This window comes from Frigoribacterium sp. PhB116, from assembly GCF_004364285.1.
Taxonomy (GTDB): domain Bacteria; phylum Actinomycetota; class Actinomycetes; order Actinomycetales; family Microbacteriaceae; genus Frigoribacterium.
Genome location: NZ_SOBE01000003.1, coordinates 57672 through 114923 on the forward strand (window position 1 = coordinate 57672; position 57252 = coordinate 114923).

General features: G+C 72.6%; 50 protein-coding genes. 18 read left to right on the plus strand and 32 right to left on the minus strand.

The genetic code is table 11. The features are described from left to right. Positions 1 to 51 precede the first annotated feature (51 nt). The gene (locus EDF20_RS11590; RefSeq protein WP_233569193.1) at positions 52 to 657 is read right to left on the minus strand and encodes an RNA methyltransferase; all 606 of its coding nucleotides are present in this window, start codon (positions 655 to 657) and stop codon (positions 52 to 54) included. A gap of 182 nt (positions 658 to 839) precedes the next feature. On the opposite strand from EDF20_RS11590, the gene EDF20_RS11595 reads away from it, so the two are divergent. After that, positions 840 to 1652 carry an HAD-IIA family hydrolase gene (locus tag EDF20_RS11595; protein ID WP_133738779.1) on the plus strand — a complete coding sequence of 271 codons (813 nt, stop codon included), beginning with the start codon at positions 840 to 842 and terminating at the stop codon, positions 1650 to 1652. 267 nt (positions 1653 to 1919) lie between these two features. Here EDF20_RS11595 and EDF20_RS11600 read toward each other — a convergent pair whose 3' ends face one another. Next, complete coding sequence (locus EDF20_RS11600) at positions 1920 to 4916, minus strand: septum formation family protein (protein WP_133738780.1); 2997 nt, start codon at positions 4914 to 4916, stop codon at positions 1920 to 1922. Next, positions 4913 to 5464 carry an orotate phosphoribosyltransferase gene (pyrE, locus tag EDF20_RS11605; protein ID WP_123548607.1) on the minus strand — a complete coding sequence of 184 codons (552 nt, stop codon included), beginning with the start codon at positions 5462 to 5464 and terminating at the stop codon, positions 4913 to 4915. Before pyrE ends, EDF20_RS11600 begins: the two co-directional genes overlap by 4 nt. Positions 5465 to 5532: 68 nt before the next feature. Here pyrE and EDF20_RS11610 point away from each other — a divergent pair, with 68 nt between their 5' ends. Then, positions 5533 to 6369 (plus strand): exodeoxyribonuclease III, encoded by an 837-nt coding sequence (locus EDF20_RS11610; RefSeq protein ID WP_133738781.1) that lies wholly within the window; start codon positions 5533 to 5535, stop codon positions 6367 to 6369. 28 nt (positions 6370 to 6397) lie between these two features. Here the strand turns inward: EDF20_RS11610 and EDF20_RS11615 are convergent, their stop codons facing one another. Together EDF20_RS11615 and EDF20_RS11620 are read right to left on the minus strand one after the other, a co-directional pair. Then, positions 6398 to 7318, minus strand: a complete 921-nt coding sequence (locus tag EDF20_RS11615) for an AEC family transporter (protein ID WP_123548536.1) — start codon at positions 7316 to 7318, stop codon at positions 6398 to 6400. 40 nt (positions 7319 to 7358) lie between these two features. After that, the gene (locus EDF20_RS11620; protein ID WP_133738782.1) at positions 7359 to 7814 is read right to left on the minus strand and encodes a hypothetical protein; all 456 of its coding nucleotides are present in this window, start codon (positions 7812 to 7814) and stop codon (positions 7359 to 7361) included. A gap of 199 nt (positions 7815 to 8013) precedes the next feature. On the opposite strand from EDF20_RS11620, the gene EDF20_RS11625 reads away from it, so the two are divergent. Next, positions 8014 to 9060, plus strand: a complete 1047-nt coding sequence (locus tag EDF20_RS11625; RefSeq protein WP_133738783.1) for a low specificity L-threonine aldolase — start codon at positions 8014 to 8016, stop codon at positions 9058 to 9060. A gap of 9 nt (positions 9061 to 9069) precedes the next feature. Here EDF20_RS11625 and EDF20_RS11630 read toward each other — a convergent pair whose 3' ends face one another. Both EDF20_RS11630 and EDF20_RS11635 read right to left on the minus strand, forming a co-directional pair. Then, on the minus strand, positions 9070 to 9696 hold the full coding sequence (locus EDF20_RS11630) for a phosphoribosylanthranilate isomerase (RefSeq protein WP_133738784.1): 627 nt from the start codon (positions 9694 to 9696) through the stop codon (positions 9070 to 9072). 61 nt (positions 9697 to 9757) lie between these two features. Further along, a complete protein-coding gene (locus EDF20_RS11635; protein ID WP_279586176.1) occupies positions 9758 to 11947 on the minus strand; it encodes an AAA family ATPase in 2190 nt (729 codons plus the stop codon). Positions 11948 to 12108: 161 nt separating this feature from the next. Here EDF20_RS11635 and EDF20_RS11640 point away from each other — a divergent pair, with 161 nt between their 5' ends. The 5 genes from EDF20_RS11640 to EDF20_RS11660 all read left to right on the plus strand — a co-directional run bounded on the left by EDF20_RS11640 (position 12109) and on the right by EDF20_RS11660 (position 16799). After that, positions 12109 to 14781 carry a hypothetical protein gene (locus EDF20_RS11640; RefSeq protein ID WP_133738785.1) on the plus strand — a complete coding sequence of 891 codons (2673 nt, stop codon included), beginning with the start codon at positions 12109 to 12111 and terminating at the stop codon, positions 14779 to 14781. Positions 14782 to 14890: 109 nt separating this feature from the next. Beyond that, on the plus strand, positions 14891 to 15337 hold the full coding sequence (locus EDF20_RS11645) for a DUF3060 domain-containing protein (RefSeq protein ID WP_133738786.1): 447 nt from the start codon (positions 14891 to 14893) through the stop codon (positions 15335 to 15337). Continuing rightward, a complete protein-coding gene (locus EDF20_RS11650; RefSeq protein ID WP_123548530.1) occupies positions 15334 to 15831 on the plus strand; it encodes a DUF3060 domain-containing protein in 498 nt (165 codons plus the stop codon). The genes EDF20_RS11645 and EDF20_RS11650 overlap by 4 nt, the downstream gene beginning before the upstream one ends. Positions 15832 to 15846: 15 nt before the next feature. Further along, entirely contained in the window at positions 15847 to 16329 is a 483-nt protein-coding gene (locus EDF20_RS11655) for a DUF3060 domain-containing protein (protein WP_133738787.1), read from the plus strand. A gap of 14 nt (positions 16330 to 16343) precedes the next feature. Then, on the plus strand, positions 16344 to 16799 hold the full coding sequence (locus EDF20_RS11660; protein ID WP_133738788.1) for a pilus assembly protein CpaE: 456 nt from the start codon (positions 16344 to 16346) through the stop codon (positions 16797 to 16799). 55 nt (positions 16800 to 16854) lie between these two features. Here the strand turns inward: EDF20_RS11660 and EDF20_RS11665 are convergent, their stop codons facing one another. From EDF20_RS11665 to dnaK, 5 genes are all read right to left on the minus strand, one after another. Then, entirely contained in the window at positions 16855 to 17964 is a 1110-nt protein-coding gene (locus EDF20_RS11665) for a methyltransferase (protein ID WP_133738789.1), read from the minus strand. 142 nt (positions 17965 to 18106) lie between these two features. After that, positions 18107 to 18514, minus strand: a complete 408-nt coding sequence (locus tag EDF20_RS11670; RefSeq protein WP_123548604.1) for a MerR family transcriptional regulator — start codon at positions 18512 to 18514, stop codon at positions 18107 to 18109. 5 nt (positions 18515 to 18519) lie between these two features. Next, entirely contained in the window at positions 18520 to 19530 is a 1011-nt protein-coding gene (locus EDF20_RS11675; RefSeq protein ID WP_123548526.1) for a DnaJ C-terminal domain-containing protein, read from the minus strand. A gap of 120 nt (positions 19531 to 19650) precedes the next feature. After that, complete coding sequence (locus EDF20_RS11680; RefSeq protein WP_123548525.1) at positions 19651 to 20367, minus strand: nucleotide exchange factor GrpE; 717 nt, start codon at positions 20365 to 20367, stop codon at positions 19651 to 19653. Between the two features lie 12 nt (positions 20368 to 20379). Further along, a complete protein-coding gene (gene dnaK / locus EDF20_RS11685) occupies positions 20380 to 22260 on the minus strand; it encodes a molecular chaperone DnaK (protein ID WP_133738790.1) in 1881 nt (626 codons plus the stop codon). A 299-nt stretch (positions 22261 to 22559) separates the two neighbouring features. Here dnaK and EDF20_RS11690 point away from each other — a divergent pair, with 299 nt between their 5' ends. Together EDF20_RS11690 and EDF20_RS11695 are read left to right on the plus strand one after the other, a co-directional pair. Next, positions 22560 to 23921 (plus strand): MFS transporter, encoded by a 1362-nt coding sequence (locus tag EDF20_RS11690; protein WP_123548523.1) that lies wholly within the window; start codon positions 22560 to 22562, stop codon positions 23919 to 23921. Between the two features lie 276 nt (positions 23922 to 24197). Beyond that, complete coding sequence (locus tag EDF20_RS11695; RefSeq protein ID WP_133738791.1) at positions 24198 to 25481, plus strand: GNAT family N-acetyltransferase; 1284 nt, start codon at positions 24198 to 24200, stop codon at positions 25479 to 25481. A 107-nt stretch (positions 25482 to 25588) separates the two neighbouring features. Here EDF20_RS11695 and EDF20_RS11700 read toward each other — a convergent pair whose 3' ends face one another. The 7 genes from EDF20_RS11700 to EDF20_RS11730 all read right to left on the minus strand — a co-directional run bounded on the left by EDF20_RS11700 (position 25589) and on the right by EDF20_RS11730 (position 36332). After that, entirely contained in the window at positions 25589 to 26773 is a 1185-nt protein-coding gene (locus EDF20_RS11700) for a family 1 glycosylhydrolase (protein ID WP_133738792.1), read from the minus strand. A gap of 35 nt (positions 26774 to 26808) precedes the next feature. Further along, positions 26809 to 28566, minus strand: a complete 1758-nt coding sequence (locus tag EDF20_RS11705) for an ABC transporter ATP-binding protein (protein ID WP_123548520.1) — start codon at positions 28564 to 28566, stop codon at positions 26809 to 26811. Beyond that, the gene (locus EDF20_RS11710) at positions 28563 to 29519 is read right to left on the minus strand and encodes an ABC transporter permease (protein ID WP_123548519.1); all 957 of its coding nucleotides are present in this window, start codon (positions 29517 to 29519) and stop codon (positions 28563 to 28565) included. The genes EDF20_RS11705 and EDF20_RS11710 overlap by 4 nt, the downstream gene beginning before the upstream one ends. Then, positions 29516 to 30496 carry an ABC transporter permease gene (locus EDF20_RS11715; RefSeq protein WP_123548518.1) on the minus strand — a complete coding sequence of 327 codons (981 nt, stop codon included), beginning with the start codon at positions 30494 to 30496 and terminating at the stop codon, positions 29516 to 29518. The genes EDF20_RS11710 and EDF20_RS11715 overlap by 4 nt, the downstream gene beginning before the upstream one ends. Then, positions 30493 to 32172 carry an ABC transporter substrate-binding protein gene (locus EDF20_RS11720; protein ID WP_133738793.1) on the minus strand — a complete coding sequence of 560 codons (1680 nt, stop codon included), beginning with the start codon at positions 32170 to 32172 and terminating at the stop codon, positions 30493 to 30495. Before EDF20_RS11720 ends, EDF20_RS11715 begins: the two co-directional genes overlap by 4 nt. Positions 32173 to 32385: 213 nt before the next feature. Further along, on the minus strand, positions 32386 to 33612 hold the full coding sequence (locus tag EDF20_RS11725; RefSeq protein ID WP_133738794.1) for a LacI family DNA-binding transcriptional regulator: 1227 nt from the start codon (positions 33610 to 33612) through the stop codon (positions 32386 to 32388). A gap of 161 nt (positions 33613 to 33773) precedes the next feature. Further along, positions 33774 to 36332 (minus strand): S8 family serine peptidase, encoded by a 2559-nt coding sequence (locus EDF20_RS11730; RefSeq protein ID WP_133738795.1) that lies wholly within the window; start codon positions 36330 to 36332, stop codon positions 33774 to 33776. 374 nt (positions 36333 to 36706) lie between these two features. Here EDF20_RS11730 and acs point away from each other — a divergent pair, with 374 nt between their 5' ends. Then, entirely contained in the window at positions 36707 to 38797 is a 2091-nt protein-coding gene (gene acs / locus EDF20_RS11735; protein WP_133738796.1) for an acetate--CoA ligase, read from the plus strand. Positions 38798 to 39018: 221 nt separating this feature from the next. On the opposite strand, the gene EDF20_RS11740 is transcribed toward acs, so the two are convergent. Beyond that, entirely contained in the window at positions 39019 to 40431 is a 1413-nt protein-coding gene (locus EDF20_RS11740; protein ID WP_133738797.1) for a hypothetical protein, read from the minus strand. A 118-nt stretch (positions 40432 to 40549) separates the two neighbouring features. On the opposite strand from EDF20_RS11740, the gene EDF20_RS11745 reads away from it, so the two are divergent. The 3 genes from EDF20_RS11745 to EDF20_RS11755 all read left to right on the plus strand — a co-directional run bounded on the left by EDF20_RS11745 (position 40550) and on the right by EDF20_RS11755 (position 43482). Next, entirely contained in the window at positions 40550 to 41152 is a 603-nt protein-coding gene (locus tag EDF20_RS11745) for a nitroreductase family protein (protein ID WP_133738907.1), read from the plus strand. 280 nt (positions 41153 to 41432) lie between these two features. Next, positions 41433 to 42566: a DUF4190 domain-containing protein gene (locus EDF20_RS11750; protein WP_133738798.1), complete on the plus strand. Its 1134-nt coding sequence runs from the start codon at positions 41433 to 41435 to the stop codon at positions 42564 to 42566. Positions 42567 to 42684: 118 nt separating this feature from the next. Beyond that, complete coding sequence (locus EDF20_RS11755) at positions 42685 to 43482, plus strand: isocitrate lyase/phosphoenolpyruvate mutase family protein (protein ID WP_133738799.1); 798 nt, start codon at positions 42685 to 42687, stop codon at positions 43480 to 43482. A gap of 196 nt (positions 43483 to 43678) precedes the next feature. Here the strand turns inward: EDF20_RS11755 and EDF20_RS11760 are convergent, their stop codons facing one another. The 5 genes from EDF20_RS11760 to EDF20_RS11780 form a co-directional block, all read right to left on the minus strand. Next, positions 43679 to 44923, minus strand: a complete 1245-nt coding sequence (locus tag EDF20_RS11760) for a YihY/virulence factor BrkB family protein (protein ID WP_208292636.1) — start codon at positions 44921 to 44923, stop codon at positions 43679 to 43681. A gap of 143 nt (positions 44924 to 45066) precedes the next feature. Next, on the minus strand, positions 45067 to 45342 hold the full coding sequence (locus EDF20_RS11765) for a DUF3618 domain-containing protein (RefSeq protein ID WP_123548510.1): 276 nt from the start codon (positions 45340 to 45342) through the stop codon (positions 45067 to 45069). Beyond that, positions 45342 to 45782, minus strand: coding sequence for a phage holin family protein (locus EDF20_RS11770; RefSeq protein WP_123548509.1), 441 nt, complete (start codon positions 45780 to 45782; stop codon positions 45342 to 45344). Before EDF20_RS11770 ends, EDF20_RS11765 begins: the two co-directional genes overlap by 1 nt. Beyond that, complete coding sequence (locus EDF20_RS11775) at positions 45775 to 46128, minus strand: YtxH domain-containing protein (protein ID WP_123548508.1); 354 nt, start codon at positions 46126 to 46128, stop codon at positions 45775 to 45777. The genes EDF20_RS11770 and EDF20_RS11775 overlap by 8 nt, the downstream gene beginning before the upstream one ends. A 125-nt stretch (positions 46129 to 46253) precedes the next feature. Continuing rightward, positions 46254 to 47849: a glycosyltransferase 87 family protein gene (locus tag EDF20_RS11780; protein ID WP_166644814.1), complete on the minus strand. Its 1596-nt coding sequence runs from the start codon at positions 47847 to 47849 to the stop codon at positions 46254 to 46256. A gap of 61 nt (positions 47850 to 47910) precedes the next feature. Here EDF20_RS11780 and EDF20_RS11785 point away from each other — a divergent pair, with 61 nt between their 5' ends. Further along, complete coding sequence (locus EDF20_RS11785) at positions 47911 to 48438, plus strand: hypothetical protein (protein ID WP_123548506.1); 528 nt, start codon at positions 47911 to 47913, stop codon at positions 48436 to 48438. A 41-nt stretch (positions 48439 to 48479) separates the two neighbouring features. On the opposite strand, the gene EDF20_RS11790 is transcribed toward EDF20_RS11785, so the two are convergent. Genes EDF20_RS11790 through EDF20_RS11810 form a run of 6 tightly spaced genes read right to left on the minus strand, consistent with a single transcriptional unit; the run spans position 48480 to position 53979 of the window. Further along, positions 48480 to 49475 carry a prenyltransferase gene (locus tag EDF20_RS11790; protein WP_243833470.1) on the minus strand — a complete coding sequence of 332 codons (996 nt, stop codon included), beginning with the start codon at positions 49473 to 49475 and terminating at the stop codon, positions 48480 to 48482. Next, positions 49472 to 49900: a lycopene cyclase domain-containing protein gene (locus EDF20_RS11795; protein ID WP_133738801.1), complete on the minus strand. Its 429-nt coding sequence runs from the start codon at positions 49898 to 49900 to the stop codon at positions 49472 to 49474. Before EDF20_RS11795 ends, EDF20_RS11790 begins: the two co-directional genes overlap by 4 nt. Beyond that, the gene (locus EDF20_RS11800; protein WP_133738802.1) at positions 49897 to 50262 is read right to left on the minus strand and encodes a lycopene cyclase domain-containing protein; all 366 of its coding nucleotides are present in this window, start codon (positions 50260 to 50262) and stop codon (positions 49897 to 49899) included. The genes EDF20_RS11795 and EDF20_RS11800 overlap by 4 nt, the downstream gene beginning before the upstream one ends. Next, the gene (crtI, locus tag EDF20_RS15915) at positions 50262 to 51968 is read right to left on the minus strand and encodes a phytoene desaturase family protein (RefSeq protein ID WP_243833471.1); all 1707 of its coding nucleotides are present in this window, start codon (positions 51966 to 51968) and stop codon (positions 50262 to 50264) included. The genes EDF20_RS11800 and crtI overlap by 1 nt, the downstream gene beginning before the upstream one ends. Next, positions 51965 to 52867 (minus strand): phytoene/squalene synthase family protein, encoded by a 903-nt coding sequence (locus EDF20_RS15920; protein WP_208292637.1) that lies wholly within the window; start codon positions 52865 to 52867, stop codon positions 51965 to 51967. The genes crtI and EDF20_RS15920 overlap by 4 nt, the downstream gene beginning before the upstream one ends. After that, positions 52864 to 53979 (minus strand): polyprenyl synthetase family protein, encoded by a 1116-nt coding sequence (locus EDF20_RS11810; RefSeq protein WP_133738804.1) that lies wholly within the window; start codon positions 53977 to 53979, stop codon positions 52864 to 52866. The genes EDF20_RS15920 and EDF20_RS11810 overlap by 4 nt, the downstream gene beginning before the upstream one ends. A gap of 18 nt (positions 53980 to 53997) precedes the next feature. Here EDF20_RS11810 and idi point away from each other — a divergent pair, with 18 nt between their 5' ends. Further along, complete coding sequence (gene idi, locus EDF20_RS11815) at positions 53998 to 54576, plus strand: isopentenyl-diphosphate Delta-isomerase (RefSeq protein ID WP_123548501.1); 579 nt, start codon at positions 53998 to 54000, stop codon at positions 54574 to 54576. Between the two features lie 74 nt (positions 54577 to 54650). Here idi and EDF20_RS11820 read toward each other — a convergent pair whose 3' ends face one another. After that, complete coding sequence (locus EDF20_RS11820) at positions 54651 to 55766, minus strand: acyl-CoA desaturase (RefSeq protein WP_123548500.1); 1116 nt, start codon at positions 55764 to 55766, stop codon at positions 54651 to 54653. A 282-nt stretch (positions 55767 to 56048) separates the two neighbouring features. Between EDF20_RS11820 and EDF20_RS11825 the strand changes: the two genes are divergently transcribed. Beyond that, positions 56049 to 56873 (plus strand): DUF308 domain-containing protein, encoded by an 825-nt coding sequence (locus EDF20_RS11825; protein WP_243833472.1) that lies wholly within the window; start codon positions 56049 to 56051, stop codon positions 56871 to 56873. Continuing rightward, on the plus strand, positions 56870 to 57115 hold the full coding sequence (locus EDF20_RS11830) for a hypothetical protein (RefSeq protein WP_123548498.1): 246 nt from the start codon (positions 56870 to 56872) through the stop codon (positions 57113 to 57115). Before EDF20_RS11825 ends, EDF20_RS11830 begins: the two co-directional genes overlap by 4 nt. Positions 57116 to 57252: the final 137 nt, after the last annotated feature.

The window sequence follows — 57252 nt, forward strand, 5'->3', positions numbered from 1 at the left end:
TTCATGTCCGGAGAGGTGTCCCTGGACCGTGCTGACGCCCGATCCGGTTCGCTAGAACCGGTGCTGCCGTACCCACTCGTGCATGACGACAGCTCCTGCGGCGGAGGCGTTGATGCTGCGGGTCGAGCCGAACTGCGAGATCTCGACCACCAGCTCCGCGGCCGCGAGCACCTCAGGGCTGAGGCCAGGGCCCTCCTGACCGAACACGAGCACGCAGCGTTCCGGCAACGCCGTCGTCTCGAGCGGGACCGAGCCGTCGACGTTGTCGACCGCGACGACGACGAGTCCCGCCTCCTGGGCCCAGGCGACGAAGGAGGCGACGTCCGGGTGGTGCTGCACGTGCTGGTAGCGGTCGGTCACCATCGCGCCCCGCTTGTTCCAGCGCCTCCGCCCGACGATGTGGACCGCCTCGGCGGCGAACGCGTTCGCGCTCCGCACGATCGAGCCGATGTTCATGTCGTGCTGCCAGTTCTCGATCGCCACGTGGAACGGGTGCCGGACGAGGTCGAGGTCGGCCACGATCGCCTCGAGGGACCAGTACCGGTAGCGGTCGACGACGTTGCGCCGGTCGCCGTCGCGCAGCAGTTCGCGGTCCCAGTGGTCACCGGCGGGCCAGGCGTCCACGCCGCCGGGCCACGGGCCGACACCGTGTGCCACGACCGGCTCGGCAGCCGGCTCGGCATCGGGTGGGGCGGTGGACTCGGCGGTCGCCTCGTCGGCGGTGTCGTCGGGGGTGTCGTCGGGTTCGGGGTGCTGGTCGGTCACGACGGCCAGCGTAGGTCGCTGGCCGGACCGGCACCGCACCTCCTGCGTTCGCCTGCCCTCAGTAAGGTGTGCCCATGGGTACTCGCGACGAGGTCGAATGCTGGTTGACCGACATGGACGGCGTGCTGGTGCACGAGAACCAGGCCCTGCCCGGAGCCGCGGCGCTGATCCAGCAGTGGCAGGACGAGGGCACCCCGTACCTCGTGCTCACGAACAACTCGATCTTCACGCCGCGTGACCTGAGCGCGCGGCTGCGCGCCTCGGGCCTGCACGTGCCCGAGGAGCGCATCTGGACGAGCGCCCTCGCGACCGCAGACTTCTGCCGCTCGCAGATGCCCGGCGGCTCGGCCTTCGTCATCGGCGAGGCCGGCATGACGACAGCGCTGCACGAGGCGGGCTTCATCATGACCGAGACCGACCCCGACTACGTCGTCGTGGGCGAGACCCGCAACTACTCGTTCGACGCGATCACGAAGGCCGTCCGGCTGATCCTCGGCGGCGCCCGCTTCATCGTCACGAACCCCGACACGACCGGCCCGAGCGCCGACGGCCCGATGCCCGCGACGGGCGCCATCGCCGCGATGATCACGGCCGCGACGAACAAGTCGCCCTACGTCGTCGGCAAGCCGAACCCGATGATGTTCCGCTCGGCGATGAACCGCATCGGCGCGCACAGCGAGAACACCGCGATGATCGGCGACCGGATGGACACCGACGTCGTCGCGGGCATCGAGGCGGGGCTGCACACGATCCTGGTCATGACGGGGATCAGCGACCAGGCCGAGATCGACCGCTATCCGTTCCGCCCGAACGAGGTGCTGAGCGGCGTGCACGAGCTGGTCCGTGCCGAGCCGCTCGAGACCGACGTGGTGCCGAGCGAGCTCTAGCTCGACACGCGCCGGCGCCGGCCGGTCCACATCCCGGCGTTGTCCGCACGGTCCGCGTCACCTGGGCTGCCTGCACGGTCGGCGTCACCTGCGCTGCCCGCACGGTCCGCGTCACTTGCGCTGCCCGCAAATGCCGACCACTTGGCCCGATCGACTGCCGCAACAGTGGGATATCCCGCTGTTGCAAGCTTCTTTGTCGGCATTTGCGGGCAACAGAGGCGCAACTGGGCGATCAGAGCGCAGGAGGAGCGGGTCGGGTGGGGCAGGTCAGGCCGCGGCCGGCGCGACGCTGGTCGTCATCGGCTCGCCGCTCGAGCGGTCGACGAAGCACCAGTACGAACGAACCCCGGCGGCCCACTCCGCGTCGGTCGACGGCCAGCTCGCGCTGAACTGCGCGTCGGGGTACGTGGAGGCGGCGGCGAGGTCGAGCGCGCTCGCCCCGGTGCAGAGCACCGACATCTGCGACTGCAACGCGTCGCTCCCCGGGTACGCCGCGGCCGGGTCGGCGTCGAGCGCGCCGATCGAGGCGAGTTGGGCGACGTGCGGCTGCCCGCAGTCGACGACCTCGTAGTCCTGCTGCCACGCGCTCTCGAAGGCCGAGAAGCACTCGCCGCCCTGCAGGTCGCTCCACGGGTGCGTGCCCGTCGCCAGAGGCCCGGCCACCGCCTCCTGGGCGATCTCGGCCGGTGCCGCCGTGACCGTGCGGGTCGCGACCGCCGCCGCAGCCGGGGCCTCGGTCGGCTGCGGCGTCCCGGCGAAGAGCGACCTGCTGAGCACGAACAAGGCGGCCAGCGCGAGCACGATCACGAGCGCCGCGGCGACGCCGAGCAGCACCTTGCGGCCGCGGGACCACGACGCGATGCCGCTCCCGGGCCCTGCCGCGGACGATCCCGTTCCGGGGCCGGACGGCGCCGACGGGGCGGACGGGCCACCGCGCGGAACGAGGGGCGAGACGCCTGAGGAGGCGGCCGCCGGCGCGGACGGCGACCCTGCCTCGACGCTCAGCCCGGGCAGCTCGGCGCCGGTGTGCGGCACCGAGCGAGGGCGTTCCGCGGCGGCGGTCGGCGGGGTCTCCGCCGCGGCGGCGGCCCCCGTCGCCCCGGCGCCCGTCAGGCCTGCGCCGGCGAGGCCTGCGCCCGCGAGGGGCAGCGCCGCCGTGGCCGCGTCCGGGGCGTCCTCCTCGGCCTCGACCCGGAGCGCGGCGAACGGGTCGTCGAGGTCGACCGGGTCGTCGTCCCGGGCCGGGGCCACGAGCTCGTCGTCCTCGGCGGGAGCGGCAGCGGCAAGGGGCTCATCGACGGCCAGCTCGTCGCTCAGCGCCCAGGACCCGCCCGCCGGCAGCGGGCCGGGATCGACGAGGTCGCTGCGTCCCGCGTCGGCCGCGGGGTCGCCGGGGGTGTCCTCCAGCGACTCGCGCGCGTCGCCCGACGGTCGCACGATGCCCAGCAGCTCGGTGAACGTGGGCTCCGGGTCGTCGGCCGTCGGCGCGGACGCCGCTCCCGACGGCGCGGCGAAGGGCAGGCCCGCAGGAGGTGCGGCGGGGGCCCCGGCAGCGCTCTCGTCGTCAGCAGCCGCGGCCGCAGCCGCAGCAGCCGCACCGTCCGGGGACGCCGCCACCGCGGGCGGCACGACGACCCCCGCGGCTTCGGCCTCGCGGCGCTCTCGCCGGGTCATCTCGTGGTGCTCGGCGATCCACCAGGGCTCCGCGGGCGCGGACTCGGCCGTGCCCGGCTCGGGCTCGTTCGCGGGCTCCGAGGCGAGCTCCGTCGAGGGCTCGGTGTCCGGCTCCGAGGCGAGCTCGGTCGAGGGCTCGGTGTCCGGCTCCGAGGCGAACTCGGTCGCGGGCTCGGCCTGCTCGGACGAAGGCTCGGGCTCGCTCGCCACCTCGGCCACGTTCTCGGTCTGCTCCGCTGCGGGCTCGGACTCGGGCTGGGACTGCTCGACCGTGGACTCGGAGTCGAGCTCGAGCACGGGCTCGACCAGGTCGACTGCGGGCTCCGGCGCCGACGCAGGCTCGCTCGAGGCCCGGGGCAGTTCGGCCTCGGTCGCGGACTCAGGCTCGGATGCGGCCTCGGGCGCGAACTCGACCTCAGGCTCGGATGCGAGCTCGAACTCCGACCCGGCCGACGTGGGCTCCGGTCCGACCGGTGTCGATCGGGCCTCCGCCTCGAACGACGCGGACACGTCCCCGTCCGCAGACGGATCAGGCGCAGCAGCAGGGTCCGCGGCAGCCGGGAGGTCGAACGCCCGCGTCTGCGCGTCGTCGGCCGCGTCGGTCGACGGGACGGGCGCCTCCTCGGCGTCCTCGCCCGCGGCGGGCGGCAGGTCGACGTCGTCCCGGGACCCTCCGTCAGGGCCCGGGCCCGCGGCCCGGTCGTCGGACGCCGCCGGGGCGCTCCAGTCGAACGACGACGGGAAGACGGGCTGGGGAGCGACGGGAGGCGTGATCAGGGCGGTGAAGGGGCCGGGCTCGTCCCGCGGCGCAGGGTCGGCCTCGGGCTCCTCGACCGAGGCGCCGTCCGAGGTGACGGGCTCGTCGTCGTCGACGACCGCGTCCGACGGGTCGGTTGGCGGCAGCGCGGCGGGCGGCACCGGCGCAGGACGCGGCGCGACAGCCGGCGGGACCTCGTAGCGAGGAGGCGCGACGGCCTCCGACCGGACGGTCTCGTCCGAGACGGGGTCGGCCTCGTGCTCGTTCTCGTCGACCCCGTCGGCCGACGGCGTCGACTCGGCGGACGGCGTCGGCTCGGCGGACGGCGTCGGCTCGGCGGACGGCGTCGGCTCGGCGGGCGGCGTCGACTCGGCGGACGGCGTCGGCTCGGTCGGCGAGGGCGGCGGCATCGTCCCGGCGAGCGCCGAGAGATCGAGCGCCATCGGGTGGCCCGAGCTCTTCACGACCTCGGACTCGGCGGTGGGGGCAGGCGGCACGGTGAACGGCGCGGAGCGGACGGTCTCGGCCGAGATCGGCGTCGCCCCCGTCCGCAGGCCGGGCTCGGCAAGGTCACCCTCGGCCGAGTCGTCCTCCGCCACGCCGTCGGCGGCCGGGCGGTCAGCGACCACGTCGTCGTGATCGACCACGCCGTCGTCGTCAGCGTCGTCGTCATCGACCACGTCGCCGTCGACCGCGTCGTCGTCATCGTCGTCGTCAGCGAACTGCGCCGCGAGCCAGTCGCCCGCGTCGAGCCCCGACGTGTCGTCCGCTGGCTCCCGGCCCGCCTCCGCCTCCTCGCCGTCCGGCCCGCGGCCGTCGCGCGCGTCGTTCACGGCTGCAGCCCGAGGTCGTCCAGCCCGATGGCCGCGTAGTAGGGGTAGCCGGCGGCCTCGATGACCTCGCGGGCGCCGGTGCTGCGGTCGACGACGACGGCGACGGCCGCGATCACCGCGCCCACCGCCTCCAGCGCCTTCGCGGCGGCGAGGGGCGAGCCCCCGGTGGTCGACGTGTCCTCGAGGACGACGACCCGCTTGCCCTCGAGGTCGGGGCCCTCGACCTGCTTGCCGCGACCGTGGTCCTTGGGCTCCTTGCGGACGACGAAGGCGTCGTAGTCGCGCCCCATCGCGACGCCCTGGTGCAGCACGGCGGAGGCGATCGGGTCGGCGCCCATCGTCAGGCCGCCCACGGCGAACACGTCGGGCACCTCGGTGATGAGGTCGACCATGACCTGCCCGATCAGGGGGGCGACGCGGTGGTCGAGGCTGACCTTCCGCAGGTCGATGTAGTAGCTCGCCTTCTTGCCGCTCGTGAGCGTGAAGTCGCCGTGGAAGACGGCCTCGGAACGGATGTAGTCGATGAGCTGCGTGCGTGCGTCGGTCACGGTGACCAATGGTAGGGCAGGAGGCTCCGCCCAGGCCGGGTGCGCCTCCTGCCGGTAGCGTCGGCGGCATGCGCGTCGCGACCTGGAACGTCAACTCCGTCCGTGCCCGAGTCGGGCGAGTGGTCGACTGGCTGGTCCGGGAGGACGTCGACGTCGTGGGCCTGCAGGAGATCAAGTGCAAGCCCGAGCAGTTCCCTTTCGACGCGTTCCGCGAGGCGGGCTACGAGGTCGAGCTGCACGGCCTCAGCCAGTGGAACGGCGTCGCCTTCGCGAGCCGCCTGCCGATGGACGACGTCACGATCACGTTCCCGACCCAGCCCGGCTTCGCCAAGGGGCAGGAGGGGCTCGACCAGCCCAAGGAGGCGCGCGCGATCGGCGTCACGGTCGAGGGCGTCCGCCTCTGGTCGCTCTACGTGCCGAACGGCCGTGAACTGGGCGACCCGCACTACGACTACAAGCTCGACTGGCTCGCCGCCCTCGCCGCCGAGACGGAGGCCTGGATCGCCGAGCGGCCCGACCAGCCGCTCGCGCTGATGGGCGACTGGAACGTCGCCCCGCTCGACACCGACGTGTGGGACGTCTCGGTCTTCGAGGGCCACACCCACGTCAGCCAGCCCGAGCGCGACGCCTTCGCCGCGTTCGAGCGCGTCGGCCTGACGGACGTCGTGCGCCCGCGCCTGCCCGAGGGCTACACCTACTGGGACTACAAGCAGCACCGGTTCCCGAAGAACGAGGGCATGCGGATCGACTTCATCATGGGGTCGCAGCCGTTCGCCGACCTCGTCACCGACGCGTCGATCCACCGCGACGAGCGCAAGGGCGACGCCCCGAGCGACCACGTCCCCGTCGTGGTCGACCTCGAGCTCGACACCGAGCTCGACGACGACCGCCCGATGATCTTCTGAGGCGGCCTGCCTGCCGAGGAGGCGCCTCCTACTTGAGCAGTGCCGCGACCAGCACCAGCAGCGGCACCGACCCGATGGTCGTCACGAGCACGGTGTCGCGGGCGACCACGACCCCGGCCTGGTAGCGCTGGGCGTAGTTGAAGACGTTCTGCGCGCTCGGCAGGCCGGCCAGGACGACGGCGACGAAGAGCTGGTCGTGCCCGAGGTCGAAGACGAAGGCGCCGAGCACCCAGGCGACGACGGGCATGACGACGAGCTTGAGCGCCGTCGCGATCGCGATGTCGGCCCGGCCCTCGCGCGCCTGCAGCGGCTTCGAGCCCGAGAGCGACATCCCGAACGAGATCAGGACGACCGGCACGGCCGCGCCGCCGACGAGCAGCAGCGGCTGCATGACGGGGTCGGGGATCTCGATCTCGAGCACGGCGACGAGCACCCCGAGCGCCGAGCCGATCAACAGGGGGTTGAGCAGCGGCCGCGCGATCGCGCGCCCGAGGCTGCTGCCGCGGTTCGTGACCGTGTCCATCACCGTCAGCACGATCGGCGTGATGACGAGCAGCTGGTAGAGCAGCACGGGGGCCACGAAGGTCGCGCTGCCGAGCACGTAGGTCGCGACGGGCAGCCCGATGTTGTTCGCGTTGACGTAGGCGCCGCCCATCGTGCCCATCGTGGTCTCCGCCGCCGAGCGACGCAGGACGAACCTCAGCAGCACCACCGAGATCACGGCGGCGGCGAGGGAGGCGAGGGCCGAGACCACGAGGAGGTCCGAGAACAGCACGTGCACGTCGGCCCGCGAGATCGTGGAGAAGAGGAGGCAGGGCGTGAGGACGAAGAAGACGAGGCGCGAGAGCACCTGGTGACCGGTCGGGCCGAGCAGGTCGATGCGCCCGACCAGCCAGCCGGCGGCGATGATCACCCCGATGATCCCGAACCCGATCAGCACTCCGCCCATGTGACCATCCTGGTGCAGGCGGCCGACAGGGGGCGACGCGTCAGCCGAGACGGGACATGAGGTGCCGCGCGGTCTGCGCGCCCTCGTCGCCCGTGGACCACGTCACGTGGTCGCCGTCGAGGCCGACGACGTCGAACTGACGGCCGATCTCGAGGCCGGACCGCTCGGCGAGGTCGTCCGCGAGGCGGCGCCCCTCCGGCTCGACGCACGCGGTGCCCTGGACGATGACGAGGGCGCCGTGCCGCAGGGCGGGGGCGAGCCGGGCCGCGGCGCCGCGGAGGGCGGCGTCGGCCGAGGCCGGTTCGGGGACCGCGACGACGGCGACGTCGAACCCGTCGAGCTCGGCGACGCACGGTGCGGCGGCGTCGGGGGCGGCGACCGTCGACGAGTCGACGACGACGACCTCGGCGCCGAGGGCGGCCGCTCGGTCGCCGGTCTCGCGGAGCGAGGACGACGAGCCGGTGAGGACGAGCTTGGGAGTGTGCAGGAAGAACATGGCGGACCTCTCGGGTGAGGCAGGCTCGGGAGCACTGCCGGGGCTGGGCGACTGTGCTCACCGTCACACTATGTGTATATCTCGAATATCACAAGCCATTCTTGCAGAGGTCGCAAGACCGAGCAACGCACGGTGATGCGGCGGTAGACGGCGACCGGGCGACGGACGGCGACCGGGCGGCACACGGCAAGATGGACGCGTGACGCGCCTCCACGATCCCGCTGCCCACACGTTCGCCTCCGACAACTACGCCGGCGCGCACCCCGAGGTGCTCCAGGCGATGATCGAGGCCAACGGCGGCCATGTCGCCTCCTACGGCGCCGACCCCTACACGCGTCGTCTCGGCGAGGTGGTGGCCGAGGTCTTCGGCGAGGGCACCTCCCTCGACCCGGTCCTCACCGGCACCGGTGCCAACGTGGCCGCCCTGCAGGCGCTCGTGCCCCGCTGGGGCGCGGTGATCTGCGCGACCACGGCCCACGTCTACACCGACGAGGGCGGGGCGCCCGAGCGCCTCGGCGGCATCAAGCTGCTCACCGTCCCGACGCCCGACGGCAAGCTCACCCCCGAGCTGATCGACCGTCAGGCCTACGGCTGGGGCGACCAGCAGCGCCCGCAGCCGCTCGCGGTCACGATCACGCAGAGCACCGAGCTCGGCACGGTCTACACGCCCGACGAGCTCCGGGCGATCACCGACCGCTCGCACGCGCACGGGATGACCGTGCACCTCGACGGCGCCCGGCTCGCCAACGCGGCCGCGTCGCTCGGCGTCCCGCTGCGGGCGCTCACGCGCGACGCCGGCGTCGACTCGGTCTCGCTCGGCGGCACGAAGAACGGGCTCGTCCTCGGCGAGTCGGTCGTGACCTTCTCCGAGGAGGCGCGGGCCGGCCTGGTATTCCTCCGCAAGATGGACGCGCAGCTGGCCTCGAAGATGCGCTTCACGTCGGCGCAGTTCCTCGCGATGTTCGAGGACGACCTGTGGCTGCGCTCGGCGACCCGGGCCAACGCGATGGCGACCCGGCTCGCGGCGGCGCTCGCCTCGCTGCCCGGGGTGACGATCACCCAGGCGGTCGAGGCCAACGCGGTGTTCGTCGTGCTGCCGATCGAGGCCGTCGAGCCGCTGCGGGCGGTGCACCACTTCTACGACTGGGACCGCGCGACCGGCGAGGTGCGCCTGATGTGCTCGTTCGACACGGCCGAGGAGCACGTCGACCGCCTCGTCGCCGACCTGCGGGCCCTGCTCGGCTGAGCAAAGGGGTCAGGGCGTACGGGCCGCGGCGACGAAGTCGGCGATGAGCCGGGCGTCCTTGACGCCGCGCGAGGACTCGACGCCCGAGCTGACGTCGACCCCGACGGCGCCGGCGGGGCGCGCCGCCGCCAGCAGCTCGGCGACGGTGCCGGGCGTGAGCCCGCCGGCGAGCAGCCAGGGGCGCGCGGGCGGCGCTGAGAGCAGCGGCGCCGCGTCGAACACGGCCCCGGCACCGGGCTCGACCGCGTCGAGCAGCAGGGCGTCCTCGCCGAACGCGACCCGCTCCTCCTCGGTCTCGCTCACGTAGCGCGACGCGCTGACCGCGCGGATCACGCGGAACCCCGCCGCCTGCGCGGCCGCGACGTCGGCCGGGGACTCGTCGCCGTGCAGCTGGACGGTCGAGACGCCGGAGGCGCGGGCCAGCTCGAGCACCGCCCCCACCTCCTGGCCGCGGAACACGCCGACGGTCTCGACGCCCTCCGGCACCCGGGCCACCAGGGCACGGGCCGTGTCGGCGTCGACCGTGCGCGGGCTGCCGGGCGCGAAGACGAAGCCGACCGCGTCGGCGCCTGCGGCGACGGCGGCGTCGACGGTCTCGGGAGTGGACAGTCCGCAGATCTTGACCCAGGTGCTCATGCGCCCCAGTCTGCCGTGCGGTCCGTCCGAGCCGGCTGACGCCTCCTCTGCCGATCCCCGCTCAGTCGAGGTCGTCGAGCACCTCGGCCGAGGGCTCCCCCACGACCTGCTGCACCACGCTCAACGACTCCCCGTCGGGAGCCACGTCGACGAGCACCGTGTCGCCGTCGGCGATCGAGCCGCCGAGCAGCGCCATCGCGAGCTGGTCGTCGATCTGGCGCTGCATGAGCCGGCGCAGCGGCCGGGCGCCGTAGATCGGGTCGTAGCCGCGCTCGGCGAGCCAGGCTCGCGCGTCGGGGGTCACCGCGAGCGACAGCCGCCGGTCGGTGAGGCGGCGGCCGAGCCGGTCGACGTAGAGCGAGACGATCTGGCCGAGGTCGTCGGTCGACAGGGTCGAGAACACGACGATGTCGTCGAGCCGGTTGACGAACTCGGGCTTGAAGGCCTGGCGGACCATGCCCTGCACCAGCTCCTCCTTCTCGGGGTCGCTGAGGCCGGGGTCGGTGATGACCTGCGAGCCGAGGTTGGACGTGAGCACGAGGATCGTGTTGCGGAAGTCGACCGTGCGGCCCTGTCCGTCGGTCAGGCGGCCGTCGTCGAGCACCTGCAGCAGGATGTCGAACACCTCGGGGTGGGCCTTCTCGACCTCGTCCATCAGCACGACGCTGTACGGCCGGCGACGCACCGCCTCGGTGAGCTGGCCGCCGGCCTCGTAGCCGACGTAGCCGGGAGGCGCGCCCACGAGCCGGGACACGCTGTGCTTCTCGCCGTACTCGCTCATGTCGATGCGGACGAGGGCCTTCTCGTCGTCGAACAGGAAGTCGGCGAGCGCCTTCGCGAGCTCGGTCTTGCCGACGCCGGTCGGGCCGAGGAACAGGAACGAGCCGGTCGGGCGGTCGGGGTCGCTGATGCCCGCGCGGGTGCGGCGGACGGCCTCGCTGACGGCCTGGACCGCGGCCCGCTGGCCGATGAGGCGCCTCCCGAGCTCGCTCTCGAGGTGCAGCAGCTTCTCGGTCTCGCCGCTGAGCAGCCGGCCGACGGGGATGCCCGTCCAGGCGGCGACGACCTCGGCGATGTCGGAGTCGGTCACGCTGTCGCTGACGAGGCGCTCGTCGCTCTGCTCGAACGACTCGGCGTCGGCGAGACGCTTCTCGATGTCGGGGATGCGCTCGTAGCTGATGCGCGCCGCGTCCTCGTAGCGGCCCTCGCGGAGGGCCCGGTCGGCGTCGATGCGCGCTTCGTTGAGGTCGCTGCGGAGGGTGCCGACGCCCTGCAGCGCGGCCTTCTCGGCCTGCCACCGGGCGTTCAGGTCGTCGAACGCGGCCTGCTGCTGGGCGATCGTCTCGCGCAGGGTCGCGAGGCGGGCGAGCGAGGCGTCGTCCTTCTCCTTCTTGAGCGCCAGTTCTTCGATCTGCAGGCGGACGAGGCCGCGGTAGAGCTGGTCGAGCTCGACCGGCGACGAGTCGATCTCCATCTTGAGGCGGGAGCCCGCCTCGTCGACGAGGTCGATGGCCTTGTCGGGCAGTTGGCGGCTCGGGATGTACCGGTTCGACAAGGAGGCGGCAGCCACCAGGGCGCCGTCGGTGATGGTGACGCCGTGGTGAGCCTCGTACCTCTCCTTGAGGCCCCGGAGGATCGCGACCGTGTCCTCCACGGTCGGCTCTCCGACATAGACCTGCTGGAACCGGCGCTCGAGGGCGGCGTCCTTCTCGATGTACTGGCGGTACTCGTCGAGCGTCGTCGCGCCGATCAGCCGCAGCTCGCCGCGGGCGAGCATCGGCTTGAGCATGTTGGAGGCGGCGACCGAGCCCTCGCCGCCGCCTGCGCCCATGAGGGTGTGCAGCTCGTCGATGAAGGTGATGACCTGGCCGTCGCTCTGGGTGATCTCCTTGAGGACGTCCTTCAGGCGTTCCTCGAACTCGCCGCGGTACTTCGCGCCGGCGACGAGGGCGGCGAGGTCGAGGCTGATCAGCCGCTTCTCCTTGAGGGAGTCGGCGACGTCGCCCTCGACGATGCGCTGGGCGAGGCCCTCGACGACGGCCGTCTTGCCGACGCCGGGCTCGCCGATCAGCACGGGGTTGTTCTTGGTGCGGCGGGTGAGCACCTGGCTGATGCGCCGGATCTCGGCGTCGCGCCCGATCACCGGGTCGAGCTTGCCGCTGCGAGCGATCGCCGTGAGGTCGACGCCGTACTTCTCGAGCGCGCTCTTCTGCTTCTCGGTGGAGGCGGGAGCGCCCTGCATGTTCGCCACGGGTGTGCCTTTCTCGAACTTGAGTTGATCTGGCTCAACTTTACGCTGCCCGCGTCGATGCGCAAGGCATAGCACTCGTCAGGTTGTAGACACCGCCCTCGTGTGTCTAATATTTCGCATACCCATTTCGGCCCGACATCGTTCAAAGGAACCACGCACACATGAAGAAGACCCTCACCAGGGCGGGAGCGATCGGCTTGGCAGCAGCCACGATCCTCACCGGCCTCAGCTTCGGCCCCGCGGCGGCGTCCGCCGCTGCCCCGGACCCCTCGTCCACGGCGACGCGACTCGCGGCGTCGAGCACGATCTCCATGACACTGGCCGGCGGCAAGGCCGGCGCGGTAGGCACCCAAGCCCCCAATGCCTACGGGAACTCCTCAAAGGTGTACGACACGGTAGCGCTGGCTGAAGCCGATGCCCGAGCGGTCGGTGCGACTTACACTTACGACCCGATCAACAAGGTGATCACGATGGACAAGTTCCCGGGACTATGTCTGTACGGCGGCTTCAGCACCCTCTACCAGTTGAGGTGCAATGCGAACGACGCTGGACAGAAATGGGAATTTCCGCGGGACGGTTCAATGCAGGTAGCCGGAACGGACAAGAAGCTGACGCAAGAGACCCCGGACGCCGATGGTCGCCTGTACCTCAACTCGACAGGGACGCCGGCGAAGGTCCGGTTCGCCGCCGCGCGGGACTTGTTCTACGCGGACGTCGTCTCGGTCGATCTCGCCGCACGCACGGCGCAGATCTCCGGCACGGCCGTGCCGGGCTCGACGGTCATCATCAACGACGACCAGCCGGCCGACGTCGACGGCGACGGCAACTGGTCCGCGACCGTATCCGGGCTGACACTCGGCATGAACACGACGATCCTTGAGCAGTACGAAGACGGTACGAAGACCGACGATGCGAGGGTCGAGATCGACCTGGCCGTGGATCCCGTGGACGCGACCGTGACGTTCGACCCCGACGTGACGAAGAAGGCCGTCCTCTCCGGCAGCGCCCACCCCGGCGCCACCGTCGTGGTCGAGGACGCCACTGGCACCGAGATCGACCGGGCCCCCGCCTCCCCGATCGACGGCACCTGGAGCCTCGAGGTCACCGCCCCGAACCTCGGCGGCGCCTACCCCGTGACCATCCACCAGCTGATCGACCACGAACGCAACGGCGACATCAGCCAGAGCATCGCCTACGGTGCCGCGGTCGAGGTCACCCGCCCCGTCCCCGACGCCGCCCACGACGGCGGGCCCCTCGCCATGCGCGGCACCGGCGAGCCCCGCGCACAGCTCCTGGTCCGCGAGCAGGGCCACGCCACGGTCATCGGCAGCGGGGACGTGCTCGTCAACGGCACCTGGAACCTCGCCACCTCCGACCTCGACGCCCGCAAGCACGTCCTCGAGGTCACCCAGACCGGCAAGGGCGGCAACGTCACCACCTCGACGATCACGATCAACCCCGAGGCCGAGACCTTCAAGCCCCTGACCGTCGAGACCCCCGAGAACGGCTCGACCGTCACCACCAGCCGCCCCGTCTTCACCGGCCACGGCCAGGACGGTGCCAGCGTCACCATCGGCTACGGCGCGACCGCGATCGGCACCACCACCGTCGTCGACGGCGACTGGACGATCACCCCGACGCGCGGCCTCGGCATGGGCGTCAGCGACCTCACCGTCACCCAGGACGCGGGCGGCGAGGTCAGCACCCTCACCCACACCCTGACCCGGGTCGCGGCCGAGCTGCCCCTCGCCGTCACGAGCCACGTCGACGGCCAGACCTACGCCGAGGGCATGACCACCTTCCGCGGCACCGCCCCGGTCGGCTCGACGATCCGCGCCACGAACCAGTGGGGCACCCCGATGGGCACGGCGACGGCGACCGACGGCACCTGGTCGTTCAACCGCATCCTCGGCCCCACCGCTGCCGGCTACGACCTCACCTTCACCGCCACGCCCCCGGTCGGCGACCCCCAGACGGTGTCTCTCAAGCTGAACTACGCGGGAGCCCTCGGCTTCGAGGTCACCAGCCCCGTGAACGACAGCACCTACACCGTGGGCACCACCACCTTCACCGGCACCGCGATGCCCGGCACCGTCGTCACGGCCACGAACCAGTGGTCCACCCCCATGGGCCGCGCCACGGCCGGCCTCGCCGGCACCTGGGCCTTCGACCGCTACCTCGGCCCGACGAGCGCCGGGTACGACATCGCGTTCGTCGCCGCCAAGGGCACCGACACCCAGCGCACCGCCCTGCACCTCGCCACCGCGGTCGTCAACGTGCCCGTCGACGTCACCAGCATCACCGACGGCGCCACGTACCGTCCCGGCCTGAACGTCCTCACCGGCACCGGCACCCCCGGCGCCACCGTCGAGGCCGTCAACGCCACCAACGGATGGAACGTGCCCATGGGCCGCGCGACCGTGAAGCCCGACGGCACCTGGGCGCTGCCCGAGCGCAACTGGGGCCCCTCGAACGACTACGCCATCAAGGTCACCCAGACCAACCCCGACAAGACCACCAGCACCACCACGGTCAACGTCAAGGCACCCGTCTTCGCGCCCCTCGTCCTCACCAGTCCCGCGGTCGGCGACACCTACGACACCGGCGTGGCCGCCCGCTTCGAGGGCACCGCGACGCCGTTCGCCACGGTCTCGGTCCGCTCCGCCAAGAGCGACACGACCTACCGCACGGTCGAGGCCGACGCCGACGGCAACTGGTCGTTCACCCGAGTCTGGGGCCCCACCCACGACTACGTCCTGAACATCGACCAGAAGGCCCGCAACGGCCAGAGCGACTCCGTCACCGGCTTCGCCTGGAACCACAGCGGCAACTAGCGCCAGCAGCACCACCGCACCACCTGCACCACAGCCGGGCCCGGGGAGACGACATGCCTCCCCGGGCCCGGCCCCCACCGCGCCGCCCCAGACCCCGAAAGGCTCCACCATGCACGCGCCCCGCCTCCGCACCGCCGCCCTCTCCGCCCTGCTCGGCGCCGTCCTGCTCACCGGCGTCGCCGGCTGCACGAACGCAGCCAGCACCGACGGCACCCCCGACGCGACCGGCTCGAGCACCCGACTCGCCGAGTCGACCACCAGCCCCTTCGTCACCGAGACCTGCGTCGACGGCAACGCCTCCGTCGTGCTCGACGACGAGACCACCGACGTCGTCTTCACCGAGGCCTGCGACAGCGTGAACGTGATCGGCAGCGACGGCACCGTCACGCTCGCCGACGTCGGGCACGTCGTCGTCGAGGGCACGGGCATCACCGTCACCGCCGACGCCGTCGGCACGATCGACTTCGCCGGCGACGGCAACACGCTCAGCCACACCGGTGACGCGCCCGTCGTCAACGACGCCGGCACCACCGGCAACACGGTGACCGGCCGATGACCGCCCGCGCGGCACGGCGCCGCCCCGCAGCAGCGACCCTCGCCCTCGCCGTCACCGGCCTGGCGGTGCTCGCCGGCTGCACCGCCACGACCGGCCCCGACGACGCCGCGCCCTCGCCCACCGACACGCCCCGGGCGGCCGCCGCCGAGACCGGCACCTGCACCGACGGCTTCATGCTCGTGGACACCGGCACCGGCCCGGACGCCGCGCTCGAGACCGACTCCGGCCCTGAGGCCGAGGCCACGATCGAGGCAGACTCCCCCGTCGCCGTGGTCGACTCCGACTGCGACCTCGTCTCGGTCGTCGGCTCGGGAGGCACGGTCGAGCTCGGCACCGTGGGCACGCTCGTCGTCGAGGGCACCGGCGTCACCGTGTCCGTCGACCAGGTCACCACGGTCCGCCTGGCCGGCGACGACGACGTGGTCACCCACGGCGGCGCCGCCCCCACGGTCGAGGACGCGGGCGAGCGCAACACCGTCGCCCCGGCGGCCTAGGCAGCGGGCGACGCCGTGGGACGCATCCACCCCGCCTTCCGCCCGGCCGCCCTCGTGTCGTCGGCGGCCGTGGCGGCGGCCCTCGCCGTCCTCGCCGGCTGCGCAGCGGTCGAGCCCCCGACGTCGTCGAGCACCACCGCCGCCGCGTCGACAACCCCTCCGACCTCCACGGGCGACCGGACAGCCGCACCGTTCGTCTCCGACGCCACCACGGACGCCTGCGTCGACGGCATCGCCTGGATGACCTTCCACGACGACGACCCGAGCGAGAAGTCGCTGCCCGGCGGCTGCGACACGGTCGTCGTCGCGGGCGTGGACGGGACGCTGCACAGCGGCCCGGCCCGGGTCGTCGTCGTCATGGGCTCCGGCAACCACGTCGAGGTCGAGACGGTCGCGCAGGTCGACGTCGAGGGCGTCGACAACGAGGTCGTGCACGGCAGCGACTCCGACCCCGTGGTCAACACCGACGGCACGGGCAACACCGTCACAGCCCGCTGAGGCAGGATGAGCCGATGATCACCGTCGACCTCGCCCGCCGCCTCCGCTCCGCCGGGCTCCGCTGGCGCCCCGCGTCCGGGGACCGCTTCGTCGTCGAGCACCTCGCCGACGCCGACGAGGCGCCCGACGTCTTCACGCTGAGCGACATGACCATCGAGGCGCACCACTACCCGACCGGCACCGAGCTCGGCTTCAACGGCACGACCGAGTGGGCACTCGACTCGGTCTCGGCCGACGCGGCGCTCTGGCTGCCGCGCGAGGACCAGCTGCGGACGCTGCTCGGCCCGGCGTTAGTCTCGCTGACCCACGAGACCGAGGACGACGAGCACCTCGGCTGGACGGTGCTGCTCCGCCCGCGGTCGACGGCCGACGAGCACGAGCACCACGTGGCCGACGACGCCGAGGCGGCGTACGCCCTGGCGCTGCTCGCCTACCTCGACGCGTCGCTGCGCCTCGACGAGCCCGCCTGACGCGGCAGGACGGCCTGAGCCGCCCCAGGTCGTCGGTCGTCAGGTCGTCAGGTCGTCAGCGCCGCGTGCTCGCGGTCACCGTGAACTTCGGCGACCGCGAGACCTGCCGCGTCGTCCCCACCGTGTGCTCGAGGGCGCCGCGGTACGACAGCGACGAGTTGTAGACCGTCCAGAGCTCGCCCCCGGGGCGGAGCAGCCCCGCCGCGGCGTCGAACAGCTTCTGAGCGATGGCGGTGTGCACCGCGGCACCGACGTGGAACGGCGGGTTGAGCAGCACCAGGTCGGCGCCGCCCTCGGGCAGCGAGTCGCCCGCGTCCGCGCGCCGCACCTCCACCTGGTCGGCCAGGCCGGCGGCGGCGATCGTCGCCCGGGCGGAGGCGACCGCCGCGGCCGACTGGTCGGTCGCGACGACCCGTGCTCCCGGTGCCCGGCGCGCGTAGGCCGCCGCGAGCAGCCCGGTGCCGCAGCCCAGGTCGACGACCGACGCGGCCTCGGGCATCCGGTCGACGAGGGCGAGCAGCTGCCGGGTGCCGATGTCGACCCCCGACCCGGCGAACGCGGCGCCGTGGGCGACCACGGTCAGTCCGAGGTCGGCGTGCCGCTGCGACCGCGGCCACGGCGCCGAGCCGCCCGGGCGCGGCACCGAGGCCGTCAGCAGCCTCGACTTCTGCCGGGCCAGCCCCGCGGACACCTGGCCGAAGTGGCGGCCGAGCACGTCGTTCATGGCGCGGGTCATGTGCTTGAGGCGGCCGCCCGCGAGCACGACCACGTCCGGGGCGGCGTGGGCCGCCACGAGGGCTGCGACCTCGTCGAGGGCGTCGAGCGAGCGCGGCAGCTGCACGAGCACGAGCCGCGCCCCGACGACGAGCGCAGGGTCGAGGTCGTGCTGCACGACGGAGTCGAGCGACAGGGCGAGCCGGGCCGCGTTGGCCGCGAGGGCGCGCTCGCCCGAGAGCGAGTCCTGGTGCACGCGGACCGAGGAGGCGCCTCCTGCGATCGCGCCCAGGGTCAGGGCTCCGTACCGGTCGCCGACCACGACGACCTCGGACCCTGCGGACAGCCGCGACGCGGCCTCGTCGAGCAGGAGGCGGTCGGTCGCGTCGTGCGCGACCAGCTCGGGGGCCTCGACGTCGGGCCACCGGCGGAGCTGGTCGAAGTCGATCACGCCACGAGGCTACCGGGCACGCGGGGCGAGACACCCCGGAGTGGACGGTGCACCCCCGAACGACGGGGTGCATCGTCCACTCCGGGGTGCACCGTCCACGACGACGGCGGGCCCGCAGCGAGCGGCGGCCGTCGGACCCGCGTCAGCGCTCGGGTCGCCAGACCACCACGGCCGTCTGCCGTCGGGGGCGCATGCCCTGCCGCAGCGGCACGACGCCGCTCTCGCCGGCTGCGAACACTCGCGCGCCGGGTCGGTTGACCAGCTCGTCGGCCAGGGCCCGCTCCAGCTCGCGCACGCGCGACTGCAGCGACGTGACCTGGTTCTCGAGCTCGAGGATCCGCTTGATGCCCTCGAGCGACACTCCCTCGCCGCCCAGCCGGCCGATCTCGCGCAGCTGGACGACGTCGCGCATCGAGTAGCGACGCGACTTGCCCGCCGTCCGCTGCGGGACGACGAGGCCGAGCCGGTCGTACTGCCGCAGCGTCTGGGCGTGCATGCCCGCGAGCTCGGCGGCGGTCGCGATGGCGAAGAGCGGCGAGTTCTCGTCCATGGTCGTCACGCCTGCGCGCGGGCCCTGACGATGAGGTCGTCGCGGGGGTTCTCGGCCGGGAGGGCCGCGGCCAGGGCCTCGACCGCCTCCTTCGCCTTGTCGCTGAGGTGCGACGGCACGGCCACCTGGACGGTGGCGAGCAGGTCGCCGGTGCCCGACTTGGTGACGACGCCGCGGCCCTTGACGCGCAGCACCCGACCGGAGGGAGTGCCGGGTGCGACGCGCAGCCGCACGGGGTCGCCGCCGAGCGTCGGGACCTCGATGGTCGCGCCCAGCGCGGCCTCGGCGAACGTCACCGGCACGTCGAGGCGCAGGTTCTGGCCGTCGAGCTCGAACACCGGGTGCTTGCGCACGGCGATGGTGAGGACCATGTCGCCGCCCTCGCCGCCGTCGGGGCTGGGCTCGCCCTTGCCGCGCAGCCGGATCTTCTGGCCGTCGTGCACGCCCGCGGGGATGCGGACCTTCATCGGCCGGCCGTTCGCGCCCTGCAGCGAGATCGTCTCGCCGACGACCGCGGTCTGGAAGTCGAGCGTCGTCGTGGCCGTCATGTCGCGGCCCTTCTGCGGACCGCCGTAGCCGCGGAAGCCGCCGCTCGTCTGGCCGAAGCCGCCGCCGCCGAACATGCCGCCGAAGATGTCGTCGAAGCCGCCGCCGCCCTGCTGGCGGTACTGCGGGCGAGCGCCGCCGGGCTGCCCGCCGCCGAACATGCCGCCGAAGACGTCCTCGAAGCCGCCCCCGCCGCCGCCGGGGCCACCGCTGCCCGCGGTGAAGCGCGCGCCCGAGCCCATGGCCCGGATCTGGTCGTACTCGCGGCGCTGCTCGGGGTCGGAGAGCACCGAGTTGGCCTCGCTCACCTCTTTGAACTTCGCCTCCGCGGCCGCGTCGCCGGGGTTGGAGTCGGGGTGGTACTTGCGGGCGAGCTTGCGGTAGACCTTCTTGAGCTCTGCCGCCGTGACGTCCTTGGAGACACCGAGAACGGCGTAGAAGTCCTTGTCGAACCAGTCCTGGCTGGCCATCCGGCACCTCCTCTCTTGTCTCTGTGCCGTCGCTCGGGAGCGACCGCCGGGGAATGGGGGAGGCGGCGGACCCCTTCTCGAGGAGCCCACCGCCCGTCGCGACTCGCGTCGCGGATGCCGCTACTGCGGCGTGTGCACCGCGACCTTCGCGGCCCGGATGACCCGGTCGCCGATCTTGTAGCCCGGCTCGATCACGTCGGCCACGGTGTTGACCGTGACGTCGGCGCTCGGCAGCTGGACCAGGGCGTCGTGCATGGTGGGGTCGAAGACCTCGCCCTTCTCGCCGACCTGGACGAGCCCGAACTTGTCGAGCCCGCCGCGGATCTTCTGCGCCACGATCACCATCGGGCCCTCGGCCAGGTCGCCGTGCTTCTCGGCACGGGCCAGGTCGTCGAGCGCGGGGAGGAGCGAGCGCACGACCTCGGCGACCACGGCCTCGCGGTTCGCCTCGCGGTCGCGCTCGACGCGCCTCCGGAAGTTCACCAGCTCGGCCTGCGCCCGGAGCATGTCCTGGCGCATGTCCGCGACGAGGTCGCGGCTGGCGGCGTCGAGGATGGCCTCGTCGTCGGCGCTGAGAGGCTCTGCGCCCTCGGCCTCGCCCTCGGCCGCCATCTCGGCGGCCGCCTCGGCCGCGCCCTCCGGCGCCTCGGCGCCCGCGGGCACCTCGACGTCGGGGGCCTCGGCCTCGATCAGCTCGTCGGGGTCGGTGACCGCGGCGGTGCCGCCGTCCTCAGAGGGGGCGGCCGGCTCGGGACGCACCTCGCCCGTCTCGGGGTCGATGCGGCGCTTGTCGTTCACCACCGGCTCGTCAGGCGTGTTGCCGTTCTCGTCTGCCATGGGGAGACCGTCCTACTTCTTGTCGTTGTCGTCGTCGTCCACGACCTCGGCGTCGACGATGTCCTCGTCGTCGCCCTGCGCCTGGCCGTCGGCGGGAGCACCGTCGGCACCGGCCGCGCCCGCGGCGCCGGCCTCCTCGCCCTGGCTCTGCGAGTAGATGGCCTGGCCGAGCTTCGACTGGCTCTCGTTGAGCTTGTCGAAGGCGGGCTTGATCGCGCTGTCGTCGTCTCCGGCGAGCGCGGTCTTGAGCGCGTCGACGTCGGCCTGGACCTCGGACTTCACGTCGTCGGGCAGCTTGTCGTCGTTCTCCTTGATCAGCTTCTCGATCGAGTAGACGAGCTGCTCGGCGTTGTTGCGGGTCTCGTTGGCCTCGCGACGCGCCTTGTCTTCTGCCGCGTTCTCCTCGGCCTCGCGGACCATGCGCTCGATGTCGTCCTTCGAGAGCGACGAGCCGCCCGAGATGACCATCGACTGCTCCTTGCCGGTGCCCTTGTCCTTCGCGGACACGTGCACGATGCCGTTGGCGTCGATGTCGAAGGTGACCTCGACCTGCGGGACGCCACGGGGGGCCGGAGCGATGCCCGTCAGCTCGAAGGTGCCGAGGTTCTTGTTGTCGCGGGTGAACTCGCGCTCGCCCTGGAAGACCTGGATGGCGACGGACGGCTGGTTGTCGTCGGCCGTCGTGAAGGTCTCGCTGCGCTTGGTCGGGATGGCCGTGTTGCGCTCGATGAGCTTGGTCATCGCGCCGCCCTTGGTCTCGATGCCGAGGCTCAGGGGGGTGACGTCGATGAGCAGGACGTCCTTGCGCTCGCCCTTCAGCACGCCGGCCTGTAGCGCGGCGCCGACGGCGACGACCTCGTCCGGGTTGACGCCCTTGTTGGGCTCCTGGCCGCCGGTCAGCGACTTGACGACCTCGGTGACGGCGGGCATGCGGGTGGAGCCGCCGACGAGCACGACGTGCGCGATGTCGGAGACCTTGACGCCCGCCTCCTTGATCACGTCGTTGAAGGGCTTCTTGGTGCGGTCGAGCAGGTCGCTGGTCCACTGCTCGAACTGCGAGCGCGAGATGGTCTCGTCGAGGTTGAGCGGGCCGTCGGCGGTGAGCGTCAGGTAGGGCAGCTGGATGGAGGTGGAGGTGCTCGACGAGAGCTCCTTCTTGGCCTGCTCGGCCGCCTCCTTCAGGCGCTGCTTGGCGATCTTGTCGGTCGACAGGTCGACGCCGTGGGCGTCCTTGAACTTCTTGATGAGGTGCTCGACGATGCGGTTGTCCCAGTCGTCGCCGCCGAGGCGGTTGTCACCGGAGGTGCTGCGGACCTGGATCGTCGAGAAGTCGTCGTCCTTGCCCACCTCGAGGAGGGACACGTCGAACGTGCCGCCGCCGAGGTCGAAGACGAGGATGAGCTCGTCCTCCTTGCCCTTGTCGAGGCCGTAGGCGAGGGCCGCCGCGGTGGGCTCGTTGATGATGCGGAGCACGTTGAGGCCCGCGATCTCGCCGGCCTCCTTCGTGGCCTGGCGCTCGGAGTCGTTGAAGTACGCGGGCACGGTGACGACGGCGTCGGTCACGTCCTCGCCGAGGTACTGCTCGGCGTCGCGCTTCAGCTTGCCGAGGATGCGCGCGCTGATCTCCTGAGGGGTGTACTTCTTGTCGTCGATCTCGACCTTCCAGTCGGTGCCGACGTGGCGCTTGACGCTCGCGATGGTGCGGTCGACGTTGGTGACGGCCTGGCGCTTGGCGGTCTCGCCGACCAGCACCTCGCCGTCCTTCGTGAAGGCGACGACCGAGGGGGTGGTGCGGAGGCCCTCGGCGTTCGCGATGACGGTGGGCTCGCCGCCCTCGAGGACGCTGACGACCGAGTTGGTGGTTCCGAGGTCGATTCCTACTGCACGTGCCATGGGTGGCGCTCCTTCGTTCTGGTGCGGTGCTGTCTGGGGGTGCCCGGCTGACCGGGCGAGGGCCCGGCGGACCGGGAAGACTGCCGCGGACCTTGAGTCCGCTGGCATCAACTTTACTCACGGCGTCGGTCGAGTCAAGTTCTGAACCTGAAAGTTGAGCCAGAACGACTCAAGGAGGCGCGGTGAGGGTCGGCGGGACCGGCGCCTGCCCGGCACCGTGCCCCCGCCGTGCCCCCGCCGTGCCCCCAGAGGGAGGCAGCGCCTCCTCCGCGACACCGGCGCCGACTAGGTTGACCCCCATGACCGCAGCGCAGACGCTCGCCGACGCCACCCCGATCCCCCGCCGCCGGGTCGTCTCGTGGGCGCTGTGGGACTGGGGCTCCGCCGCGTTCAACGCCGTCGTCACCTCGTTCGTGTTCAGCACCTACCTCGCGAGCGGCGCCTTCGTCGACCCGGAGATCGTCGCGGCGGCGGGCGAGACCGAGGCGCTGGCCGCGAGCGCCACCGTCATCTCGACCGCGCTGACGATCGCCGGCGTGCTGATCGCGCTGCTCGCGCCGGTGCTCGGGCAGCGCAGCGACGGTTCGGGCCGTCGCAAGCTCTGGCTCGCCGTCAACACCGGACTCGTCGTCCTCGCCATGCTGGCGATGGTGTTCGTGGCCCCGGCGCCGGGCTACCTCGTCTTCGGCGCCGCGCTGCTCGCCGTCGGCAACCTCTTCTTCGAGTTCGCCAGCGTCAACTACAACGCGATGCTCGTGCAGGTCTCGACGCCGAAGACGATCGGCAAGGTGTCCGGCTTCGGCTGGGGACTCGGCTACGTCGGGGGCATCGTCCTGCTCCTGCTCCTCCTGGTCGCCTTCCTGCAGAGCTTCGGCGTCGAGGGGCGCGGCGGCCTGTTCGGCGTCGCGACGGGCGCCGACGGCGGCTCGTGGGACGTCCGCCTGTCGATCGTCGTCTCCGCCGTGTGGTTCGCCGTCTTCGCGGTGCCGGTGCTGCTCAGCGTGCCCGAGCTGCCCGCCGCGCCGGGACGGCCTCGGGTCGGGATCGTGGGCTCGTACCGCCTCCTCGGCTCGACCATCGCGAAGCTCTGGCGCACCAACCGCCAGGTGCTGCTGTTCCTGCTGGCGAGCGCGGTGTTCCGCGACGGGCTCGCGGCCGTGTTCACGTTCGGCGCGATCATCGCGGCCCAGGTGTTCGGCTTCACGCCGAGCATGGTGATCTACTTCGCGGTCGGCGCGAACCTCGTCGCCGGCATCGGCACCTTCGTCGGCGGCTGGCTCGACGACAAGGTCGGCGCCAAGACGATCATCGTCGGAGCGCTGGCGGGGCTCGTCGTCGCCGCGTTCGCGGTGCTCGCGATCGGCACGGCCACGAACCTGTTCTGGGTGTTCGGGCTCGCGCTCGCCCTGTTCGTCGGGCCGATCCAGTCGGCCAGCAGGTCGTTCCTGGCGCGGGTGACGCCTCCCGGACGCGAGGGCGAGATCTTCGGCCTCTACGCGACGACCGGGCGCGCGGTGAGCTTCCTGGCGCCGGGGCTCTTCACGCTGTTCGTCGGGCTGACGGGCGACACCCGGTTCGGGATCATCGGCATCGCGCTCGTGCTGCTCGCCGGCCTGGTGCTGATGCTGCCGGTCAAGACGGTGCAGCGCGCGATCGACTGACCCGTCTGCGCCTGCCCCTCTCTCCTCATTCAGGAAGATCGGTCCTGATCCGCGCGGCGGGGGGAGCGCGAGTCCTGAGACGTGCACGGAGCAGGAACCGCGCGAGCAGGGTTCCTGAATGCTGCGCCTCGACCGTGCCGCCCCAGGCGGAACTCAGGAGCGAAGTTCCTGAATGGTGCGCGGCGGCTCCGTGCGTCGGTCACGCCTCGTGCAGGCAGGGCCACGAGCACGACGGCCGGCCCCCACGGCGCGGGGCCAGGGCCCTAGCCTGGTCGGGTGACCTCCTTCGACGACGCCTACGAGCTCCGCACCTTCCCCGCCGCGATCGACGACGACGCCACCGCCGCCTGGTTCGCCGCCTGCCGCCTGGGGTTCCACGAGAGCATCGACACCCCGGAGGGCGCGGCCGGCGACGCCCGACGCACGGTCGCCGACGCCCGCGTGCTGACGGGCGCCTGGCCCCGCGAGCCGCGGCCCGGCACCCTCGACGACGAGCAGTGGCCCGTCGCCACGTTCGAGTCGTTCGAGCGCACCCTGCACGTCGGCGGGGGCACGCTGCTGCCCGCGCACCTCATCTCGGGCGTGACGGTGCAGCCCACCCACCGCCGCCGAGGCATCCTGCGGCGCATGATGACCGACGACCTCGCCCGCGCCGCCGAGGCGGGCCTGGCCGTCGCGGCGCTCACCGCGAGCGAGGCGAGCATCTACCGCCGGTTCGGCTTCGGCACGGCGACCCGCGAGCGCACCGTGACGATCGACCGGCGTCGCCCCGTCCGACTGCTCTCGTCGACGACGGGCACCGTCGAGCTCGTCCCGACCGCCCGCCTCGAGCCCGTCGCCCGCGAGGTCTTCGCGCGGTTCCACGCCCGCACGCCCGGCTCGATCGACCGGCCCGTCGGCAGCTGGGACCGGCGGCTCGGGCTCGCGACGGGCGACGACCAGAAGCCCGACCGCAGCCTGCGGGGGGCCGTGCACCGCGCCTCCTCGGGTCGGGTCGACGGGTACGTCGTCTACCGCGTGACCGAGAAGCCGACCGAGACCGTGCTCGAGGTCGCCGACCTCGTGACGGCGACCGACGAGGCGTACCTCGCGCTGTGGGAGCTGCTGCTCGCGATCGACCTCGTGACGTCGATCACGTGGGCGGCCGCGCCGCTCGACGACCCGCTCGTCCACGCGCTGGAGGACGCACGGGCCCTCACCACGACGCACGAGCAGGACCACGTCTGGTTGCGCCTGCTCGACGTGCCCGCCGCCTTCTCGGCACGGCCGTGGGCCGCCGACGGCGTCGTCACCGTCGCCGTCTCGGACGACCTCGGCCACGCCGCGGGCACCTGGCGGCTGACGAGCGCAGGAGGCGCCGGCACTGTCGAGCGCGCCGCGGTGCGTCGCGCAGACCTCGAGGTCGACGTCGCGACCCTCGGCTCGCTGTGGCTCGGCGGCGTCGACCCGGTGACGCTCGCCGCCGCGGGGCTCGTGCGGGAGCGCCGGGCCGGCGCCGTGCAGACGCTCCGCGCGATGCTCCGGCCCGAGCGGCCGCTGTACGGCGTCACGTCGTTCTGACCGGCGCCGGCGGCTGGCCGTCGCGGCGGCGCGGCCGTCGCCGCGGCCGGGCCGTCGCTGCGGCCCGACCGTCGCCGCGGCCCGACTGTCGGTTCGGTGCGACCGCCCTACGGCGCCGCGGGCAGGCCGTTCGCCCGCGCGACCTCGCCGTACCAGCGCGCGCTGGGCTTCGGCGTGCGCTCGAACGTGTCGCGGTCCCAGCCGATGAGCCCGAAGGTGGGGCGGAAGCCGCTGGCCCACTCGTAGTTGTCGAGGGCGCTCCAGTGCTGGTAGCCGAGCACCTCGATGCCCTCCTCGATCGTGGCGTGGATGCCCTCGAGCGCGCCCTGCGTGTAGGCGATGCGACGGCTGTCGTCGGCGGTCGCGATGCCGTTCTCGGTGACCATCACGGGCACGTGGCCGCTGAGCTCCCAGGCGCTGCGGATGCCCTCGGCGGCCGCGGCGGGCCAGAACTCCCAGCCGGTCAGGGTCGTCTCGAGCCCCTCGGCGACCGGTCGCGGGCCCTCGGGGCCGACGAAGGTCTGCGTGTAGGCCTGCACGCCGACGAAGTCGTCGTCCGCCGCCATCTCGCTGTACCAGTCGTCGCGGACGTAGCCGTACTCGCGCGTCTTCTCGACGGCGCCCGGCTCGTCGACGGCCTTGAAGGCCTGCGTCGCCACGGTCCAGCCCGACTTCAGGCCGTCGACCTGCGAGAGCACCTCGCGGCTGCGCTTGTGCGAGGCGAGCAGCGCGTCGGCGACCTGCAGGTCGGGGTTCGGCAGGCCGTACGCGACGAGGTTCGACGCGTCCTCTCCCCCGGCGAGCATCGCGGCGATGTTCGGCTCGTTGATGGTGCAGACGTACCGCACGCCCTCGCTGACGACGGGCAGCGCGAGCTCGGTGTACCGCGCGAAGAGGTCGGCGGCGTCGGGCGCGCGCCAGAAGCCGTCGCGCTCGAACCAGCGCGGCACGGTGAAGTGCATCAGCGTCACGATCGGCTCGACGCCGAACTCGTGGCAGGTCTCGACCATGCGGCGGTAGTGCGCGATCTCGGCCTTCGAGACGACGCCGCGCTCGGGCTCGATGCGCGCCCACTCGATGCTGAAGCGGTAGCTGTTGAGGCCGAGCTCGGCGAGGATCCGGATGTCGTCGCGGAACCGGTGGTAGCTGTCGGCGGCGTCGCCGCTCGGCTCGACGATCGTCGTGCCGGGGGCGTGCTCGTGCACCCACCAGTTCGAGTTCACGTTGTTGCCCTCGATCTGGTGCGCGGCGGTCGCGGCGCCCCAGAGGAAGCCGTCGGGGAAGGTCAGCATCGGGTGTCCGTTCTGGTGGTGCGGGGTCGGGCGGGTCAGGAGGCGCGGTGCGTGCGCCGCGGGTTCGGCACGGCGTCGAGCAGGCGCACCGTGTACGGGTCCGTCGGCCGCTGCAGCACCTCGGCGGTGCGGCCGCGCTCGACCACGGCGCCGTCATGCAGCACCATCACGTCGTCGGTGATGAGCCGCGCGCTGAGCAGGTCGTGCGTGATGTAGAGCATCGAGACCCCCCACTGCTCGCGGAGGTCCTCGAGCAGGGCGAGCACGCCGGCCCGCAGCGACACGTCGAGCATCGAGACGGGCTCGTCCGCGATGATCACCTGCGGGTCGCTCGCGAGCGCGCGGGCGATGACGACGCGCTGCCGCTGACCGCCGGAGAGCTGGTGCGGCAGCTTCGCCGCGAACTGCTCTACCGGCGTCAGGCCGACCGTCTCGAGCAGCTCCAGGACGCGGCGCCGCGCCTCCTGCCCTCGCAGCCCCGTGTAGTTCACGACCGGCCGGGTGAGCGTGTACTCGACGGTGTGCAGCGGGTTGAGGGCCGAGTACGGGTCCTGGAACACCATCTGCACGTCGCTGCGCAGGTCGCGGAGGCCGCGTCCGCGGACCTTCGTGACGTCCACGTCGCCGAACGTGATGGTGCCCTCGCTCGGCTTCTCGACGCCGGTGACCATGCGCGCGATCGTGCTCTTGCCCGAGCCCGACTGGCCGACGAGGGCGAGCGACTGGCCCGGCTCGAGGGTGAACGACACGTCGCGGACGGCCCGCACGGGCTCCTCGCCGCGACGAGGAGGCGCGTAGGTCTTGCTGACCCCGGTCACGGTGATCGCGCTCTGGGCGACCTTCGTGCTGCGCGTGCCGACGCTCGGCGTGCTGGTGGTCGTGTCGACGCGGCGCTCGCCCCGGGCCCGGCGCACCGCCCTGTCCTCGAAGCCGGGCAGCGAGACCACCTCGGCACGGGGGTCGGCGTAGTGCGACAGCAGCATCTGCGTGTACTCGTGCTGCGGGTCGGCGAGCACGTCGGCGGAGCGGCCGTCCTCGACGATGCGACCCTCGTGCATCACGAGCACCCGCTCGGTCGCCTCGAGCACGATGCCGAGGTCGTGGCTGATCAGCACGGCCGTGAAGCCCTCGCTCTGCTGCAGCGAGATGATCGTGTCCATCACGGCGTGCTGCACGAGCACGTCGAGCGCCGTGGTCGGCTCGTCGAACACCATCAGCTGCGGCTCGAGCGACAGGGCGAGGGCGATCGAGACGCGCTGGCGCATGCCGCCGCTCAGCTCTCCGGGGAACCGCGCGAGCACCTTCGGGTCGAGCTCGACCTTCTGCACGAGCTCGGCGGCACGGGAGTCCCAGCGCTCGCGCGGCACGTGGCCGTGGGCCTTGAAGATGTCGACGAAGTGCTTGTGGATCGTGCGCACCGGGTTGAGCGCGTTCATGCCCGACTGCAGCACCATCGCGAAGCCGCCCTGGCGCTGCTGCCGCAGGGCCTCGGCGTCGAGGTCGCGGATGTCGGCGCCGTCGAAGACGATGCTGCCGCCGTTGGTGCGCGCCGGCGGCTTCTGCAGCCGCGTCAGCGCGTAGCCGAGCGTCGACTTGCCCGAGCCGGACTCGCCGACCAGGCCGACGAACTCGCCGCGGCGCAGGGAGAACGACACGTGGTCGACGGCCTGCACCGGCGTCGAGGCGGCCGACTCGTAGACGACGCTGAGGTCGCGCACGTCCAACAACGGGGCGTCGCCGGCGGTCGTCGTCGTCGAGGAGGCGGGCTGGTTCGTGAGGTCTGCGGCGGTCATCGACGCGCCTCCTTCTTCTTGGACGTGCCCTCGCGCAGGCGCGGGTTGCTGACGGCGTCGACGCCGAAGTTGATCAGCGTGAGGCTCATCGCCAGCAGGGCGATGCAGAGGCCGGGGGCGAACAGGAGGATCCACTGCCCGGTGAGCAGGGCGTTGGAGTTCTGCGCCCAGTAGAGGATCGTGCCCCAGCTGACGATCGACGAGTCGCCGAGCCCCAGGAACTCGAGGCCCGCCTCCGCCAGGATCGCGCTGGTGGCCGCTCCGAAGAACGAGCCGACGATCAGCGACGTCATGTTCGGCAGGATCTCGCGGAACACGATGCGGGTCGCGCCCTCGCCCGAGAACCGGGCGGCCTCGACGAAGTCGCGCGACCGCAGCGACTGCGTCTGGCTTCGCAGCACCCGCGCGCCCCAGGCCCAGCCGGTCACGACGATCACGGCGATGATGACCGCGATGCCGCCGTTCTGCAGGTAGGCCGCGATCACGATCATCAGGGGCAGGCCGGGGATGACGAGGAACAGGTTGACGACGAAGCCGACCACCTCGGCGGCGGGGCCGCGCATGTAGCCCCAGCTGAGGCCGATCGCGACGGCGACGAGCGTCGCGGCGATGCCGGCCACGAAGCCGACGAACACGCTGATCCGGGCGCCCCAGATCAGCTGGCTGAGGACGTCCTCGCCGGCGGCGGTCGTGCCCATCCAGTGGGCCCAGGAGGCGTCCTGGTTGCGCTCGAACCCGTTCTCGCTGCCGCCGTAGGGGGCGATCAGCGGGGCGAACACGGCCATCAGGACGAAGACGCCGAGGACGACGATGCCGATCTTGGCCTTGGGGTTCGACCACACGACGCCGGCGGTGCGCAGCACGGTCTTCCAGGCGCTGGGCGCGGCCTGCTCGGCGGCGGGGCCGGCAGGGTCGCCGCCCTCGGGGAGACGGACGGACACGGTGGAGGTCATCGGCGGGTCCTTGGGTCGAGCACGCCGTACAAGATGTCGACGAGGAAGTTGGCGACGAGCACGCTCACGGTGATCATCAGGAAGAGGGCCTGCATCAGCGGGTAGTCCTGGCCGATGACGGCGTTGAACAGCAGGTAGCCGATGCCGGGGTAGCCGAAGACCTGCTCGACGAGGATCGAGCCGCCGACCACCCCGCCGAGGGCGAGGCCGAAGCCGGTGAGGTTCGGCAGGATCGCGTTGCGGGCGGCGTAGCGGACGGCGACCGTCCGGCCCTTCAGGCCGTTCGCCTCCGCGAAGGTCACGTAGTCGTCGCCGAGCGTGTTGATCATCGCGTTCCGCATGCCGAGGATCCAGCCGCCGAGGCTCGTGACGAGGATCGTCACCGCCGGCAGCACCGCGTGCAGCAGGGCGTCGCCGACGAACCCGGGCGTGAAGCCCGGCGTGGTCGTCGCGCCGTAGGCCCCCGTGGTCGGGAACCAGTGCAGCACGTAGCCGAGGAAGAAGAGGAGGAGCAGAGCCGTCCAGAAGTACGGGAACGTGCTCATGAAGCTGCCCGAGAGCGTCGGCAGCGAGTCGAGCCAGGTGCCGCGCTTCCAGGCCGCGGCGACGCCGATCAGGGTGCCGACCACGAAGGCGATCACGGTGCACGCGCCGACGAGGATCAGCGTGTACGGCAGAGCCTGCCCGACGAGGTGCCCGACCGTCTCGGGGAAGAACGTGTAGCTCGTCCCGAAGTCGAGCCGGACGACCTGGCCGAGGTAGGCGACGTACTGCTGCAGCACGTTGCCGTCGGGCACGCCGAGCTGGGCCTCGATGGCGGCACGGGTCGCCTCGGTCACGGGGCCGTTCTGCGAGAGCTTCGCGATCGCGGCGTCGGTGGGGTCGCCGGGCATCAGCCGCGGCAAGATGAAGTTGAGCGTCACCGCCGCCCACAGGGTGAGGACGAAGAGGCCGAGCTTCTGGGCTGCGTACTTCACTGGTCGTCACCGCCCTGGTCGACTCGCTTCAGCTTCGTGAAGATCAGCAGCGGCGCCTGGTCGTAGTTCTGGGGTGCCATGTACGGGTCCTTCGCGCTGGGCCAGCCGGTGAACTTCGAGTCGTTGAACAGGCCCCAGAGGCCGCCGTAGTAGAGGCCGATGACCGGCTTCTGCTCGTAGACGACGTTCTGCAGGGCGTACGAGAGGCGCTGCTGCTCGGCGGGGTCGATCGCGGCCTTCCACTCGTCGAGCAGCTCGTCGACGGCAGGGTCGCTGAAGCGGCCGAAGTTCGAGGCCGTCGTCTCGCCGATCGGCGTCGCGAACCCGCTGTTGAGCAGCGTGTTGTAGGCCTGGTAGGTGTTGCCGTTGCCCATGCCGCCGAGCGCCATGTCGAACTCGCCGTTCGCGATGGCCGACTGGTAGCCGGCAGGCTGGGGAGCCTGGATCTGCACGTCGATGCCGATCGCGCCCAGCTGTGCCCGCACCTCCTGCACGGCCCTCAGCCAGTCGGTGTAGCCGTTGGCGGTGAGGATCGTGATGCGCAGCTGCTGGCCGTCCGAGCCGACCAGCTGGTCGCCCTGCTGCGTGTAGCCGGCCTGCGCGAACGCGGCGAGGGCGCCGTCGACGTCCTGGCCGATCACTCCCTCGTCGGGGATCGAGGGGTCGAGGTCGTCCTGCTGGTTGGGCAGGATGAGGCCGGTCTGCCCGGCCGGCTCGAGGTAGCCCTCGGTGGCCGACTCGGCGATCTGGTCGCGGTCGAGCGCCAGCGCGATGCCGTTCCGCACGTTCAGGTCGTCGAAGGGCGCCTTGGTGAGGTTCGGCATCAGGCCGATCACACCGCCCGGCGGGAACCAGTACGAGTTGGTGTCGCTCGCCGCGCCCCAGGTGCCCTCGACGTCGCTGATGAACGAGTACGCCCAGTCGTAGCCGCGCGTGACGGTGTCGAGCTGGTTGTTGGTCGCGGGCAGGATCAGGTGTCCGATGTCGATCTTCTCGGCCTGCCAGTAGGACTCGTTCTTGTCCATCGAGTACTGCATCGCCGAGTAGTTGCCGAGCGTGAACGGGCCCGTGCCGACCGGGTCGGGGTTGCGGTACGTCGCGGGGTCGTCGACCTCGCTCCACAGGTGCTCGGGGACGATCGTCGTCTGGCCGATGATCTCCATCGCCGGGACGTCGTCGGTCTGCAGGTGGAAGACGACGTGGTCGCCCTGCTGCTCGACCGTGTCGATGTGCTGCCAGGCGCCCTTGAGGTCGAGCGCGGGGTTCGCCTTGATCAGGTCGAACGTGTACACGACGTCCTCGGGCGTCATCGGCTCGCCGTCGGACCACTCGACGCCGTCGCGGATCGTCATGTCGACCGTGCGCGCGTCGGGCAGCGTCGTCTCGCTCGCGAGCCACGGCGTGATCTCGCCGTCGAGGGGGTTGATCTCGAGCAGGGGCTCGTAGATCCACGTGGAGGCGGTGCGCTTGTTCGTGAGGAACGGGTTGAAGTTCCGCTCGAACTGCGGGTTGCCCTTGTCGGCGTTGATCAGCATCGTGTCGGCGCCGATCGTCGGGTCGGGCTCGCTGCGGATCTGGATGCTGCAGCCGGTGGCCACGAGCACCACGGCGGTGGCAGCGGCCAGGGCCGCCACGGCGGTGCGCGCTCGGGCGCGGTGTCTGTGCGTGTGCGTCATCGCCACGGTTCTCTCATTCGTCGTCGAGGTGAGCATCGTCAGTGTAAGCGCATACATCGCTGCGGCGCAACGGTGCCGCAGCGCACTCGCGGTGCGTCGGCATGAACCGCGTTCCGAACCATGAACCGCGTTTTGTCTCGGTTCATGGTCCGGAACGCGGTTCGGGGCGGGACCAGGGCTGGGCCGGGCCCGGGGGGGGGGGGGGGGGGGGGGTCAGCGGGCCGGGCAGCTCTCGCGCAGCAGGACCTCGACCGGCAGGGTCAACCGCTGAGGAGGCGCGGTCGGGTCGGTCAGCCGCGTCACGATGGTGCGCACCGCGACCCGGCCGAGGTCGTTCATCGGCTGGCGCACCGTCGTGAGGCGCGGGGTGGAGAAGCGGCCCGCCTCGATGCCGTCGAAGCCCGTCACGGCGACCCGGCCCGGCACGTCCACCCCGTGCGCGACGAACGCGTCGAGCACGCCGAGCGCCGACTGGTCGTTGGCGCAGACGACGGCCTGCGGGATCGGGGCGGAGGAGGCGACCAGCGCCTCCCCGGCTCGCCTGCCGCCCTCGCGCGAGAAGTCGCCGCGCTCGACGCGTACGCGGACCGCGCCGTGTCCCTGCCGCGTGGCGGCCGCCGTGGCCGCCGCGACGGCCTGGTCGAAGCCGCGGTGCCGGTCGGCCTCGTCGGGAGAGTCGCCGGGGCCGGCCACGTAGACGAGGTCGGCGACCGGGCCACGGGCGTCGCCCGGCTCGCGCGCCCCGCCCGCCGCGCGGCCGAGGACGAACTCGGTCAGGGCGCGCATGCCCGCGGCGTTGTCGACGCTGACGTGGTCGAGCTCGTCGCCCGGACGCGAGTCGGCGAGCACGACGACGGGGATGCGGCGCGACACGTGCGCGAGCAGGTCGTCGGGCACGGTCTGGGCGAGGACGGCGAGGCCGTCCACACGACCCGCGATGTCGTTGAGCATGACCTCCCGGCTGGAGCCCCGACCGGCGGCGACCATGAGGGCGAAGCCGCGCCTCCAGGACTCGACCTCCGCGCCGCGCAGCACCTCGTCGAAGTACAGGTTCGCCGGGTTGGACGCGGTGCGGGGGGCGTCGATCGCCGCATCGGTGCCGGTCCCGGTGTGGGTGCCGGTCGGCGCAGGAGGCGTCGGTCGCCCCTCGCGGTCGTCGATCAGCGGGATGCGGCTCGCGTCCGCGACGCGCTCCCAGTCGGGCTCGGGCAGGTCGATGCCGTCGTGCCCGGGGAGGAACAGGCCGAGCACGCCGTGACGACGACCCGCGAGGCCGCGCGCGGCGCCGCTCGGCACGTAGCCGAGCGACCGCACGGAGTCGAGCACGCGGGCCCGCGTCTCGGGACGCACGTCGTCGGGACGACGGAGCACGCGGGAGACGGTGGCGATCGAGACGCCCGCGTGGGCGGCCACGTCGTAGACGGTGGGGGCCTTGGTCACGGGGTCCGTCCGGCGCAGGGCATGGCGTCCATCCTAGGCACGGGGTGCCGCTCGGGCAGAGGGGCAGGGCGGGGCGAGGGGCGCGCGACGCGACGGAGCCGCCCGTCCGGGAAGGACGAGCGGCTCCGTCGCGAGCGAGGGTCGCAGGGCGACCCTGCGGCCTAGCCCTCGACCCGCGCGTCGGCGCGACGGCGCAGGCGACGAGCCGCGACTAGCGCGCCGGCACCGGCGACGAGGAGGAGCAGAGCGGCCGACAGGGGCGCGCCCGGCTCCGAGCCGGTGTAGGCCAGGGCCCCGGCACGCGTCGAGGCGACCGGCACGACGCCGGTGCCCGCGGGCGTCGTGACGGGGACGACGCCGGTGCCCGGCACGGTGACCGGCGGCACGACGGCCGCGGCGGCGGCGCTGAACAGCACCGGGTCGGTGAACGTCGACGAGGTGCCGTCGGCGAGGACCTGCAGGGCGGTGGTGCCGTAGTCGCCGACCGGGACCCCGGTGAAGGAGGCGGTGAACGCGCCCGTCGCATCCGTCTGGATCGTCGACACCGAGAAGCCGAGGTCCGTGTCGAACGCGACCGGCTCCCCCGCCACATCGAGCCTGGCGGAGGGCGACGTGGGCGTCACCATCTGCTCGAAGCCCTCGAACTGGTCGGCCGTGGCGAGGACGACCGTGACCAGGGCGCCCGGCTGGGCCGTGCCGGTGACCGTCACGGTGCCGGCTTCCACGGTGGACCCGTCGACGGGAGCGGTGATCGCAGGCCCGGCCACCGCCTCCTCGACCAGCAGGTCGAGCGTCGCGCGGCTGCCCGCGTCGCCGGTCAGCTCGAGCGTCGTCGCACCGGCCGGGAGGAAGGGGCTGAGCACCGCGGGACCGACGAGGCGACCCTCGGCGTCGGCGGTGAACTCGCCGTCGAGGGGCTCCCCGTCGGCGCCGGTGACCGTGACGGTCTCGCCCGGGACGAAGTTCGCGCCGAGGACGCGGAAGGGACGACCCGCCTGGACCGTGCCGTCGGCGACCGCCGCGACCGGGCCGAGGGCCGGGACGAGATCCTCGGTGACCGCCGCGAAGGCGTTCACGACGCCCGCGCCGTAGAGCGACGGGTCGTCGCGCTTCGTGGCCTGCTGCTTCAGCAGCACCTGCAGCTCGGCGGGCGACGCGTCGGGGTGGGTCGCGGCGAGGAGGGCAGCGACGCCGGCGACATGCGGCGAGGCCATCGACGTGCCGTTGTAGGCCTCGTACAGGCCGCCGAAGACGGTGCTGAGGATGTTCGAGCCCGGTGCGCCGAGGTCGATGACGCCCGCGCCGAAGTTGGAGTACCGGGAGTCGAAGACGGGCTGGCCGTCGTCGCCGAGGCGGAGGGCCGACACCGTGACGACGCCGTCGATCTCGGCCGGGATGTCGGAGCAGCCCTCTGAGACGTCACGACCCTCGACGGGTGTCGTGTCGTTCGGGCTGGAGTCGTTCGTCGTCTTGTTCGCGAGGTCGTAGGACGAGTTGCCGGCGGCGGCGACGTTGAGCACGCCCTGCTGCTCGGAGAACTCGACGGCGCGGGTCACGGACTCGAGCGCCGGGGCCTGGTCGGCCTCGGTCGAGCACCAGAACTCCCACGGGTCGACGTAGTAGCTGTTGTTCGTCACGTCGAAGCCCTGGTCGGCGGCCCACATGAAGCCGCAGAGCGCGTACTCGGGGTAGATGAAGCCGTCGTAGTTGACGACCTTGACGCTCGCGAGCGTCGCGCCCGGCGCGATGCCGACGATGCCCACGCCGTTGTCCGCCGCGGCGATCGTGCCGGCGACGTGCGTGCCGTGCGACTCGGAGTCGTCCACGGGCACCCAGGCGGCCTGCGACTGGTCGGGCTGGCCGTTGACGGCACAGCCGACCGACTTCGAGGCGTCGACCTGACCGGCGAGGTCCGGGTGCGAGACGTCGATGCCGCTGTCGAGCACGCCGACGACGACGCCGTCGCCGTCCTCGATCTCCCGCGCCTCGGGGGCGCCGATCGCGGCCATGTCCCACTGCTGGGCCTCGAGCGGGTCGACCGGGGCGACCTCGGTGCCCAGGGGGCGGTCGAGGGACTGGGGGCCGGCGCCGGTCGCGCCGGCGGCGGGCGCGGTCGCGCCGGAGGTCGCGGGCACCTCTGCCGGCACCTCGACCTCGTCGTCGACGACCTCGGCCGTGCGGGTCGGCCCGGCCGACTCGACGCCGACCGTCCCGCGCATCGTGGCGAGGAAGTCGCCGTCACGGGACTGGGCCGTGACGACGCCGATCTCGGGGTACTGGGAGAGGACCACGCCGCCGGCGGCGACGACCGCGGCGGAGGCGTCCGCGACGGCGTCCGCGTTGCGCACGGTGGTGTTGACGACGTAGTTCATGACGATGCCGTCGGCCACGAGAGCCGACGCGGCGGGGACCTCGGCGGTCACGTCCTCCGTCTCGGCGGCGGGCGCCTCCGTGGCGGGGGCCTCAGCAGCGGGCGTCTCGGCCGGCGCCTCGACCGCGGGCGCCTCGACCGCGGGCGTCTCGGCCTCCGTCGGGGCGGCGGCCGCGGCAGCCGTGTCGGACGCACCCGACGCCGCGACGTCGGTGTCGGTGCCGTCGGCGCCGACCGGCGACACGGCCGGGTCGGCGGCGAACGCGGCGGTGGGTGCGAGCACGAGGGCGCTCGTGAGAGCCAGGGCGGTCGCCCAGCGCGCTCCCCGGCGTCGGGTGGATCTGATCACGTGGTGACTCCTGATGTCGGGCGCACGGCGACGGGCGCGAGCCCCGAGGAGCCTGGTCGCTCGGCCCCCTGGTCGAGCGGCCCCCGAGGCCGGATGTCCCCCAGACTAGGGGCCCCGTGTTTCCGGCGTGTGACGAGTGCGCGAAGCGGCCTGCCCGCCCGTACCCCGCGCACCGCCCCGCGGCTGCGGCCGTGCTCGCCGTCGCCGCCCGAAGCCGAGTGGTCAGGACAGGTCGTTCCTCGGCAGCAGAAAGACCGCATCTGACCACTCGGGGCCTTGGTGCGACGCGGGGCGGAGGAGGCGGCGAGCGCGGCCCGTTACGCGACGTGACGGGAGGCCCGGTGGGCCGGCCCGCGCCTCCGTACGCTCGGGTGATGGCCCCGCGCGACACCACCACGACCGCCCGCGACACCATCTCGAACCTGCTCGACGAGCGGCGGACGTTCCCGGCCCCGAGCGCGCTGGCCGCCGCCGCGAACGTCACGAGCGCCGAGCACGCGCGTGCCGCGGCCGATCCCGTCGCCTTCTGGGAGGAGCAGGCCCGCCGCCTCGAGTGGGAGGCCCCGTGGCACACGGCGCACACGTGGGAGCCGGTCCGCGAGCTCGCCGACGGCAGCCTCACGGTGCCCGAGGCGACCTGGTTCGCGGGCGGCCGCCTCAACGTCGCCGTCAACTGCGTCGACCGCCACGTCGCGGCCGGGAACGGCGAGAAGGTCGCGCTGCACGTCGAGGGCGAGCGCGGCGACCGGCGCGACGTCACCTACGCACAGCTGCAGCGCGAGGTCGTCAAGGCCGCGAACGGCCTCCGCAGCCTGGGGGTCGGCGAGGGCGACCGCGTCGTCGTCTACCTGCCCGTGATCGCCGAGACGATCGTCGTGACGCTCGCGATCGCGCGGATCGGCGCGATCCACTCGCTCGTCTTCGGCGGGTTCTCGGGCGAGGCGCTCAAGTTCCGGGTCGAGGACACGGGCGCGAAGCTGCTCGTCACCACCGACGGGCAGTTCCGGCGGGGCGCCGCGGTGCCGGTCAAGGCGAACGCCGACCACGCGGTGAGCGGCGAGAACCAGGTCGAGCACGTGCTCGTCGTGCGGCGCACCGGCGACGAGACGCCCGACGTCCCCTGGACCGAGGGCCGCGACCTCTGGTGGCACGACGTGGTCGACCCTCAGCCCGACACGGACGAGCCCGAGGCGTTCGACGCCGAGACTCCCCTCTTCATCATGTACACGAGCGGCACGACCGGGAAGCCGAAGGGCCTCGTGCACACGAGCGGCGGGTACCTCACGGCCGCGAGCTGGACCCACTGGGCCGTGTTCGACGCGAAGCCCGACGACGTGCACTGGTGCACGGCCGACCTCGCCTGGGTCACGGCGCACACCTACGAGATCTACGGCCCGCTCTCGAACGGCCTCACGCAGGTGATCTACGAGGGCACGCCCGACACCCCGCACCCCGCCCGCCACCTCGAGATCATCGAGCGCTACGGCGTCACGACCTACTACACGGCGCCGACCCTGGTGCGGACGCTCGCGTCGTGGTTCCCCGACGGGCTGCCGACCGACTTCGACCTGAGCTCGCTGCGGCTGCTCGGCACCGTCGGCGAGGCGATCAACCCGGAGGCGTGGGTCTGGTTCCGCGAGCAGTTCGGCCGGGGCGAGCTGCCGATCGTCGACACGTGGTGGCAGTCGGAGACGGGCGCGGCCGTGATGGCCCCGCTGCCCGGCGTCGACACCCTCAAGCCCGGGTCGTCGCTGCGCGCGCTGCCCGGCGTCTCGACCGCGATCGTCGACGAGGCCGGCGAGCGCGTGCCGAACGGCTCGGGCGGCTACCTCGTCGTGCAGCAGACGCCGCCGTCGCTGGCCCGCACCGTCTGGGGCGACCCGTCTCGTTACCGGGACAGCTACTGGGCGAAGTACTGGCGGCGGGGCTGGTTCTTCTCCGGCGACGGCGCCAAGTACGACGACGACGGCGACATCTGGCTGCTCGGCCGGGTCGACGACGTCATCAACGTGTCGGGCCACCGCCTCTCGACGATCGAGATCGAGTCGTCGCTGGTCGCCCACCCCCTCGTCGCCGAGGCGGCAGTCGTCGGAGTCTCGGACGCGCGCACCGGGCAGGCGATCGCCGCCTTCGTCGTGCCCGCGACCCGCCCCGCAGGAGGCGCGGTGCGCGACGCCGACGACGCCTCCGAACCGCAGGTCTGGGCCGCGCTCTCGGGGTCGGCTCCGGGCTCGCTGTCGCCCCTGCTGCGCGCCCACGTCGCCGACCAGATCGGCCCCGTGGCGAAGCCCGCGACGGTGCTCGTCGTCCCCGACCTGCCGAAGACCCGCTCGGGCAAGATCATGCGGCGGCTGCTGGGCGACGTGTCGGAGGGGCGCGAGCTCGGCGACACGACCAGCCTGCAGGACGCGTCGGTGCCGGGACGCATCGCGGCCGTCCTCGCGGAGGTGCAGGGCGCCTCTTGAGGTCTGCTGTCGGCTGGCGGATTAGTCGAAGGCTTTGATCGCCGCGCCTACATGAGGACTAGCCTCTTCGGCTCTTGCCGACCTGAGAGGACGCGCTGCGAAGGTTGGCAGCAGCGGGCGAGGTCGATTGAGATGTCGTGCCTGATCGGCGCCCGGCGATGCTGCTCACTGTGCCCCACCGGACCGTGTGACCGGGCTTGCGTGGCTCAGGAACTCGTGCGTCAGCTGCGGACATGTCGTTCTCCCTCGTCGCTTGCCTGTCGGTCGGTCGCAGAGTACCCCGGCCGCACAGGAGGAACACCGGACGCTCTCACTCGATTCGCGACCGTGAGGAGGAGAGCCACGACCGTGGAGACACTGGCCACGGTCCACCAGAGGACGTCGATCCACGGAGCCACGAGACCACCGACGATGCTGCCCGCCATCGCGAAGAGCCCAAGGGCGAAAGCGACGTTGACGGAACGGAGCGGGCTCAGCATCCAGGACGAGAGAGAGCTCTCCCTGCGTGCGGCTGCCAGACCGATCAACAACGCCGGCGCGGCCAGCATGAGCGCGGAGCCTCCGTTCTCGCTGTCTCGGAGGACGGACGCGGCGCCTGGCAAGGCGACGGCGAAGACCGAGATGGCCGAAGTCACCAGAGCCGCCGCCCATGTCAGTCGCCATGCCCCCCGACGTCGGACCCGGAGTTCGACCTCGGCCGTCGACGCGTGACCTGTCTCGAATCGACCGTGCGCATGTGCCACGGCTTCGCCGCCCACGTCGCGTGCCGTGGGGGAGGCACCCCCGAGAAGAGTGAGAGCCACGCAGTCGAGTTCGGGCGGCGTGCGGAACTCGAGATGGTAGGACTCAGCGTCAGAGGCGTTCATCATGGGCACGGTGAGCGTCGCCGTCGTGAGACCGAACGCGACGAGCGGGCGAGCGAGCCGCGTCAGCGGGGACGTGTCGACGGGCGGCCGGACCTCCCAGTGGAACGAGAACTTGAGGATCTGGCGTCGCCCCAGGTGCGCAGCCGGCACCAGAGCGACCAGCAGGAAGCTGCGTCCGAGGTCGCGGAGCAGGTCGCCCAGTTCGACACTCAGCTGATGACCGCGCCACAGCTGCTCGCCCGCCCAGGTGCCGTCCTCGGCAAGCGGCTCGATGGCAGCCTCGAGACGCGGGCCCTCAGGGCCGACGATGGCTCGGAGTGCACGGTTGACTGCCGAGCTGGTGGCGATGCCCTCGCGACCCAGAGCCCAGGTGAGGACTGAGAAAGCGATCGCCTGCCCGTCGTTCATCGTGAGCAGGGGCAGCGCGCGCCCGTCACTGCCCGTCGCGTCGAGGTGTCGCATCGGTCCTTTCGCGACCATCGCCAGAGGCACGATCGCGTCCCCCTCTACTCTGCTGAGGCGTCGCTTTCGCTCGCGAGGCTCGTAGGCGAGCCGTGCGTCAGGTGGTGGCGTGCAGTCGATCGAGTGGCGGATGCGCCCCCGATCGCCGTCGAGGGGCTGGACGCTCTCGACCCGTCGGTGCACCCATTCCCGCCATCTCATCACAGCGTCGAGGACCACCTCGCCCGTCTCGCTCCCGAACCTGTTCGCCGCGCCCGCGCCGTCCATGTCTCTCCCCTCGTGAGTCCTCATCTTGGCGGCGACCACCGACACGGGAGCACCGCGGGCCGGGAATCTTGCGTGCAGGGCAACGGTTCACCCCAGCGGCCCGACGTCGCGCCGGCCGTCCCCTCACCACCACCACGAAAGCCGGTTCACCGTGTCGATCTCCGAGACCACCTCCGCAGCCCCCTCCACCGTCCGCACCGCCGAGACCAGCGTGCCGATCGTCGACCTGCTCGACGAGCGCTGGAGCCCCCGCTCGTTCGACCCGACGGCGACGATCAGCGACGCGCAGCTCGACGCCCTGCTCGAGGCCGCCCGCTGGGCTCCCTCGGCGCAGAACCACCAGCCCCGCCGCTTCGTCGTCGCCCACCGCGGCACGGAGACCTTCGACACGATCGTCGGCGCCCTCCTCAGCTTCAACGCGATGTGGGCCGGCAACGCCTCCGCGCTGGTCGTCGCGCTGGCCGAGACCTCGACCGTCGAGGGCGACGACCGTCCGACCGCCGAGTACGACCTGGGCCAGGCCGTCGCGCACCTCAGCGTCCAGGCGCACGCGGAGGGCTTCCACACGCACCAGATGGCCGGCGTCGAGTGGGACAAGCTCGTGGCGGCGTTCGACCTGCCCGCGAACCTGAAGCCGGTCACCGTGACCGCCGTCGGCGTCGTCGACGAGGCCGACAAGCTGATCGAGGCGCTGGCCGAGCGCGAGACCGCGCCGCGCGTCCGCCTGTCGCTCGACGAGCTCGTGCTGCGCCGCGACTAGCCCCCCGCTGCGGCCGCTGGCGCTGCCGCTGCCCGCGCACTGCCCGTCCTGACCCCTCGGACCCGCGCGCACCCCTCGGCGCGAGCGAGGGCGTGCGCGGGTCCGAGGGGTCTTTTCGTGATGCGTCCGCGCAGGTCATCCGCACGGGCGACGGCGCAGGAGGCGCGGGTCATCCTGCAGGACCGCACCCGCGCCACCGGCGACGGACGACCGAGGAGGCGCAGCTCCGTAGCGTCGAGGACGGGCCGGTGGACGCCGGTCGCGCACGCGAGGAGACAGCATGACCGACGACCGCACACCTGCCGAGGGCACCGACGACGCCGACCGACACGCGACCGAGGAGCTCGGCCGCTCCGCACCTGACGCACCCCTCGCCCCGCCGGCGCAGTCCGCCCAGCCCGCAGGGCCGGCGCAGCCCGCAGGACCGGCCCAGCCCGCAGAGCCGGCGCAGCCCGCAGGACCGGCGCAGCCCGCAGGACCGGCGCAGCCGCCGGCCCTCAGCGGCGCGAGCGGCTGGGCGATCGCGGCCCTCGTCGTCGGCATCGGCGCGTTCCTCGTCGGGCTCGTGCCCGTGGTCGGCCTGCTGGTCGCGCTGGTCGGCGTCGCCCTCGGGGTCGTCGCGCTGGTGCGCCGTCGTCGGGCGCAGTCGGGTCTCGGCCTGGGGGTCACCGGCCTGGCGCTGTCGGGTCTCGCCGCCGTGACGAACGTCGCCGTGGTGGCCGTGCTCGTCGTGGCCGTGCCCGTCGGGGCCCGCCTCGCGGACGAGGCCGCGAGCAGCTGGTACGGCGGGGACACCGGGCAGGGCCTCGACGGCGACCCGTACGGCCCCGGCCAGGGCGACGGGTACGACGACGGCGACGGTGCCGCCGACCCCGCCGCCGTGACGACCCCGTGCTGGTCGTTCTCGCTCCCCGACGACGCCCGGGTGTCCGGAGACGACAGCGACGCCGACGCCTGCGCCACGTCCTTCGGCGTGGCCGACGACACCGCCGTCACGCCCGTGCAGGTCGTGACCGTGCCCGCCGCCGTCACCGCGGGCCTCGTCCCCGCGACGAGCACCGACCGTGTCGCCGACGCCGTCGCCGCCCTGCGTCCGAGCTGGCTGCCCGGCGTCGGCACGGTCGTCGGCGCGCCCGAGCAGACCACGCTCGACGGCCAGCCCGCCGCCCTCGTCCGGCTCGCGACCGGGGACGATCTCGGCACGCCCGCCGCCGTGGTCGTCGCGTGGTCCCCCGCGGACGCGACCGGCACCTCCTCGCTCACCCTCGTGACCGTCGGACCGGACACGGACACGGACACGGACACGGACCTCGGCTACGGCTCGGCCGGCGGCGCGTCCGCCGCCGCTCGCGCCGCAGCGACCGAGCGCACGCTCACGAGCCTCACCGGCACCTGGGACTGGGCCGGCCGCTGAGCCGCCCCGCCGCCGACACGAGACCGGGCCGGCCGCCGACCCGGCCGGGGCGCGCACCGCACGCGCACCTCCTCGTCCCCTGATGGCGCAGGAGGCGCGGGTGCGGTTGGCTGGGACCATGTCGATCTCCTCCACGGCCGCGAAGGCCGACCTGCTCCGCTCGCTGCACGTGCCCGGCGACCCGCTCGTGGTCACCAACGTGTGGGACAGCATCACTGCCCGCGTCGTCGCGGGCGCCCCGGGGGTCAGGGCCCTCGCCACCGCGTCGCACTCGATCAGCGAGGCCCACGGCGTCGAGGACGGCGAGGGGCTCGACGTCGACCAGATGCTCGACGCGGTCCGGCTCGTGATCCGAGCGGTCGACCTGCCCGTCTCCGTCGACTTCGAGAAGGCCTACGCGACCGACGCGGCCGGCACGCTCGACAACGTGTGGCGCCTGATCGAGGAGGGCGCCGCCGGCCTCAACCTCGAGGACAGCACGGGCAAGTCCAAGACGGAGCTCTACGACATCGACACCCAGGTGTCCAAGGTCGCGGCCGCCCGTCAGGCCGGCGACCGCGCCGGCGTGCCGATCGTCATCAACGCCCGAGTGGACGCGCTGGCCGGCGACCCCTCGCTCTTCGACGACGCCGTCCTTCGTGCGAACGCCTACCTCGACGCCGGTGCCGACTGCGCGTTCGTGCTCGGCCTGGGCACGGAGGACCTGGTCGCACGGGCACTCGACGAGATCCACGGCAAGGTCAGCGTCATCTCGGGGCCGGACTCGGTGCCGCTCGCGCGCCTCGCCGAGCTCGGCGTCTCGCGGGTCAGCTTCGGCCCGATGACGATGGGCCTGACCCTGTCGCACCTGCGCGACGCCGCCGAGCAGCTCACCGCCCGCGGCGACTACCCCCGCGAGCTCGGCTTCAGCTTCTAGCCGGCAGCCGGCAGCCGGCAGCCGGCAGCCGGCAGCGCGCGCCGCCGGCGGGCGGGTTCGTCGCCGCCGGGCCGTCGCGACGGACCGTGCACGACGGACTCGCCCGCTCTCGCCCGTCGACAGGACGCGGCACACGCACGCACGAGGCCCCGACGACTCACGTCGTCGGGGCCTCGTCTGTGTGCGGACACCAGGCTCAGTCGCGATCCTTCGCGGCCGCCTTCGCCTCGGCCTTGTCGGCCTTGCGCTTCGCCTTGGCCTCGGCCTTCGCCGTGTCGTCGGCGGCGTCGTCCTCCGCCTTGGCCCGGTCGAGGTCGTCGGAGTCGGCGTCCGCGTGGTCGTCGCCTCGACGGCCGTTCCCCTCGCGCTCCTCCTCCGCCTCCTGCCGCTCGATCGACTCGGCGGCGGCCTGGCGCAGGCGCATGCCGTCGAGCTCGTCCTGGGCGGCGACGGCCTGCTTCTTGTCGCTCTGGGCGGTGTCGCGAGGCGGCAGCAGGATGTCCTTCTCGGCCTTCATGCCGGCCTGCAGCTCGCGGCCGCGCTCGATCTCGGCGTCGAACTCGGCGCCGAAGAGCAACGCGAGGTTCGTGATCCAGAGCCAGAGCAGGAACACGATGACGGCACCGAGCGAGCCGTACGTCTTGTTGTAGTTGGAGAAGTTGGCCACGTAGAAGCCGAAGCCGACGCTCGCGATCATCCAGATGAGGATGGCGAGGAGCGAGCCCAAGCTCATCCAGCGGAACTTCGGCTGCTTCACGTTGGGCGAGAAGTAGAAGAGCACAGCGACGACCACCACCACGATGACCAGCAGCACGGGCCACTTGACGATGCCCCAGACGAAGACGGCGGTCGAGCCGAGGCCGATCACGTCACCGACGGTCTCGGCGACGTCGCCGCTCAGCACGAGGATCAGCCCCGCGACGACGATCAGCACCACGGTGAAGGCCGTGATGGCGAGCATGGTCGGACGGAGCTTCCAGATCGGACGCCCCTCGTCGATGTTGTAGATCCGGTTCATGGCGCGGCCGAAGCCGCCCACGTAGCCGGACGCCGACCAGAGGGCGCCGAGCACACCGGCGACGAAGGCGAACCCCGCGGCCTGCGAGCCGATCAGCTCCTGGATGGGACCGCGCAGGGTCTGGGCGATCGAGTCGCTGCCGAGCTGCGAGAGCAGCTGCAGGACGGCGTCGGTCGTCGGCCCGGCCTGGCCGAAGATGCCGAGCAACGAGACCACGGCGAGCAGGCCGGGGAAGATCGCGAGCACGGCGTAGTACGTCAGCGAGGCGGCGAGGTCGGTGCACTGGTCGGAGCCGAACTCGCGCAGGGTCTTCTTGAGGACGTAGCCCCACGACCGCTTGTGCAGGTCGTCGGGGCTGTCGGGCTTGCGCGCGTCGTCCGGGTCGGGTGCGGTCTGCTCTCGGGTGGAGCTGCTCTGCGCCATGGTCGTGGTCTTCCTGTCCTGGTGGTGCTCGCCCGGCAGGTGGTGCCGAACAGGTCTGTCGTGAGGGCCGTCCGTCCTGGCCCCCGGGTGAACAGTGCGCCGGGACGAGGGGGGCGTGAGCCCTCGTCGCCCCGACGCTGCCGTCAGCGGCGGGTGATCTTGACGATGCCGGCGACGATGGCTGCCGCACCGGCGACACCGGCGGCTGCGGCCGCGACCACGGGGGCCGGGTCGTCGTCGAGGCGGCGCTTGACGCTCGCCTTGAGGCGCCGGGCGTGGGCCGGCACGCTCAGCTTGTCCTCGATGGCGTCGAGGGTCTCCTTGAACTGCTCGCGGGTGCGGGCGATGTCCAGCTCGATCTCGGGGATGCTCGCGCCCTCGCGCGGGCCGGGCTTCTGGTCGCTCTTCTCGTCGCCCATCAGTCGCTCGTGCCCTTCGTGCTCGTGCTCTTCGTGCTGGTCCCCTTCAGCGCGGCCACGTCGGCCTTCACGCTGTCGACGGCCTGCTGCGGCACGGGCGGCACGCCCTTCTTGAGCGCCTTGACGCCCAGCAGCGCGAGCACGCCGGTGACCACCAGCAGCACGGCCGCCACTATCAGGGCAGCGAGCCACGGCGCCACCACGGTGGCGAGCCCCAACACGCCGGCGGTGATCAGCACGGCGAGGAGGAAGAAGCCGAAGAGCGCGGCGCCGACCAGCAGTCCTGCGCCGACCCCCGCCTCCTTCAGCTTGGTGACGAGCTCGGTCTTCGCGAGCTGGATCTCGCCCCTGATGAGACGGGAGATGAGCTCGGGCAGGCTGCCGAGCAGCGAGCCGAGCGACTTCTTGGTGCTCTGTTCCGGTGCCTTGAGGTCACTCACCGACGTTCACCCCGGGCAGCTTCGCGGCGCCCTCGCTGTCGGAGCCGGCGCTCTCGGCGCGGGTCTTGGCGGAGTCAGCGACGTCGTCGGCCTTGTCCGACGCCTTCGAGGCGACGGACTTGGCCTTCGAGGCCGCGTCGCCGGCGGCGCCCTGCAGCTTCTTGCCCACGACGGGGGCGTTCTCCTTCACGAAGTCCTCGGCCTGGTGGACCGTCTTCTGCACGGAGGGGTTCTCCCACAGGCTCTCGGCCTGCGACTTGATCTTGACGTAGGCACCGCGTCCGGCACGTGCTCCCAGCACGTAGCCCACAGCTGCTCCGGCGACGAAGAGGATCTTGCCCTTCATGAGTGCTCCATTCAGTTCGAGGTCGACCGGGCCCCAGCGGCCCAGGACACCAACGCTGGCACAGACCCCCGGGCACAGACCAGATTCCCAGTACCGAGGCGCGGCCAGGGGTACAACGACGCACCTCAGGAGGGGCGGCGAGCGCCCCGGCTGTGGACGGCTGACAGGGACGAGGCCGAGGAGGCGGAGGTCGTGTCGGCCAGGACGGCCGCGGGGACGGCGACGGCGACGGACCGCACCCGTCGCGACCACCAGCGGGGCGGGAGCTCACGGCCCCATGCGGCGAGCGCCTCCTCGACCAGGCGCAGCACGCACCAGCCGAAGAGCCCGACCAGCAGCACGTTGCGCGCACCGAGCACCGCCACGGCGACCGGGTCCAGGTCGATCAACGGCAGGTAGAGCACCGGGAACACCAGCGTCGTCAGCCCGGCTGCCCACGCCACGATCCTCGCCGGGGCGCGGAACGCGGCGGCGTCCGCCCACAGGCCCGCCGCGACGACCGGCGCGATCCACAGGACGTACTGGGGCGACCCGACCTTGTTGAAGACGATCAGCGTGATCGCCAGGGTCAGGGCCCCGAGCAGGACGAGGCGGGACTCGTGCCCGGCGAGGGCGGCCCCGTCGGCCCCCGCAGGCCCGGCCCCCGCAGGCTCGGCCCCCGCAGGCCCGGCCCCCGCGCTCCCGACACCCTCAGGCGCAGCGCCCGCACGCCCGGCCCGGGCGCGCCCGGCCGCCGCGACCGCCAGCAGCCCGACGAGCACGACCATCACGACGCCCATCGCCTGCGTGCTGCCGTGCACCGCCCAGGTGTCGCCCGGCCCCATCACCTCGCGGGTCGCGAGCCCGACGTTCTCGTACACGGAGGCGCCCGGCACCCCCAGCATCGCCATCCACAGCCACGGGGTCGCGAGCGGCGCCTCGAGCTGCAGCGCCCGGTCCGACTGCATCGTGACGAAGCTGTCGACCGACGACAGGCCCCCGCCGACGGCGACCACCGCGACGACGACGAGCGTCACCCAGAGGCACGCCCGCACGACCGTCGCGCGTCCCCGGCTCGCGACCACGACGGCCGCGATGACGGCCGCCGGCCAGACCTTGACCCACGTCGCCACGGCCAGCAGTGCGCCGGCCACCCGGGGCCGCGTGCCGAGCAGGAGGAGGGCCGCGACCACGGCGGGCGCGCTGAAGGCCTCGAGCCGGAGGAACGCCACCGGGCTCAGCAGGAACAGCACGAGCAGCCACCACCACGCCGCCGGGGCGTCGACCGTGCGGCGCCCGCGGTCGGTGAGCAGCCAGAGCGACGCGGCGTTCGCGGCCGTCACGAGGAGGAGCCAGACGAGCTGGTAGAGCGACTCCCCCAGGACGTTCGGCAGCACGACGGGCAGCAGCGCGCCGGCCGGGTAGACCCAGGCGAAGTCCATGACGGGCCAGCGGCCCTCGCTGAGGGCGCCGGTGGCCCAGGTGCGGTACAGGGGCAGGTCGCCCTCCGCGCCTCCTCGGAGCATCAGCGGCGTCAGGGCGACGAAGACGGCGGCGTGCAGGGCGGCGAAGGTCCACCAGATCGCACGGGGCTGACGGCGGAACACGCCCCAGACCCGGCGCAGGTGCCGCACGCCCTCGCGGAGACGAGCGACGGAGCCGCCGCCCCCGTCAGCACCGGGTGCGGTCCACGGGGAACGCCGGGACGAGGAGGCGGTGGTCCGGGGCGCGCGCGAGCTCACCCTGCGGACGCTAGGGCGCGCACCTTTCGACAAGGTGAACGTCGGGCGTACGATGCCGCGCATGGACCGACGGAGCTCCGACGACGACCCGCGCACGGCTGCGCCCGGGGCCGAGGACGACCAGCCGACGCGCGACGACGAAAGTGCCGACGACAGGCCGGTCGGCTGGTGGCTGACCCGGGTCGAGCGGCTGCTCGACCAGCGGTTCGCCGAGGCGCTGGACGAGCACGGCGTGACGCGCCGTCAGTGGCAGGTGCTCGAGGCCCTCGAGCGCGGCGTCCAGCCTGGCGCCGACGAGTCCCTCGCGGCTGCGAGCGGCTCGACCGCGTCGTCGGAGGGGCCGGCCGACGACGACCAGTCGCTGGTCGACGACCTCGGCGAGCTCGTCGAGAGCGGCTGGGTGGCGGTCGACACCGACGCCCTCGGCGCCAGCCGTCACTGGCTGACCGAGCGGGGCGCGGTGGCGCACGCGAAGCTGCGCGACGTGGTGCTCGGCATCGGCGCGGACGCCTTCGCGGGCGTCAGCCCCGACGACCGCGCGACGGCGCTCCGCGTGCTGCGGCGGGCCGTCGGCAACCTCGGCGGCTGACCCTCCGCTGGGGACCTGGGCGGCCGAGGAGGCGGCGCCGGCTACGCCAGCGCGACCCATCCGATCATCAGCATCGTCGTGACGAACCCCGACACGAAGTTGAGCCAGAGGAACCGCTTCCAGCCCTTGTTCGCGCCCTCCGCCTCGGCGTCGGTGATGTTCCACCAGGGCGCGCAGTTCAGGGCGTAGGCCACGGGGATGATCGCCGCGAACGGCCCGGGTGCGTCGGTGAAGGTGAGCAGGATGCCCGCGAGCAGGTAGGCGACGACGGCGAGCCGGACCGTGGTCCGGGCGCCGATCACGGTGGCGATCGAGGCGATGCCGCCCTCGCGGTCGGCGATGACGTCCTGCACGGCACCGAAGGCGTGGCTCGCTGCTCCCCACAGGAAGAACGCCCCCAGCAGCGCCCAGAGCGCCGGCGTGAAGGTGGCCCCCGCGAGCACGAGGCCGTAGACGGCCGGGCTGACGAAGTGCGTGCTCGACGTGACGGAGTCGACGAACGGGCGCTCCTTGAAGCGCAGCCCCTTCGCCGAGTAGGCGACGACCGCGAACAGGCTCACGGCGAGCACCAGCCAGCTGAGCGGGCTGCCCACCGCGACGAGGAACAGCACGAACGGCACGCAGGTGAGCACGGCCGCCCAGAGCGTCGTGCGGTGCATGCTCCGGTCGAGCAGGGCGCCCTCGACCCCGCCCTTGCGCGGGTTCCGCAGGTCGCTCTCGTAGTCGAAGACGTCGTTGATGCCGTACATCGCGAGGTTGTAGGGCACGAGGAAGAACAGGATGCCGACGACCGCGACGAGCCAGTCCACCTGCGAGAAGTCGAAGGCAGGGGCCGGCCCGGTGAGGACGACCACCGCGGCCGACCCGTCGGCGACGGCGTCGGCGACCGACTGCGAGACGTAGGCGCCGCCCGCGTCGGCGTCCGGGCTCGGCGTGCTGGCCGCGGTGAGGACGTACGCCGCCGCGAACGGGAACGCCGTGTTGATCCAGCTGAGGGGCCGGGAGGACCAGAACAGGGCCTTCAGGGTCGCGGTCACCGCGCCTCCTCGGCGTCCGCCGTACCGGTGCCGCTGCCGGTGCCGGTGCGCCGAGACGCCCCCGCGGCCTTCGCGGCCTCCGTCTCGCTCCGCGACCCGAGCAGGGTCCACACGCTCGGCAGCAGCACGAGCGCCGCGACCGCGTAGGCGAAGTCCTCGAGCGGGGCGATGCCGACGAAGGCGCCGCTGATGCGCGACTCGTCGTAGCCGACGAGCCCGACGCCGATCATGACGTTGTCGAAGACGGCGGTCATCACCAGCAGCACCGCGGTCGAGAGCCCGGCGGCGCGCACGACGGCGGCGAGCGAGCCGTGGGTCGAGGAGGCGCGGGTCGACCGGGTGCGCGCCCAGCGCAACAGCAGTGCGGCACCCGCCGTCACGGCCACGAGCCCGAGGAAGACCGCGTTGATCGCCCAGTACGTCACGCGCGGTCACCGCCCGTCGAGAGGGCGGTCGACGCGGCCCGACGGCGCTCCACCGCGTCGAGCACGAGGCGCGAGCCGGCGAGCAGGTTCATCGTGAGCCAGCAGAGCAGCACGAGGAAGAAGACCTCCTCGAGGGGCAGCTCGGGCGCGAGCTGCACGCCCGTCATGAACGACGTCTCGCCACGGAAGAAGACGCCCGCGTCGATGCCGACGATGTCCCAGATGAGGAAGAACACGACGCCGACGAGCAGCGTGACGAACGCCCGCCAGCCGTCTCGCCAGAAGAACAGGCCGAAGCGCCGGTCGAGCATCGCCATGCCGAAGATCGAGATCAGCAGGGCGACGAGGTACGCGAAGCCCATCAGGCGTCGCCGCTCGCGCCGGGCGCGACCCCGGAGCCCGAGCCGACCCCCGAGCCCGTGACCGTAGCTGCGCCGGCGGCCGGCTCGGCCACCGGCCCCGTGCTCGTGTCGCCGCGCATGTTCTTGAGCAGGATCTCGGCGCTGATCAGGCACATCGGCAGGCCGATCCCCGGGCGCACCGAGCCGCCGGCGTAGAAGAGGCCCTTCACGTGCTCGGAGGTGTTGCCGGCACGGAACATCGCGCTCTGCGAGAGCGTGTGCGCCGGGCCGAGCATGCTGCCGCTCCACGCGTTGACGTCGTCGACGAAGTCGCGCGGGCCGCGGGTGCGGCGCAGCACGACGCGCGACGCGAGGTCGGGGATGTCGGCCCAGTCGGTGATCTGCTCGATCACCTGGTCGGCGAGCCGCTCGATCAGCGGGTCGCCGTCGCCGCCGACGTCGCCGCGGCCGAGGGACGGATCGGCGGGCAGCGGCACGAGCACGAAGAGGTTCGTGTGCCCGGCGGGCGCCGTCGAGGGGTCGACCGTGCTCGGCTTGCAGACGTAGAGCGACGGCGGGTCGGGGATCCGCTTGTCGTCGCCGAAGATGCGGTCGAAGTTCTCGTGCCAGTCGCGCGCGAAGAACAGCGTGTGGTGCTCGAGCTCGGGCACCTCGCCCTCGACGCCCAGGTACAGCAGCAGGGCGCTCGGCCCCGGGTCGCGGGTGGCCCAGTAGTCGGAGTCGTAGGTGCGCAGGCCCTCGGGCAGCAGCTGCGTCTCGAGGTGCTCGAGGTCGGCCGCCCCGACGACCACGTCGGCCTCGAGCACGTGGTGCCCGCCCTCGGCGTCGCCGTGCTCGACGCCGCGCACGACGGCGGAGCGTCCGGGCCCGGGCGACGTGAGGACCCGGGTGACGGGCGCCTCCGTGACGATCCGGACACCCGCCTCCTCGGCCACCGCCGCGATGCGCTGGATGACCGTCGTCAGGCCGCCCTGCGGGTAGAGCACGCCGTCGTCGAGGTCGAGCGTGCTCATCAGGTGGTACATGCTCGGGGTCGCGAACGGCGACGACCCGAGGAACACGGCCGGGTAGCCGAGGATCTGCCGCAGGCGCGGCTCCTTGACGGCCCTCGAGGCGAACGCGTCCAGGTCCTGCAGCAGCAGGCGGCCGAGCTTCGGCAGCCGGACGACGACGTCGCCGCGCAGCAGCGGGCCGACGGTCTCGAAGCTCGTGTAGAGGAACCGCTGCTTGGCGAGCTCGTAGGTGTCGCGCGCCGACCGCAGGTAGCCGCGCATGCGGTCGCCGCTGCCCGGCTCGATGCCGTCGAAGAGCGCGATGTTCTCCTCGAGGCCGCGCGGCACGACGATCGGCTCCTCGCGGGTGCCGTCGGCGCCGGGCTCGAACAGCACGCGGTAGCCGGGGTCGAGCGGCACGAGGTCGAGCTGCTCGTCGGCGGACGTGCCCATCAGCCTGAAGAAGTGGTCGAACACCTCGGGCATCAGGTACCAGCTCGGGCCGAGGTCGAAGCGGAAGCCGTCCTGCTCCCAGCTGCCGGCGCGACCGCCGACCTGGTCGTTCTTCTCGAGCACGGTGACGTCGTGGCCCTCGCGGGCGAGCAGCGCCGCGCTGGCCAGGCCGGAGATGCCGCCTCCGATCACGACGACCCGGCGGCCGTGCCGCTCGACGCTCGTGTCGCCGACGGCGCGCTTCAGCCAGGGGGTCGTCACAGGGAGGCTCCAGGAGGTGGGGGTCGGTGGTCGGGGACGGAGGCGACACGGCCGGCCGTGGCCTGCAGCGCGATCCGCACCTTGACGGGGTCCGGCACGCGGACGCGCGCCCGGATGAGCGAGGAGGCGGGGGTCGCCTCGAGACGCCGGTTCAGCTCGGCGAACAGGCCGTGGGCGAGCGCCACCGCGCGGCGCGACGAGGCGGGCAGCACGGGGATCACCTCGCCCGAGACGCGCAGGTCGTCGTCGATGTCGGCGACGAGGCGCAGCTTCGTGGCCTCGTCGAAGGTCGTCACGTCGACGCCGGGGAAGTAGCTGCGGCCGAGGTGCTCGAAGTCGGCCGCGAGGTCGCGGAGGAAGTTCACCTTCTGGAAGGCCGCCCCGAGCCGCGTGGCGCCCTCGTCGAGCAGCGCCCGCGTCGACTCCGGGTAGCTGTGGCCGGTGAGGAACGCACGCAGGCACATCAGCCCGACGACCTCGGCCGAGCCGTGCACGTAGCGGTCGAACGACTCCTGGTCGTGCTCGCTGGCGCTCAGGTCGGCGCGCATCGACTCGAAGAACGGGCGGGTCAGCTCGGGGCCGAAGCCGGTCGCCCGCGCGGTGCGGGCGAAGGCGTGGACGACGAGGTTGGCGCTGAAGCCCTGGGCCATCGCGCGCTCGGTGTCGGCCTCGAGCTCGTCGAGGCAGCGACGCGACTCGTCGGCCGTCAGGCCCGCCTCCGTGGCCGGCCCGTCGACGACCTCGTCGGCGACCCGCACGAGCGCGTAGACGTTCTCGACGTGCTGGCGCACGGCGGGGCCGAGCAGCCGCGACGCGAGCCCGAACGAGGTCGAGTAGCGGCGGATGACGCCGGACGCGGTGCCGTCGGCGGTCGCGTCGTAGAGGGAGAGACCGGTCACCGCACGCGCTCCAGCACGACCTGGACGAGGGGCGCCAGCGCGTCGCGCAGGGCCTCGCCGACGTCGGGCCCGTCGAGCACGGCGAGCGCGCGACGAGCATGATCTTCGACGAGCTGCTCGGCGAAGCGCCGCGCGCCGCAGGCCTCGAGGCGGCCGCGGACGACCTCGGCCTCGGCCTCGGACAGGTCGGCCTTGCCGATGAAGGGCCGGATGCCGAACCAGTCGTCGGTCGTGGCCGCGTGCGCGACGAGCACCGTCCGCTTGCCCTCGCGGAGGTCGCCGAGCACGGTCTTGCCGGTGTCGGACTGCGTGCCGAAGACGCCGAGCAGGTCGTCGACGACCTGGTACGCGACCCCGACCTCGCGGCCGAACTCGCCCAGGGCCCTGACCACCGCCTCCGGCGCCTCGGCCAGCACGGCGCCGGCCTGCAGCGGCGCCTCGAACGAGTAGACGGCGGTCTTCGCGCGTTCCATGTCGAGGATCTCGTCGACGGTCGGCAGGTCGTCCGAGAGCGAGAGCTCGACGTCGATCATCTCGCCGCCGGCGCTGACGAACACGGCCTCGTCGAGCAGGTCGAGGAGGCGCGCCTGGACCGGGCCGTCGCAGGGCACCTGCAGCAGGAGGCGGCTCGCACCCGTCAGCGCGAGGTCGCCGGCGATGACGGCGGCCGACATGCCGCGGTGCTCGGCGGTCGGCGTGGGGATGCCCGCCGTGGTCGCCTCGTCGCGGTAGCTGCCGGAGACGTTGGGGATGCCGCGGCGAGAGAAGTCGCGGTCGATCACGTCGTCGTGGACGATCAGCGCGGTGTGCAGCAGCTCGAAGGCTGCGCCGACGCGGGCCGCGGCCTCGTCGTCGCGGCCGCCCAGGGCCGTGTACGTGGTGAAGACCATGCGAGGGCGGAAGCGCTTGCCACCGCTCGTGTTGCGCTCGAGGACCTTCCAGAGGTCGACGTAGCGGTAGCCGACCGACTCGGCCCGGCGCTTGGCCAGCCGGAAGAAGTCGTCGAGGACGGCGTCGACCCGGGACTGGTCCCGCGCCTCACGATCGACGAGGTCGCCGTCGACGCGGCCCTGCCGGTCGTGCGTCCCCGCACGCTGGTGTTCACCGCTCACCAGGGCAGACTACCTCTCATGACACCCGAGACCTCCGTGCATCCCCAGGCGCTCCGCAGCCCCGTCGCGGGCGGCGGCGACGAGCTCGTGGTACTGCTCGACGAGGCCGGCGAGCCCTGCGGCACGCACCTCAAGGCCACGGTGCACACGGCGACGACGCCGCTGCACCTCGCCTTCAGCTGCCACGTGCTCGACGACCGCGGCCGAGTGCTCGTCACCCGCCGCGCCCTCTCGAAGAAGACCTGGCCCGGCGTCTGGACCAACTCCTTCTGCGGGCACCCGGCACCGGGCGAGACCCCCGAGGAGGCGGTGGCCCGGCGCGCGTCGCAGGAGCTCGGCATCGAGGTCACCGACGTGACCAGCGTGCTGCCGGACTTCCGGTACCTCGCGACCGACGCCTCCGGCGTGGTCGAGAACGAGATCTGCCCGGTGTTCACCGCCCGCGCGGTGGGCGTGCCCGACCCGTCTCCGGACGAGGTGGCCGAATGGGCCTGGACCGACCCCGCGGCGCTGCGCGACGCGGTCGCCGCGACGCCGTTCGCGTTCAGCCCGTGGCTCGGCTGGCAGCTCGAGGCCTGGCCGACGCCGCAGGGCTAGCTTCCGAGCCGGGCAGCGCGACGGCGCCTGCCCCCGAGGTGACAGGCGCCGTCGCGCTCAGGACCGGGCGCCGCTCAGCGGGGGCGGAGCTGTGCCGCTGCCGGGCAGTCGAAGGGGTCGCCGCCCGCGGCGAGGCCGACGCGGTTCAGGTAGCGGATGACGATGCCGTACGACTTGACGGCCGTCGTCTCCTGGTAGGGGATCTCGTGCGCGGCGCAGTGCGCCTTGACCAGCTTCGACGCGGCACGCAGGTGCGGCCTCGCCATGCTCGGGAAGAGGTGGTGCTCGATCTGGTAGTTCAGGCCGCCCATGAACGCGGTCGAGAAGCGACCCGTGATGTTGCGCGAGGTGAGCACCTGCTTGCTGAGGAAGTCGACCTTGGCGCCCTCGGGGATGATCGGCATGCCCTTGTGGTTCGGCGCGAACGACGAGCCCATGTAGAGGCCGAAGACGGCCATCTGGACGCCGATGAAGGCGAAGGCCATCCCGACGGGCAGGAAGAAGAAGACGGCGCCGAAGTAGAGCACCATGCGCGTGGCGATCAGCGTGATCTCGAGCGCACGGCCCTCGATCTTCTCCTTGGTGAGCAGCACCTTGAACGAGTGCACGTGCAGGTTGACGCCCTCGCCGAGCAGCAGCGGGAAGAAGAAGTACCCCTGACGACGCGTCAGGTGCTTCATGAGGCCGGTCTGCTTCGCCGCGTCCTCCTCGAGGAACGAGACCGTGTCGAACGCGATGTCCGGATCCTTGCCCTTGGTGTTCGGGTTGGCGTGGTGCCGGGTGTGCTTCGACATCCACCACGCGTAGCTCATCCCGACGACGCCGGCGGCGAGCACGCGGCCGACCTTGTCGTTGCGCGTGCCCGAGTCGAAGACCTGGCGGTGCGCGGCCTCGTGGGTGAGGAACGCGAACTGCGTGAGGATGACGCCGAGGGCCGCGGCGATGAGCAGCTGGAACCAGCTGGAGCCGAGCAGGACGAAGCCGGTCGCGGCGCCGCCGAGGCAGGCCACGAGGATGACGAAGACCGTGACGTAGAAGCCGGTGCGGCGGCGGAGCAGGCCCGCCTCGCGCACGCTGGCGAGCAGGGCCGAGTAGGTGCTGGTCGGCTTGCTGGCACGACCGGCGACGGTCGGCCGGAAGCCGGACGAGACCGGGCCGGAGGCGCCGGTGGGGGGTGCGATGACGGACATGGAGCTCCCGCGGGTGTGTCGACTTCCCAGCCGTGGAGGTGAGCGGTGCGCCCCAGATGCCTCTGACGCTAGGGGCACGGTCGGGGTCAGCGCCAGCGCACGCGGCGATGCACAGCGATGCCGGGCGGATGCACAGGTGGACCGGACGGTCGCGCGGGCGCGCGCGAGCAGGCGCGCCGGCGGCTCCTCGCTCGACGGCGAGCGACCCTCGCCGTCCCGCGCGGGACCTGCCAGGAGGGGGCGGTAAACTCCTCGGGTCCGCCCCGCCCAGGAAGAAGTACCGTGCCGTCTGCCTCCGTGCCCCCCGTGCCGTCCGGCGGCGACACGGCCGACCGGGGCCGCGCCTCCTCGGCTGGCTCCTCGGCGGCTTCGTCGGCGTACTGGCCCGTGCCCCTGGTGCGTGCGGTGCCCCTCCTCGTGACGGCCGCCGTCGTGACCTTCTCGCGTGACCACTCGCCGTTCGTCGGGCTCGTGTCGTTCGGCGTCGCCGCCCTGGTGGGCGGGCTGCTGCTCACCGTCGGCGTGCTGCTGCGCCTCGACGACCGCAGCAGCCGCACGCTGCAGGTCGTCCAGGGCGTGACGACCGTCGTCGCCGGCGCGGTCGCCCTCGCCGCCTCCTCGGCCGGGCTCGCGTTCTTCGTCGCGCTCGTGTCGGGCTGGGCGCTCGTCGCCGGCGCCCTCGAGCTCGTCGCCGGCCTGCGTCGCCGCGGCCGATCGCCGCTCGCCCGCGACTGGATCAGCGTCGGGGTGCTCACGCTGGCGCTGGGCGTCGTGTTCCTGGTGGTGCCGCTCGACTACGCCCAGCCGCTCGGCGGCGTCGAGCAGATCGAGGGCGAGCTCACCTCGTCCACGGTGCTCGTCGGGGTGCTCGGGGCGTGGGCGGCGGTCGTCGGGGTGTTCCTCGTGATCGCCGGGCTGTCGCTGCGGTGGCAGACGGACGCGGGGCACGGCGCCGCAGGACACGACGGCGCGGGGCACGGCGCCGCAGGACACGGCGCCGCAGGACGGACCGACGCGGGGCCGGCCGGCCGCCGCACGAGCACGAGCACGAGCACGAGCACTGACAGCAGCATCGACCCGACATCGGACGAGGGACAGCACGCATGACCACACCCAGCTGGCGCGAGCGCGTCCGTCCCGCCGAGTTCCTGGGCCTCAGCGGCGTGTTCGCCGTCTTCGTCGGACTCGTCGTGCTGATGACCACCCGCGAGCTCGAGCTCGCGCTGATCTTCCTCTGCATCGCCTTCATCGTCGCGCTCGTCGTGATCGCGATGCTGGCCCTCGCCGCGAAGCCCAACGAGGACGAGCGCCACGAGATCGACGAGTCCGACCGCCCCAAGGGCCACTGACCCTCGCCCGCTGCCCGGCCAACTCGCTGCGGGGATCTCCTCCCCTCAAACGGAGACAGATCTGCGGTGTCGCGCCCCTGGACGCTGGGGTCGAGACTCAGCGTGGCCCCGATCACGCGCAAATTACGGCGCGTTCG

What these genes read in the sequence shown, in the direction of transcription:
- EDF20_RS11750 (WP_133738798.1), top strand. Translation starts at nt 41,433, where the DNA reads ATGACCGACGACCGCACACCTGCCGAGGGCACCGACGACGCCGACCGA.
- EDF20_RS11650 (WP_123548530.1), top strand. Translation starts at nt 15,334, where the DNA reads ATGACCGCCCGCGCGGCACGGCGCCGCCCCGCAGCAGCGACCCTCGCC.
- EDF20_RS11690 (WP_123548523.1), top strand. Translation starts at nt 22,560, where the DNA reads ATGACCGCAGCGCAGACGCTCGCCGACGCCACCCCGATCCCCCGCCGC.
- EDF20_RS11610 (WP_133738781.1), top strand. Translation starts at nt 5,533, where the DNA reads ATGCGCGTCGCGACCTGGAACGTCAACTCCGTCCGTGCCCGAGTCGGG.
- EDF20_RS11680 (WP_123548525.1), bottom strand. Translation starts at nt 20,367, where the DNA reads ATGGCAGACGAGAACGGCAACACGCCTGACGAGCCGGTGGTGAACGAC.
- EDF20_RS11700 (WP_133738792.1), bottom strand. Translation starts at nt 26,773, where the DNA reads ATGCTGACCTTCCCCGACGGCTTCCTCTGGGGCGCCGCGACCGCCGCG.
- EDF20_RS11755 (WP_133738799.1), top strand. Translation starts at nt 42,685, where the DNA reads ATGTCGATCTCCTCCACGGCCGCGAAGGCCGACCTGCTCCGCTCGCTG.
- EDF20_RS11615 (WP_123548536.1), bottom strand. Translation starts at nt 7,318, where the DNA reads ATGGGCGGAGTGCTGATCGGGTTCGGGATCATCGGGGTGATCATCGCC.
- EDF20_RS11775 (WP_123548508.1), bottom strand. Translation starts at nt 46,128, where the DNA reads ATGAAGGGCAAGATCCTCTTCGTCGCCGGAGCAGCTGTGGGCTACGTG.
- EDF20_RS11720 (WP_133738793.1), bottom strand. Translation starts at nt 32,172, where the DNA reads ATGACGCACACGCACAGACACCGCGCCCGAGCGCGCACCGCCGTGGCG.
- EDF20_RS11830 (WP_123548498.1), top strand. Translation starts at nt 56,870, where the DNA reads ATGACCACACCCAGCTGGCGCGAGCGCGTCCGTCCCGCCGAGTTCCTG.
- EDF20_RS11595 (WP_133738779.1), top strand. Translation starts at nt 840, where the DNA reads ATGGGTACTCGCGACGAGGTCGAATGCTGGTTGACCGACATGGACGGC.
- EDF20_RS11710 (WP_123548519.1), bottom strand. Translation starts at nt 29,519, where the DNA reads ATGACCTCCACCGTGTCCGTCCGTCTCCCCGAGGGCGGCGACCCTGCC.
- EDF20_RS11820 (WP_123548500.1), bottom strand. Translation starts at nt 55,766, where the DNA reads ATGTCCGTCATCGCACCCCCCACCGGCGCCTCCGGCCCGGTCTCGTCC.
- EDF20_RS11645 (WP_133738786.1), top strand. Translation starts at nt 14,891, where the DNA reads ATGCACGCGCCCCGCCTCCGCACCGCCGCCCTCTCCGCCCTGCTCGGC.
- idi (WP_123548501.1), top strand. Translation starts at nt 53,998, where the DNA reads ATGACACCCGAGACCTCCGTGCATCCCCAGGCGCTCCGCAGCCCCGTC.
- EDF20_RS11620 (WP_133738782.1), bottom strand. Translation starts at nt 7,814, where the DNA reads ATGTTCTTCCTGCACACTCCCAAGCTCGTCCTCACCGGCTCGTCGTCC.
- EDF20_RS11785 (WP_123548506.1), top strand. Translation starts at nt 47,911, where the DNA reads ATGGACCGACGGAGCTCCGACGACGACCCGCGCACGGCTGCGCCCGGG.
- EDF20_RS11675 (WP_123548526.1), bottom strand. Translation starts at nt 19,530, where the DNA reads ATGGCCAGCCAGGACTGGTTCGACAAGGACTTCTACGCCGTTCTCGGT.
- EDF20_RS11800 (WP_133738802.1), bottom strand. Translation starts at nt 50,262, where the DNA reads ATGGGCTTCGCGTACCTCGTCGCCCTGCTGATCTCGATCTTCGGCATG.
- EDF20_RS11660 (WP_133738788.1), top strand. Translation starts at nt 16,344, where the DNA reads ATGATCACCGTCGACCTCGCCCGCCGCCTCCGCTCCGCCGGGCTCCGC.
- EDF20_RS11705 (WP_123548520.1), bottom strand. Translation starts at nt 28,566, where the DNA reads ATGACCGCCGCAGACCTCACGAACCAGCCCGCCTCCTCGACGACGACG.
- EDF20_RS11765 (WP_123548510.1), bottom strand. Translation starts at nt 45,342, where the DNA reads ATGGGCGACGAGAAGAGCGACCAGAAGCCCGGCCCGCGCGAGGGCGCG.
- EDF20_RS11630 (WP_133738784.1), bottom strand. Translation starts at nt 9,696, where the DNA reads ATGAGCACCTGGGTCAAGATCTGCGGACTGTCCACTCCCGAGACCGTC.
- acs (WP_133738796.1), top strand. Translation starts at nt 36,707, where the DNA reads ATGGCCCCGCGCGACACCACCACGACCGCCCGCGACACCATCTCGAAC.
- EDF20_RS11760 (WP_208292636.1), bottom strand. Translation starts at nt 44,923, where the DNA reads ATGGCGCAGAGCAGCTCCACCCGAGAGCAGACCGCACCCGACCCGGAC.
- EDF20_RS11640 (WP_133738785.1), top strand. Translation starts at nt 12,109, where the DNA reads ATGAAGAAGACCCTCACCAGGGCGGGAGCGATCGGCTTGGCAGCAGCC.
- dnaK (WP_133738790.1), bottom strand. Translation starts at nt 22,260, where the DNA reads ATGGCACGTGCAGTAGGAATCGACCTCGGAACCACCAACTCGGTCGTC.
- EDF20_RS11670 (WP_123548604.1), bottom strand. Translation starts at nt 18,514, where the DNA reads ATGGACGAGAACTCGCCGCTCTTCGCCATCGCGACCGCCGCCGAGCTC.